The organism is Parashewanella sp. 2304DJ23-3 (assembly GCF_056591695.1).
This window is the reverse complement of sequence record NZ_JBWQOH010000002.1, coordinates 1-57,671: the sequence shown is the minus strand read 5'-3', so window position 1 is coordinate 57,671 and position 57,671 is coordinate 1. Positions and strand designations below refer to the sequence as shown.

The following is a 57,671-nucleotide window of genomic DNA, read 5'->3' as shown; positions in this document are numbered from 1 at the left end:
TGAATATGTCGATGGACAACTTAAAATTCAAGTTGAACTGCAATGTGAAGCCATTCAAATAGCTTATTTTGCGCCGTATAGCTATGAGCGCCATCTAGATTTAGTTAGCTCTGTTCAATTACATTCTGAAGTTTCACTTGAGCATCTTGGTCTTACTTTAGATGGCCGTGATATGACTCTAGTAAAAGTTGGTGATGGCGATGCGTCTAAAAAGAACATTTGGATCACTGCACGTCAGCACCCTGGCGAAACTATGGCTGAGTGGTGTGTTGAAGGTCTTCTTCTACGTTTATTAGATCAAGATTGCCCAGTAGCCAAATCACTTTTAGATAAAGCGAATTTTTACATTGTGCCAAATATGAACCCAGATGGTAGTGTTCGTGGCCATTTGAGAACTAATGCAGCGGGCGTAAACCTAAACCGTGAATGGCAGTCGCCATCATTAGAAAAAAGCCCTGAAGTTTATTACGTAACGAATAAAATGAAAGAAACTGGCGTGGATTTATTCTATGACGTACACGGTGATGAAGGATTACCGTATGTGTTCGTAGCAGGAGCTGAAGGCATTCCTAATTACAGCGAACGTCTAGCAGAGCTTCAAAACGATTTCGTTTCAGCATTATTGATGGCCAGTCCTGATTTCCAAACAGAATTTGGGTATGACAAGGATGAGCCTGGTAAAGCAAACTTAACAGTCGCTTCTAATTGGGTGGCGAATACATTTGAGTGTTTAGCTAATACTTTAGAAATGCCATTCAAAGATAACGATGACTTGCCGGATCCATTTGTTGGTTGGTCACCAGAGCGAAGCGTATATTTGGGTGAAGCTTCATTGACCGCCATGTTAGCAGTCGTTGATAAGCTGAGGTAAATTATGGCGTTAGTCGAGTGCCCAAGTTGTGGTAAACGCATGTCCAGTGTTGCTAAGAATTGTCCATCCTGTAATGCGTCGACATCTGGTGATACAGAAGCACAACGAAACATAAAAAAAATTAAACTTGCGAGCCAATTACAATTACATAGTTTTCTTGCGATGACACTGTTTATTGCTGGTGTGGTCATTTGGTTTTGGGGTGGTGAGCCTGCGGAAGGTAATCGTATGTACGTCGGTAGTGCGTGCTTTGTATTCGGTTTTGTTGGCTATCTTATTACTCGAGTTCGAATTATTTTGAATAAACGGAAAAGCGTTTGATGGATTTAAATAAGTTAATTGATGATATGCCTGAAGAGGTATATCAAAAAATGAAGTCAGCCGCAGAGCTTGGTAAATGGGCTGATGGCTCAGCGTTAACTGATGCGCAAAAAGAACATACTCTTCAGGTTGTCATGTTGTATCAGGCAAGACATTTACAACAAACCGATCACTTTACTATCGGGGCTGGTGGCGAAATTAATGAGTTATCGAAATCCGAACTAAAAAAGCAGTTTAAAGGTGAGACGATAGCAGAGTTCAAACAAAAAGATCTCTAAGACCTCTCTTTGTTTAATAAGAAAGCCAAGAAGTGATTCTTGGCTTTTTTGTACCTATCTGGTTCAACAGCTATTAAGTCAAGTTTGCATAGAATGACATTCCCTCACAATCAAATGGATTGAAAGTAAATGTCTAATAAGAGTTATGCGTTTAGAGATAGTCAGAAGTTCAATCAATATCTGATACGAAATCGTACCTTTGATAAATGCTGTGGTTTTATTAAAGAGTTAGTAAAACAGTCCACTTCTATACTCGATATTGGTTGTGGACCTGGATCTGTGACCGTTGGTTTTGCAGATGCTAACCCTAACGCCACTGTTATCGGCATTGACTTTAATGAGTCTCAAGTTGAAGTCGCAAAGTCATACACCCAACAGCAGAACAAAGAAAACTTAAGCTTTAAGCTGGGCAGTATTCATGAATTACCGTTCGAAGAGAACAGTTTTGATTTGATATTCTGTCAAACGGTCTTTGTTCATATTTCTGATCATGAAAAAGCATTATCAGAAATAGTGAGAGTATTAAAACCCAATGGTATCTTTGCTTCCCGTGAAGTCATGAATAGCTACATTGTTATGACGCCAGTGTCTGACATTTTGGAAAAAGCAAGGCTTGCTATTCACCGCGGCGTGATTTCATCGGGCGGATCACCAGATGTTGGATTGTTCATGGGAGAGAAATTACACAAGGCTGGATTCGATCATTTAAACCAATCAATGTTTTGGGAAAGGTCTCCTGTAGGAGAAGAAAGCAGAGAGCATTTTATTAATATGTGTAGTGCATTACTTTACGGTGAGTTAGGCAAACAAAGCATAAAAAATGGCTGGATGACAGCTAACGAGATCGATGAATTAGAAAAACTATGCCTCAATCTGCCAGATATCCCTTATGCAATGTGGGGGATGCCTTTTGTTGAGACCATCGCAAAGAAGAATTAATCAAATACAGGAGCTCGCTTAAGGCTAAAGTAATTTAATTCTTTTTGGATAAAGAAGCAGAACCCCAAAATACATACAGCCATGGCAATACACGTCGATATTGCTGCACCTTCAATATTTATAATTGGGATAAGAAGCCAATTTAAAACAGCATTAATGATCGTTGATGCGATAAGTAAATACATAATTACTTTGGCTTTACCATTGTATTGAAGCCACACTACGGCGGCAGAAAGTAATGCTGTTAATATGTAGCCAAATAGTAGGATGATTAGGCTGTTATAAGCGAGCTGAGTGTCATGTTGATAAATCATTAATAGATCATGGCCAAAATAAATCACAAGAAAAGCGAATGGAATGCAACATAACAAGCAGAGTTTAAATGCCACGGTTATGATTTTTGTTTGTTGCTCTTTTGATTCGGAGAGGCTTTTGGCAATTTTTGGAGAAAAGATTGCAATCAGCGCAAGTTGAATATTATAAAAAACATTATCGATACTTTGTGCCGCAGCATAATGGCCGACAGCTATTTCATCAGCCAGGTATTCAATCATAAAAATATCTAACTTTTGCATTAAGTATTGAAGGCTTGCCGCAATCATCATTGGTACCGATATCGCCAGCCATGTTTTGGGCTTTAAATATGAAGGTGCTTTTTTAATGGGCATTAACCGGAATTTATTAATATAAAAGATACTGAAAATTGTGAGAAGACATGCAACAAAAATACTTAACCTAATCGCTGAAAGTTCGTTAAGCACTCCAAAGTAAGTATTATAAATAAAACAAATCACTAAACTGAGAGTCGCATATCCGAATCCCCAGGGCAAAAATGCTAATTCTAGCTTTTCTGCTGACTGTAAAACACTTGAAAGAAGGTTCGATATTGCACAGATTGGAATAACAATTACAGCAAAAAGCATCGGATGATACTTACCACCGTCAAAAGTAGAAATGTGATATTCATGACCAATAAAAACCAAAATGCCTAAAGCTATAGTTACCGCAAGTGATAAATAAGAATAAAATCTAACGTAGTGCCATGAACCATTGGTTTGAGTATTTTTAACTTGCGAATGTAAAAATTTAGGGGCTGCTGATGCACCGCCCATAATGGCGATGATGCCTCCAAAATAGAAAAATGCTTCTGCTACTTTAAAGTTTCCGTAGCTTGAGGGACCGACAGTTCTTGATAAGTATATATTGAAACAAATACTGGTGAAGCCACCTAGGATAAAGATAAATATTGTCGCAAGAGAATTTTTATATCTCGATAATAAAGAGGATAAAGCTGTACTCATAATTCCTTCTGCAACCAGTAGCGTCCCTAATCTTAAAAGATAGCAGAAGGAATTTTATTTTCGAACTTAGTGGCGTTTGCCTGAGTGTTTTTTCTTACGCTCTTCTAATTTACGTTGTTGCTCAGCCTCTTTTTCCTCAAGCATTTTTGCTACTTCTACTTTTTCGACAGCTACCATTTCAGGTGTTTCGAGGGTAAGTTGACCAATTTTACCACTGCGGAATTCATGTAAAAGTAGCTCAGAAGCTTTATGTAAATCGATACGTCCGCCACCTCGAAGTGCACCTCTTCGTTTGCCAATCTCTTCGAGTAACTCAATAGGCTCTCGTGGCATAGAATCAATTTTGTAACGCTCACAAATGTATTCAGGATATGCTTCTAAAAAGTATTCAGCTGCGAAATAGGCGACATCAGCGTAATCCATAGCGGTGTCTTTAATTGCACCTGTGACGGCTAAACGATAGCTGCTTTTTTCGTTATCAACTTTTGGCCATAAAATCCCAGGAGTATCTGAAAGTACAATGCCGTTGCGTAAGTTAATACGCTGCTGAGTTTTAGTTACTGCTGGTTCATTACCTGTTTTAGCAATAACGCGACCTGCGAGCGTATTAATGATCGTTGACTTACCCACATTCGGAATGCCCATGATCATAGTACGGATGTCTTTATCATCCTTATCACGTTGAGGGACAAGCTTTCGGCATAAATCAGGAATCTTTTTCACCATTGCCGCTTGTAGTGTTGTAATCGCACTGGCTTTTACACCTTGCTCTTGCTCAAGGTATTCAATCCAACGAGCTGTTACTTCAGGGTCAGCCAGATCACTTTTATTGAGCAATTTAATACACGGCTTATCACCACGAAGACTAGCAACCATAGGGTTTTCACTACTGTAAGGAATGCGAGCGTCTAACACCTCAATAACGAGGTCTACCTGAGGCATGACTTTTTCTATTTCCTTGCGGGCTTTGTGCATATGCCCTGGATACCATTGTATTGCCATGTTTAAAAATCTTGTCAGTGATAAAGGGAGCGTATTTTAACTGGAAGAGGGGAAGAAGTTAAAGGGATTGATTCGTTTTCAACCCCTTTTAATACATTTAGAACTTATAAGTTAAAGAAAGGGCGCCAGCAGAGTGTCCTTCAAGATCAAATTTACCTAAATTATGGCTGTACTCTAACGTGCCGTTTGAATTGTATCCTGCATAAACTGAAGCGCTGAATTGAGGCGTAATATCCCAGCTTGCTCTTATAAAGGTGACGGTTTCTTCAATTTCAGCACTGATGTCCTCTCCACTGACCAAGAAACGGTCACGATTTAGTGAGGCACCAACGCCAAAGGAAATATCTTTGTTTAGAAGGTAGCTAAGCTCTAAACCCGCTGGGCCACTAAAATCACTCTTAAATGGGTTACCCAATTTCCAATTGTCATTGATTTGCCAGTTGATGGCTATATAGGGGATCGTTCTTACACGGTTCAAATCGTTTGTATAAGCCACTCCGACACCAACCATATTTCCAGATTCAAAGCGATATAAACCGGAAGTAACGATGCCATAACTATGAGCATCAGACATTGATAAACCATCAACATACGAAGATTGAACGATGGGTGTAGCTGATAAAATCCAATTTCTATCTAAAATATGACTCAGCGTTACAGAAGCCTTAACGGTTTTTACTTTATCCCAAGGCGCAATTGTTGGTGCAGCAAATGAAGTTAGCTGAACCATATCCCAGTCAAAATTTTCATTTTCATAACCAAATGAAAAACCCAGTTTCCAGCGTTGTGCTAATTGGAAGCTAGAGTCAGCAGATAACATCCAAGTATCTCGTTTTAGCTCAGTTCTGTCATTTTCAAACTTTGAAGTACCGTTGTATATACTGCTAGCAGTTACTGAAAACTCTGCTGGTTGCTTTGCAAATACACTGGTTGAGCAGAATGCAATGAGAGCAATAGGATAAATTGATTTTATGGTCATCGGGTTACCTAAAATAATGATTATCTCTAAAGGTTATCTCTAAAGATTAAATTCAACGAATTCATTTAATGATTCTAATAAAAAATATGACGAATAGTCGTGACTATTTCGGAAGAATTTGATTTTAGATCACAAATAATTGTTACAGGCCGATTCATTGATTAGAATGAATCGCCGAATTCAAGGGAGTTTTTTGTGACAGATTCAATTTTTCAATTAGAGTCAAAATTTAAGCCTGCAGGTGATCAGCCTACAGCGATAAAACAGCTAACAGAAGGGCTTGAATCAGGTATAGCGTGCCAAACTTTGCTCGGTGTTACAGGTTCAGGAAAGACCTTTACCGTAGCCAATGTAATTGCCGAGTTAGGCCGGCCAACGATTATTATGGCACCGAATAAAACATTGGCAGCTCAGTTATATGGCGAGATGAAAGAGTTCTTTCCTCATAATGCAGTTGAATATTTTGTATCGTATTATGATTATTATCAGCCAGAAGCTTATGTTCCTGCCTCGAATACTTTTATTGAAAAAGATGCCTCGGTAAATGCTCATATTGAGCAAATGCGTTTGTCGGCAACAAAAGCCTTACTAGAAAGAAAAGATGTAGTGCTTGTTGCGTCAGTTTCTGCGATTTATGGCTTAGGCGATCCTGACTTATATATGAAAATGTTACTCCATTTGCGTCAAGGCGATACAATGGGGCAGCGTGATATTTTAAAGCGTTTAAGTGAGTTGCAATACAAACGCAATGATATTGAACTTTCTAGAGGTACATTCAGAGTTCGGGGAGAAGTGATTGATATTTTTCCAGCCGACTCTGATAGGGATGCTGTTCGCGTTGAGCTGTTTGATGATGAGATTGATCGAGTCAGTGAATTTGACCCTCTTACAGGTAAACAAACGAGGCAGCTAGCTCGAACTACGATTTACCCTAAGACGCACTACGTCACTCCAAGAGATACCATTCTTAAAGCGACAGATTACATCAAAGAAGAATTAAAAGAATATAAAGAGCGATTGCTTGATAACAACAAGTTAATCGAGGCTCAGCGAATCACAGAGCGCACTCAATACGATTTAGAGATGATGACAGAGCTTGGCTATTGCTCAGGTATCGAAAACTACTCTCGTTATTTATCCGGCCGTGCAGAGGGGGATGGCCCTCCGACATTGTTAGATTATCTGCCTGATGACGGTTTATTGATCATTGATGAGTCACACGTCACGGTGCCGCAAATTGGTGCAATGTATAAGGGTGACCGTTCACGTAAAACGACCTTAGTTGAGTATGGCTTCCGCTTACCGTCGGCTTTAGATAACAGACCACTTAAGTTTGAAGAATTTGAAGCATTAATGCCGCAAACGATATATGTGTCAGCAACACCAAGTGATTATGAGTTTGAAAGAAGTGGGGATGAAATCGCTGAGCAAGTTGTGCGACCTACTGGTTTGCTTGACCCAGAAATTGAAGTGCGTCCAGTTGGGATTCAAGTTGATGATCTACTCTCTGAAATTGGTAAACGAGTTGCAGTTAACGAACGCATACTAGTAACGACATTAACCAAAAGAATGTCTGAAGATTTAAGCGAATACCTCGATGAACATGGGGTGAAAGTTCGATATTTGCATTCTGATATCGATACAGTAGAACGCGTAGAGATTATTCGAGACCTTCGCTTGGGTAAATTTGATGTTTTGGTAGGCATTAACTTACTCCGAGAAGGCTTAGATATGCCAGAAGTATCATTAGTGTGTATTTTGGATGCTGATAAAGAAGGCTTCTTACGTTCAGAACGTTCACTCATCCAGACCATTGGCCGTGCTGCTCGAAACATAAACGGTAAAGTGATTTTGTATGCGGATAAAATCACTAAATCGATGAAGAAAGCGATGGATGAAACGGAACGTCGACGAGCAAAACAACATGCGTTTAACGTGGAGCACGGAATCACCCCTAGAGGTGTGGTTAAACGCATTACGGATGTGATGGATGTCGGTGGTGATGTTGAAGAGCAAGGCTCTGTTTCTACTCGAAATGTAGCTGAACCGGCGGCGAGTTATCAGGTACGTGATATTGCGAAACTCAGCCGGGAAATGGATACCTTAGAAAAACAAATGCTGGAATACGCTAAAAATCTTGAGTTTGAAAAAGCGGCTGAGTTACGAGATCAAGTTAAGCGTTTAAGAGAGCAAATGGTAATGGCTGATTGATTCTCTATTTAAGAAGTTGAAATAAAAATGCCGCAACTCAGTGCGGCATTTTTATTGATATGAATTGATATTATTGATTAAAGCTCAACAACGTCAAACTCAACTTGTGGGTTCACGTCTTCTTCGTAATCAACACCTTCGATGCCGAATCCAAATAGTTTCAAGAACTCTTCTTTATATTCACGGTAATCCGTTAACTCAGCTAAATTCTCAGTAGTGATTTGCGGCCAAAGGTCACGACAATGTTGTTGAATCTCATCACGAAGTTCCCAGTCATCAAGACGTAAGCGGTTTTGCTCATCCGTCTCAGCTGCTGCATTGTCTAAACGGTATAAACGATCGCTAAACATGCGGTTAATTTGCTCGATACAACCTTCATGAGTGCCTTCAGCACGCATTTTTTTGAATACCATAGCAATATAAAGGGGCATAACCGGAATCGCAGAACTTGCTTGAGTAACAACGCTTTTAAGTACAGCAACGTTTGCACTTCCGCCTTTAACACCTAACTTTTCATTAAGGGCATGTGCAGCACGATCTAAGTCCATTTTTGCTTTTCCGAGTGCACCATGCCAGTAGATTGGCCATGTGAGTTCAGTACCGATGTAGCTATAGGCAACAGTTTTACAGTTGTCAGTTAATACACCTGCTTCTGAAAGTGCATCAACCCAAAGTTCCCAATCTTGTCCGCCCATTACAGTGACAGTATCTTCGATTTCTTGTTCAGTTGCTGGTTCAACAGTGGCTTCGATAATCAAGTCTTTATTGGTATCAACGGCTGTTGAGTAGTAATCCTCACCGATAGGCTTGAGTGAAGAACGAATAACTTCACCAGAGTCAGGCATTTTTCGAACTGGAGAAGCGAGTGAATATACCACCATATCAACTTGACCAAGGTCTTCTTTGATCAGCTCAATAGCTTTTTGTTTTGCTTCGTGGCTGAAAGCATCGCAGTTGATGCTTTTAGAGTATAAGTTCTCTGCTTTTGCAAATTTATCAAATGCTGCTGAATTATAGAATCCAGCAGTACCAGGCTTTTTCTCAGTTCCTGGCTTTTCGAAGAATACGCCAATTGTTGCTGCATCGTTACCGAATGCTGCTGTAATACGAGATGCTAAACCGTAACCGCTTGAAGAACCGATAACTAAAACTTTTTTAGGCCCGTTACTTAATTTGCCATTCGCTTTAGTGATGTTGATTTGTTCAAGAACGTTAGCTTCGCAGCCTTTAGGGTGAGTGGTTGTACAAATGAAACCACGAGTTTTTGGTTTAATAATCATAGTCGTTCTTCTATTTAGAAAGTTGAGCCGAGGGGCTTTAGTACCTTATCGAAAGTTTTTACATTTTCTGTCGCCCATTTTTAGTACTCTACAGCGTTACAACTCCAGTTACATAGCTACAACTATGTGCCCTTCGTTGTGCCTTGTATAGCACTAAATCTGTGCATCATAAATTTGAAAAAACTTATCATCAGGTACTTTATTGAAAATTACCCATAGAAATTGCCATTAGGATAATGATTTCACCGAAAAAAGGCACTGATTTTTGTTAAAAAGTGCCATTATATTCAGTGGTTGGAGCAGTCAGCAGAGTTCTTGATCTCGTAACAACTTCTTAGTGTATGGGTGCTGAGGGTTGGTAAATAATTCATGAGTTTCGGCTTGCTCTATAATCTCACCATCTTTCATGACGATGACGTTATCGCTGATATGTCTGATGATATTGAGGTTATGAGAGACAAAAATAAAAGATAATCCGAGGTCCTGTTGCAAACCGATAAGTAAATTGAGTATTTGTGCTCTGACAGACAAATCCAGTGCAGTGAGAGCTTCATCAGCGATGATGACTTTAGGGTTCAGCATTAACGCTCTTGCCACGGCAACACGTTGTTTTTGGCCTTCAGATATCATATTCGGATAAAAGTCTGCGTGCTCAGGCAGTAAACCAACCTGTTTTAACGTTGACATCACTTGGTCATAACGCTGCCTTTCTGAAAGTAACGTATTGAACTTTAAAGGCTCATCTAAGAGCTCTCCAATGGTTAATCTAGGGTTCAATGAGGTATTTGGGTCTTGAAAAATCATACGGATCAATCGGCAGCGCTGTTTCACGTTCCGTCTTTCTAATGATGTTCCATCAAATAAAATATCGCCACCGGTTCGACTTTCAGCCCCGACTAATATCTTTGCTAACGTGCTTTTTCCCGATCCAGCTTCGCCTACAATGGCCAATGTTTCACCTGGTTGCAGCTCAAAAGAAATCGGTTTTAACGCATCGTTTACTTGTCGTTTGAAACCGCGGTAGCCCGAATAATAGGTTTTTCGAAGATTTTTAACTTCTAGAATTGGCGTCATTATCAGTTTCTCTATTAAACGGGAAGTGGCAAGCAAAGTTTCTGTCTTTATCTTTGGCAATTAGAGGTTGGTTAACGCACTTACGTTCGGCTTTAGGGCAACGAGGGCCAAGACGGCAGCCTATGGGAAGGTGTTGTAAAGCTGGGATAGAGCCAGGCATTGTTTGCATCATTGATTTATGTCCGACCTTTTGTTCTGCATTCGGTAAGTGAGCAAGCAATGTTCTTGTGTATGGATGAAATGGCTTTTCCATGATTTTAGAAGTCGGGCCTGACTCTGCAATTTGACCACAATAGATGACAGTTAAAGTATTACACCATTTTGTTAGGTTTTCTAATTCATGACTGATCAGCAATATTGATACGTTTTGGAGCTGATTTAACTGGTTCAGCAGCCGAAATATCTGAGCCCGTGTACTGGCTTCCATATTGGTTGTTGGTTCGTCAGCGATAAGAAGTTGTGGCTTGTTAGCAATCGCCATTGCTATCATGGCTTTTTGGCATTCACCGTCAGAGAGTTCCCAAGCATAACTGTCCATTACTTCTTTGGTGTTTTTTATCCCGACTTTATGGAGCCATTTTTCAGCTTGTTTCTTTCTTTCAGAATGGCGTCGCCAAAAAGGAGTACCTTTGGGTACAGGCATAACTTCTAACAGTTGTGAGCCAACATCGTTTGCGGGATCAAAACTGCCAGTTGGATCCTGGAACACCATCGCAATATGCTTGCCCATGAGTGCACGACGCTCTCGATTGGACATTGCCATCAAGTTTTGACCATCAAACATCAATCTATCTGCGTTGACGGTCCAGTTAGGTTCGGATAAACCAATAATTGCTTTTGCAAGCAAACTACGCCCTGAACCCGACTCTCCAACTAACCCTTGAATTTCTCCGACATTAAGCGTCAAGCTGATTCGCTCGAGTGCTTTAACTTTTCCGTGAGGAGTATCAAGCTCAATCGTTAAATTTCTTATATCAAGTAGTGGCATAAAAGTTGTCCTTTAGCCTCTTGTTGGAGCAAGTGCGCTGCGCAAGCCATCACCAACTAAATTAATGGATAACACAGTAATTAAAATAGCAAAGCCAGGAATGGTTACTGTCCATGGTGCAATCAAAAAGTGCTCTGTTCCTTGTAACACCATTGCTCCCCATTCAGAGCTTGGAGCTTGAGCGCCGAGGTTGAGAAATCCAAGTGCAGCGATATCCAAAATAGCGACAGATAAAGCCAAGGTAGTCTGAATGATCACTACATCCCATACGTTTGGCATGACGACAAACCAATAAATCTGAAAATGATTTGCACCATCAAGTTTTGCTGCTGTAACGTATTCTTTTTGCAACTCCTCATGGACCGCTTGATGAACAGCACGAACAAATTGAGGAATGAGTGCTAATCCAACAGCCCAAAATACATTTTGTAAGCCAGTGCCAAGAACTGCAACTACAAGCATTGCCATAAGGAGAGATGGAATTGAAAGTAGTGCATCAAGCAAGTGGCCCAAAATACTTGATTTTAACCCCTTCATCATTCCTGATAGTGAACCAATAAAAAAGCCTACAGCAAGCGCAAAAAACACAATGATGAACGACAAGCCAAACGTAAGATGAGCGCCATGAAGCAAGCGGCTGAGAATATCTCTCCCAAGACCATCAGTTCCTAGAAAATGATCGACACTTCCATTGGGATCCCAAGATGGCGGAACCAGCAACGCATTCGCATCTTGAAGTTCGGCGGGATAAGGAGCCAGATGACTGCCAAAAATAACAATAAGTGCCAATAAAAACATAACCCATAGGCCAACAAGCGCAAAAGGGTTTCCAGAAAAAGCGAGCCAAGTTCGCTTTCCCGGAGAGGGGATGGCATTGTCCTGATATATTTTAATTCGTGCCATAAAATTCTTTCTTGGTGATTGGGTTGGTTGATGTATGAATCACATCAATTAAAATGTTTAAGAAAATGATCAAAATTGCGACTACAAAAATACCACCTTGAATCACGGTATAATCTCGTTGATAAATACCTGAGACCAGCCAATACCCCACACCAGGCCAGGCAAAGCTCACCTCAACCAATATTGCATAACTCGCAAATGGGCCCAGCATTACGCCTAATTGCTTTAATACTGGCACTAACGCATTGGGAAGTGCGTGACGCCAAATGATCACCCACCAATGTAAACCTCTTGCTTCGGCTGCACGAATGTAGGTTTTGTTCATTACTGAGATCATGGAGCTGCGAGTAATTCGTATGACGACTGTTAAGGGTAAAATAGAAAGGGTAATTGCCGGTAAAATTAAGTGATGCAAGGCATCATAAAATGCAGCAGTGCCATATTTATTACTTGCTAAAAGGCTGTCGATTACGACAAAACCTGTTACAGGCTCAACCTCATAAAGTAAATTAATTTGTCCAGATATAGGTAACCAATCTTTTTGAACACCAAACCAATGAGCAAGCATGAGTCCCAACCAGAACACGGGTAAAGAATAGCCCGTTAGAGTTGCTGCCATAATGACATTTTGAGATGTTTTATGTTGATTGAAAGATGCTAAAACACCTATAGGTACGCCAACCGCAATAGCTAAAATTCCAGCAATAAAAGCAAGTTCAAATGAAGCCGGTAAAACTGTAGCCAATTCATGAACTATGGGTTCCTGAGACGTAACTGAAAAACCAAAGTCACCACTGAGTCTTTGCTTTAAGTAAGCGTAGAATTGAACCGCTACATTTTGGTCTAGATGATATGAATGTGTAATCTGCTGTTGCTGCTCTGCAGTAGGACTAACGATGCCTGATAACGCTACACTCTGCTCTACTGGAAACAAACTGGTGGCGTAAAATAAAACTGCTAGCATGACTAAAGAAGTCGCAAGAAATAGGTTTATTCGCCTTAAAATGTACCAAGTCATTTATTATTATCCTGGGCAGCCACGTGGGAAGCATGTGCAAATGATATTCCGCCAAATGGCGATAAATGAACACCTTGAATATCTGCTCTTTTTAATATCATTCTATTACTATGAACCAAAGGAACAATAGGTTTTTGTTTATAAATAAATTTTTCTGCTTGTTGATAAATCACTTTTCTGTCTTGGTGAGAGGTCATTGACTTCGCTTTAGCAAGTAATTCGTCCAGTTTTTGGTTACACCAATGGGAGCGATTATTATTAGAACGTAATGAAGCGCAGCTTAGAAATGGAGAGAAGAAATTATCTGGGTCGCTATTGTCTGCATCCCAACCAATGAGCACTGAATCATAAGTGGCAGCGTTTAACTTGTCTAAGAAAACGCTCCAGTCGTAACTAATAATAGTTGCTCTAACCCCTATGAGTGCTAAGTCTGCCTGCAGCAGTTGTGCAGTTTTAATTGGATTAGGGTTATAAGCACGAGCAGTCGGCATAGCCCAAACTGACATTTCTAAGTTTTGTACACCAGCTTCTTTCAACAACTTTCGGGCTTTTATAGGATTATAAACGTCATTATATACATCCGTTTGAGCCCATGACGCTGGAGGAAGAATACTTTTCGCTTCAGATGCGGTGTTGTGATAAACCGCTTTTAAAATTGCTTTTTTGTTGATAGCTAGGGATAAGGCTCGTCTCACTTTTGGATTATTGAATGGCGGTTTCTTGGTATTAAATGCCCAATATGCGACATTCATTCCTTTTTGTTGCTGTAACTCAATATGATGATTTTGATTAACTACTTTAATCTCGTCAGGCTTTGGGAGAGCTGAAACACTGCAATCTCGAGTAATGAGTTTAGCTAAGCGTTGAGAGCTTTTTCTGGTAATGTCAAAAACAAGGTTCTGAACCTTGGCTTTGTCTCCCCAATATTCTTCATTACGTGTATAGCGAATATATTCATTTTTAGCGTAGTCCTTAAAAATAAATGGACCGGTACCGATTGGTTGTTTGTCGATTTCTTCTGGTTTTCCTTGCTTAAGTAACTTTGTGGCATATTCCTGTGAAAGAATGACGGCAAAATCAGAAGCTAAATTAGCTAAAAAACTCGCATCTTTATGATTCAATTTGAAAACGACAGTCGTTCCATTAGGTGCACTGATGTCTTCTACTAGACCAGAGAAATCAATGCCTTGAAAAAAAGGATAACCTGAGCTCGATACAGAGTGGAATGGACTCTGTTTATCGATAATTCGATTAAATGAAAAGAGAACGTCTTGAGAATTTAACGTTCTTGTGGGAGTAAATAGCGAAGAATGATGAAATTGAACTCCCTCTCTTAGATGAAAGGTATATGTTTTTTGATCTGCAGAGATATCCCAACTGACCGCAAGCCCAGGTGTGACATGACCTGTTTGAGTATCAAATTCAACAAGATGATCATATAACTGATGAGACGTGGCATCTACAGTAGTGCCAGAAGTGACTAATTGCGGGTTGAAACTCGAAGGGTTACCTTCAGAACAATATACTAAACCACTAGGAAGCTCGGGCTGCTTACAGGCAACTAATGTCGAGATTAAGGTTACAGAAACGACCAATCTATATATTGAGCGGAACAGACAATTGTTCATGCTAAGTAAAACTATTTTGAATTCATATAACTGACCATTTTAGCAGTCTTCAAAACTTAAGAGCAATGAGCAAGATCGCTTTGAGAGATCTCGCTACAATCGGGTAACTTAAAACTCTAAAGAATGATCCCAATAATAATGGTTTTTTGAGCTTAAGGTCGCTTGCTCAAAACCACTGAAATCTACTTTTAAGGCGTCATAAGATTGAGTCATTACACTGCGGGTTATGACTTTTTGTCTGTTTTCAGCTGAACAATCTTGGTTAAAACTGACTTGAAAAAAGTGATAGGTGATGACATCAGCCGGTAGCGTGGTTGAAAACTCACCCCTGTTACATGATGTTTGGTCGTTGTATGTGATGCTTTGACTGATATTAATCTCAGTTCCAGCTTCAGTAGCATTCCAATCAAGTTGAATATCGTCTTCCAGTGGTTGGTACTTCTCAGATAAATGAGTGTGATTAATTACGGACAAAGGAGCAGAAAGTTCACCTATTAGTGAATAGTTTTTCCCGTTCAGAGATAAGTCTATTTCGAGTGATTGTAAATCGCTATTGGGTAAACTAACAATATATCTCGGGTTCGGCAGACCAGAAAGGTTAGATGACTGGAAGTGGTCAGCTAAATCATAAGAGATACCATTAAGTTTTAAGGTGAAGATATTTTTTGTTTCAACGACTATTCGTTGATCGCTGCTGGAAGAGTTTTTCGCCATTTCATAAAGCTTTATCTCTACTTCATTGTTTTGTTCATTGGTTGCCAAGCTTGAATCTGCAGAAGTACTGTTTGTATTTACTTCTACTCTTAATAGAGCGTCCTCTTTAACTTGTTCGGCATCTTTGCCACCGCAACCTGACAAACTCAATAGAGTTAAGAGTGAAATAACTATTTTCTTCATTATTATCTATCCTTGATATTTTTCTTATTATTAAGTTTTATCGAGTAAATTATACTTCTTCAAAATTCCTCGTAGCTGATGATAAGTCAAGCCAAGGTTTTCAGCTGTTTTCTTTTGATTGAACTGACTTTGCTCAAGCGCTTGTTGAATAATTTCAACTTCGTAACGTTCTGTTTCGTCTTTAAAGTTGAGTGGAAAACTGATGTTTACCGTTGTTGGAGGTGTTTCGCTATCTTTTTCTGATTCCGCTGCAGTTACTTCAACGGTGCTTACTTGTGGTGTAGCTTGTTGAGATAAGGTTTTTACACGTTTGGTTGGTCGATAAGGCGATTCAAATGGATCTAAGCAGATATCTTCTATCGGTGTTGCTTCAGCCCCATTTCGATAGACACTCCGTTCAATGGCATTTTTCAGTTCACGAATATTGCCAGGCCAAGCATAATCGAAGAGCTGCTCTGTTGCAGAGCGAGAAAAGCCAGCAAAAAATGGCATATCCAATTGTCGAACCATGCCCAAAGCAAAGTATTCCGCTAATGGCATGATATCTTCTTTTCTGTAGCGAAGAGGTGGGAGGGTTATTACATCAAAAGCGAGGCGATCCAGTAGATCTGCACGAAATTCACCAGCCTCTGCTAAAGAAGGTAAATCTTCATTGGCTGCACAAATTAAGCGTACATCTGTTTGAACTGTCTTACTACCACCAACACGTTCAAATTCGCCATATTCAATGACACGCAATAATTTTTCTTGGATTAAACCTGAAGTATTCGCTAATTCATCTAAGAAGAGTGTTCCGTTGTCTGCACGCTCAAAACGACCTTCATGACGGCCTTTTGCTCCGGTAAAAGCACCAGACTCATGACCAAACAGTTCACTCTCTAATAAGTTTTCACTTAATGATGAGCAATTTAGCTTAATAAAGCTTTGATCCCAACGTTGAGACAGGTAATGTAGACGCTCGGCGATGAGCTCTTTACCTGTACCGCGTTCACCGATAATTAAAACGGGCTTAGAAAGCGGTGCGACTTGTGAGACATGCTCTAAAACCTCTAATAAGGCATTAGATTGACCAATAAGGTTATCTTGCTTGAATGAATTCGCCACGGTCTTGTTGGTATTTTCCACTAAATTTTGGTGAAAATTATAATAAGTCGCTATTGATAGAATTGAAAGAAAAAGTTATAAAAATGTTTAAGTGGTTGAAATTAAAGAGTTAGTAAAAGTTGGCACGAAGCCTGATGTAACTATTTTGAAATTAATCACTTTAAGGAATAGATTATGGGAATTTTTTCACGTTTTGCGGACATCATTAATTCGAACATCAGCTCTTTATTAGATAAAGCTGAAGACCCAGAAAAAATGGTTCGCCTAATCATCCAAGAGATGGAAGATACGCTAGTAGAAGTTCGTTCAACCAATGCAAAAGTATTGGCTGAGAAAAAAGAGCTGCTCCGTCGCATCGCTCGTTCAGAAGAGCAAGTGCAAGATTGGCAAGAAAAAGCTGAGTTGGCTTTATCTAAAGATCGTGAAGATTTAGCAAAAGCAGCATTAATGGAAAAGCAAAAGTACAGCGATGTTGTTAAAGCACAATCTGATGAGTTGCTTGTGATTGAAGAACAAATTGCACGCTTGAAAGAAGAAGTTGTGCAACTTCAAGAAAAACTCGCTGATGCAAAAGCTCGTCAAAAGACGATCGTTATGCGCACTCAAACAGCATCTTCGCGTTTGAATGTGAAAAAGCAGCTTGATTCAAGCAAAGTAGATGATGCAATGCTTAAGTTTGAGCAGTACGAACGTCGTGTTGAAGGTATTGAAGCACAGGTTGAGTCTTATGATATGGGTAAGAAAAACAGCCTAGCGGATGAGTTTGCAGCATTAGAAGCAGAAGAAAACGTAAATAACGAACTTGAAGCTTTAAAAGCGAAAGTTAAAGCTAAAAAAGATAAGACTAAAGCTTAATCTAGGATAGGAGAATAAATAATGGATGGAGATTTACTTATTGCTCCGCTTATCTTGTTTACAGTTATCGTGGCTCCTATTTGGTTGATATTGCATTACAAAAGTAAGAAGCAAGTAAGCCAGGGGTTATCAGAAGATGAATTCGCTCAACTTAATGAGCTAATTCGTACCGCTGATAAGATGGGGCAACGTATTGAAACTTTAGAAAAGATATTGGATACGGAGTCTCCGGAATGGAGGAACAGAGATGACAACAAGCAATAGAAAAACGCTTTATCGCAATCCAAAAGAAAAGAAGCTTGCAGGTGTTTGTGCAGGTATAGCAGAATTCTTCGGACTGGAAACTTGGTTAGTTCGTGTTGTTACTGCTTCAATCTTCCTTTTGGGTGGTGCGGGAATCATCTTTGTGGGGTATGTTGTTTTGTGGCTTATTCTTGATGAAAAGTCAGTAACACATGATGAAAATAGCCTTCACCGTGATATCGAAGTTAAAAAGAAGTTCTGGCAAGCTGGAGAGCCTGCGACTCAGGCGCTTCAAGACGTAAATCAGCAGTTTCGTGCCTTAGAGTTGAGATTGCGAAACATGGAGCGTCATGTAACTTCTGACAGTTATGACTTGAAACGCCAAATTGATAATTTATAACTTTCTCTACTCGAAGGCGCTGAATATCAAGATATCCAGTGCCTTTTCTATTTCTGGGTTATCCGTTTAATGAGCATTCTTTCTAAAACAATTTCTATAGTTGAAAAACAAACTAAGACGATCATTCGTAGAACCGCAGATAAACACATTCGTTTGGCCGTAACGGGTTTATCTGGTGCCGGGAAAACAGCGTTTATCACCGGACTTGTTAATCAATTGCTCCGTTCTGGTAACATGTTTAAAGAGCAAACATTACCTTTGTGGCATGTCGCTCGAGAGCAAAGATTGCTTGGTGTTGAACGACTATTACAGCCTGATTTAGAGATTGCCAGTTTTGATTACCAAGGTGGAATTAATTCACTCACAGCGTCACCAAATCATTGGCCTGCTTCTACACGTAATATTAGTGAGATACGGCTGGCTATTCACTTTCAGCCTAAATCGGGAGTTTTGAGTAAATTTACTGACCGTTCAACCTTAATCCTCGATGTTGTAGACTATCCTGGGGAATGGTTATTAGACTTACCATTGTTGAAAACGGATTATCAAACGTGGTCGTTTGAACAAGTACAGAATCAGCACAAGTTAGAGCAGTCAGCTTGTTACTCAGCATTTTTATCGTCCCTAAATCAGGTTGACTTAACCGCAAAAGCGGATAATGAAGAAATAACAAAAATTGCTGAGCTTTACCGAAATACATTACTTGACTTGGTAAACACTAAAGGCTTTTATTTGGCACAGCCCGGTAGAATGCTATTACCTGGTGATTTAGATGGTTCACCGTTAGTCAACTGGTTTCCATTGTTGCACCTTACCTCTGAGCAGTGGACTCAATTTGCCTTAGAAACCGATGATGATAGCTATTTTAAAGTTTTAGCTCATCGTTTTAACAGTTATAAAGAAAAAGTCGTAAAACCTTTCTATCGAAATCATTTTAGTAAGTTTGATCGACAAATCGTATTAGTTGATAGCTTAACTGCACTCAATAATGGCCAAGCTCAATTTAATGATATGGCGTCTGCTCTTTCAAATATTCTTTCAAGCTTTCAGTTTGGAGACTCTAATATTTTACGTCGCCTATTTGCACCGAGAATCGATAAGTTGCTCTTTGCAGCCAGTAAAGTTGACCATATTACTCGTGATCAACAGACTAATTTGCTTTATCTACTCAATGACATGCTACAAGAAAGTCGTCAGTTTGCCAGCATCAAAGGTTGTGATGTTGAAACGATGGCTATAAGCGCCATCAAAGCAACAAAGCATGGCTTAGTGACTCATCAAGGGAAACAGATTGAAGCTGTTTTCGGCCAAAAAAATAATGATAGAAGTGACACTACGCTTTATCCCGGCGATGTTCCTAAAGCACTTCCTAAAAATGATTTTTGGCAACAACAGGGATTTAACTTTGTTAATTTCGCACCTCCAAAATCACTTCAAGGTGAAGTAAAACCTAAGCTTGAACATATTCGATTAGATCACTTATTGCAGTTTTTGTTGGGAGATAAACTTGATTAGTAAAAATGAAAAAACTGAAAAAGTTCAGTTAAAACCAGCTCAAGAATTCAATGAGCTAGAGTCTTTGCTTGAGCCAGAAGCAGGGGACTTGATAAAACCTCCTCAAAAATTTGAAACCAATGATTTATCTGATTCTGAATTTGAGACACTTTTTAACGATGTTGAACAAGAGTCTAAATTAAAAAAAGTCAGACCTTGGAGTAAATTAGCTCGCTGGGCTGTCGTGGCAGTTTTTGTTTTAGTCATGGTAGAGTTAGGTTTAACGCTTTCAGAAGCTTGGCAACAAAGTCCATTTTTATTTGGTTTATATTCAGTAACCATAGGTTTGGTTGGTGCTTGGGCAGGTAGAGGTTTATTTAGAGAATATAAAAAACTTAACAAATTAAAAGACATTGAAGGTCAGCGAGAAACGGCCGACAGAGTTGAAAAGAGTGTACAAACCGGAGAGGTGAGTAAATTCATCGCAGGTATCAAACTCCCTGAAGCCTTTGATGACTCAGTTTCAACGTATAATAAACTTACACACTTACACTTAAATGATTCTGAATTATTAAAACTTTACGATGAAACGGTTATGAGCGCCGTGGATGAAAAAGCTAAAAAAATCGTTCATAAATATGCTGCTGAGTCAGCTCTTCTTTTGGCAGTGAGTCCATTTGCCATTCTTGACATGTTTCTAGTCCTGCTTCGCAATCAAAAGATGCTGAATGAATTAGCTCAGTGCTACGGAATTGAATTGGGTTATATGAGTCGAATTAAACTGATCAGAGGTATATTCACGAATATTTTATTTGCTGGTGCAAGTGAATTGTTGACTGATCTTGGCAGTCAACTGCTCTCTCTTGAAATTACGGGTAAGTTATCGGCAAAGTTAGGGCAAGGTTTGGCGGGTGGCTTATTAACGGCTCGATTAGGGTATCAAGCGATGGAACTCTGTAGGCCAATTCAATTTCATAAGGAAAATAAGCCTAGGCTTTCTAAAGCTCATAAGTCTCTACTTGTCGAACTTAAAAACTTTGCCAAGAGTGTTAAAAATTAAAACCTAAATGTTTACCTGTAACAGAGGTTTTACAAATTAAAAAAAGTTAATTAGGGCAAAATTTCGATAAAAGCGACCAAAGCACTGTATGTTAATTCTACTTAGCTATATGCATCCTAAACCAAACTAGAATAAAAATAGCCCTGGGGGAAATATGAAAGCAAATTGGAATATTGCGACAAAAACGATTCATGCAGGTAAACAAAAGGAGCCTTCAGGGGCTTTAGTCTCGCCTTTATATCAAAGTGCCACTTTTACTTTTGATACAGCAGAGCAAGGTGGAAGGCGCTTTAGTGGTGATGAGCAAGGGTATATATACACTCGCTTAGGGAACCCAACTACCTCAGAGCTAGAGCATAAAATGGCTGCACTTGAAGGGGCTGAAGATGCTGCAGCAACAGCCTCTGGTATGGGAGCGGTTTCAGCGGCCTTACTTGCCAATCTTCAACAAGGTGATCATCTCATCGCTTCGAGAGCCGTATATGGTTGCAGCTTTGCATTGATGACACATCAGTTTGCACGTTTCGGGATTGATGTTTCACTTGTTGATTTTACTGACTTAACAGCGATAGAAACTGCAGTTCAACCTAATACCAAAGCTTTATTTTGTGAAACGCCAGTGAACCCGCACCTTGAAGTATTTGATCTTCAAGCGATTGCTAGAATTTGTAAGCAGCATGATATTGTTTCTATTGTAGACAATACCTTTATGACCCCATTATTGCAGCTTCCACTTTCGTTGGGTATTGATATGGTAATTCATTCTGCGACCAAATATTTAAACGGTCATGGTGATGTAATTGCAGGCGTTGTGTGCGGTAATGCTGAGATAATGCAAAAGGTGAAGTTCGAAATATTAAAGGACATTGGTGCTGTCATTTCTCCACATGATGCTTGGCTTATACTACGTGGTTTAAAAACGTTAGATGTCAGAGTTCAGCGTCACTGTGACAATGCTGAGAAAGTGGCTGAGTTTCTTGAGCTGCACCCTAAAGTATCTAAAGTATTTTATCCCGGTCTTGAGAGCCATCAAGGACATAGATTCGTTGGTTCACAAATGTTAAGAAGTGGTGGTGTTATTGCATTTGAACTAGATGCATCCTTTGAAAAGAGTATGAAGTTTGTTAATAATCTAGAGTTATTCACTATTGCTGTAAGCTTAGGTGACGCAGAATCGTTAGTACAACACCCTGCTTCCATGACACATTCGCCTTATACAGAGGAAGCAAGAGCTGAAGCTGGAATTACTGATAGCTTAATCCGCATTTCTGTAGGGTTAGAAAATGTTCAAGATATTATCGATGACTTAAGGGTTACTTTAGATAAAGTGTAAAATGCTTGTCTTGGTTGCTTTTTGAGCACAGTTATGTAAATTAACTACTGATTATGCTGTAAATCATCCTCGTGATTCTAAGTTCTAGCATTCACGAGAGTACGTCATTCAATGAAAAAAAGGAGAAAGCTATGAAAGGACTTATCAAGGCTTCATTGATTGCGCTTGCGGTAGTATCAACAGCCTCATTTGCAGGTAATGCGTCAGTTGAAAAGCAACCAAAATCTAAAGTCAAAGTTGGAGTTAATAAAAGCCAAGTTATTAATCTTAATACGGCGGATTTAAACCAACTGCAGCTGTTAAAAGGTGTAGGGGCTGCAAAGGCATTAGCGATTTTTGAACATCGAAAGCAACATGGTAAATTTACTACCATGGATGATGTGCTTAAGGTCAAAGGAATAGGTAAGAAATTTTTAGAAAGTAACAAGGGTAAAATTTCTCTCTAGTGCTAATATTCAACACAGAGGATGCTTAAAGCATCCTTTTTTATTGGCAGATTTTCTGTTTAATACCTATGTTTAAAGTTCAAATCGAAAAACATGTTAACAGCAAAGAAGGAGTTAACGATGAAAAGGACTTTGACAATTGGAGCTTTAGTTTTATCATTTTCTGGCTCAGTGCTCGCAGCTTCTAATTCAAATTTACCATTCGAATATCAAGCAACTCATAAACGACAAGCAGAAATCGATGTTAAGCTGATTAACATCAACTCAGCACCACATTTTGACTTGATGAACCTTCATGGGATCGATGCACAGAAAGCTCATGCAATCATTCGCTTTCGTGAATCTAATAATGGGTTTAAATCATATACTGATCTGGCTACTGTTGAAGGGGTAGGTGGCAAACTTGTTGAAATTAACACGTACCAATTATCCTTATAATTGCCAATAAAGGGTGAACTAAGCGCTCACCCTTTATGTTACAATTCTCTCAATTTCTATCTTCTTCTTATTTTATGAAAATCATTGCAGATGAAAATATGCCATTTGCTGAACAATTGTTTCAGCAGTTTGGTGAAGTGCAACTCGTAAACGGCAGAACGGTAACCCCCGATTTGGTTAAAGATGCTGATCTTTTATTGGTTCGCTCTGTAACTAAAGTTGGCTCATCACTGATTGCTGATGCTAAAAAACTAAAGTTTGTGGGAACAGCAACAATCGGAATGGATCATATTGATCAAAGCTATTTAGCATTGAATCATATTCCCTTTACCAACGCTCCCGGGTGTAATGCTATTGCTGTTGGAGAGTTCGCCTTTATTGCAATGTTAGAGCTGGCTCATCGCTTCAAGCAAAAGCTTAAAGATAAAACTGTAGGTATTGTTGGAGTCGGCAATACAGGCTCTGCACTCGAAAAGTGCTTGAATGCCTATGACGTTAAAACGTTACTCTGTGATCCGATTAAAGCGGCTGAAGAAAATACAAAAACTTTCGTAAGTTTAGAAGATATTATTGAACAGTGTGATGTGATCAGTTTGCATGTTCCCTTAACAAAAGAGGGGGAGCATAAAACCGAATCACTTATTGATGAAAAGAAGCTCAATCAAATCAAAGAAAATGCTTGGTTGCTTAACTGTTGTCGTGGTGAAGTGATTGATAACGATGCACTGTTTAAAGTGAAACAACGCCGATCGGATTTGAAAATTGTTCTAGATGTATGGGCAGATGAACCTAATCCAATGGAAGCTTTAATTCCTTATGTTGAGTTTTCTACTCCACACATCGCAGGCTATAGCGTTGAGGGCAAGGCTCGTGGTACGTTTATGCTTTATCAAAAAGTGTGTGAGTTACTGCAGCAAAAACAAGAAGTTCAGCTCGAAGATTTATTACCTAAATTTGAGTTTTCTCACATTGAAATAAATGAGCCGTTATCTGAAAAACAATTACTGCGACTTGCTCGGCTCGTTTATGACCTTCGAGATGATGATGAGCGATTCAGAAAACTTAGTTTTGCTAATGCAGAGTTTGATGAGATGAGAAAATCTCATAAACATAGACGAGAATTTAGCGCACTTAACCTTAAAAATTGTATACAATCTGAGCTGGATTGGTTAAACCAACTCGGGTTTTCAAAATAATTACTATTTAAAAGAGATTACTTCACTATGTCACAACAATTTAACGTCGTTGTTTTAGGTGCAACAGGTAATGTTGGCCAAACAATGATGGAAATATTAGAAGAACGAGACTTCCCTGTAGCAAACTTATATCCACTGGCGAGTAAAAATAGCGCAGGTGAAGAAATCAGTTTCAACGGGAAATCGATAAAGGTTCTAGATGTAGAGGAGTTTGACTGGTCTCAAGCTCAAATCGGTTTCTTTTCTGCTGGTGGTGATGTTTCAGAGAAATGGGCTCCGATTGCAGCTGAAGCGGGATGCGTAGTTATCGACAATACTTCACACTTTAGATATGACATCGATGTGCCATTAGTGATCCCTGAGGTGAACCCTGAAGCAATCGCTGATTTTCGAAATCGAAACATTATTGCTAATCCTAACTGTTCAACAATCCAAATGTTGGTTGCACTAAAGCCGATTTATGATGCATTTGGTATTGATAGAATTAATGTGGCCACTTACCAGTCAGTTTCAGGCTCCGGAAAGAAAGCCATCGAAGAGTTGGCACAACAATGTGCACGTTTACTTCAAGGTTTACCGGTTGAACCTGATGTTTATGATAAGCAGATTGCGTTTAATGCATTGCCTCATATCGATACATTTATGGATAATGGTTTTACTAAAGAAGAAATGAAGATGGTTTGGGAGACTCAAAAAATATTGGGTGATTCAAATGTCTTAGTAAATCCAACAGCTGTTCGAGTTCCTGTCTTTCATGGACACAGCGAAGCCATTCACATTGAGACTCGACAGTCAGTAGAAGCTGATGACGTTAAAGCCGTACTTCATGGCGCAGCTGGCATTGAATTATTCGAATCAAATGATGAGTATCCTACTGCGGTAACTGAAGCGTCGGGTAATGATGCAGTGTTTGTTGGCCGAGTGAGAAATGACTTATCGCACCCTAATGGAATCAATTTGTGGGTAGTATCAGATAACATTCGCAAAGGGGCAGCTCTAAACAGTGTTCAAATTGCAGAATTACTTATAAGAGATTATTACTAAACCTAAGTGTTGAAAAGCTTGCGATATCGCAAGCTTTTTTGTTTTTAGGGCTTTTATGCCTCTAGCAGCTCGTACGTTTCTGGTTTATAGTAAACTGAAATAAATACAATTGCTCATTAGCGTTGCAACCGATTCTATTTAAAGAGTATTAATTCAGGAAACAGCAATGCTAAAAAGGAAAGGATGGATGAACTTTCGGACTTCATATCTAAATCGCATATCTTCGTTTATCGTATGTGCTCTTTTACTCTCTCTTACTCCCCAGTCAATTGCTGAACCCCTAAAAATCACTGGGCCAGATGGTCAATCTAGACAGCAAAATAGACAGTACGGTCCAACAACTAAAGCGGATACTTTTTGGAGTATTGCGCAAAAAATGCGTCCGAACAATAAAGTTAGTATCTATCAGGTGATGGCTGCTATTTATGATGCTAACCCACACGCTTTTACAAGCTCAAACTATAACAGTTTAGAAGTGGGTATGATTTTGCTGGTACCACCGGCTGAAAAAATGTTGGCAATTCCAGTTAGCATTGCAAGAGAACGAGCTGAGCAAGACGATAAAAGTTGGAAACAGCGAGCTCAACCTTCTAAACAGGTATCTCAAAAGGCAAAACCAAATCGCAAACCAAAGCCGATTGAACAGCAAATCGCGGAAACTAAAGCAGAGCCAGAAAGTCCCCAAAAAATAATGCAACTGACATTATTGCTTGAAAGGGAAGAGAGTAAGGTTATTTCTCTGACTGATGAATTAAGCCGTACTCAAGATGAACTTACAATGGCTAAAGATGACTTAGATGCGCTGAAAGATCGCCTTGCAGAGTTATCGGGTAAAGTCGATTTACTTGAGGGAACCTTAGCTGAAACTCGTCAGCTTAATGCTTCTCTTAAAGCAGAAAATAAAGTATTACAAGATACACTCGCACTAGAAAAAGAAGAAAAACCAACTGACTTGTGGCGTTCGTTGCTCGACAGTCCATTAACTTTGGCTGTTATTGCGATTGTTCCAGCGTTGCTTTTTGTTTTGCTCATGTTTGCATTATGGCGACGAAAGCAATCATCAAATGAAGAAGCGTTTACTGAAGACTCCCCAACTGAGCCTAAAGTAGAAGCAAGTGAGGAAATTCAACCTCATGATATCGATCTTGAACCAGTTATTGAACCTGTAGTTGAAGAAGATAACGTTGATGAGTTTTTTGAAGAAGTGGCTGTTCAACTGGATGATGTAGAGCCCGAAGAAGACATAGTTGAGGCATTACAAGAGCCGGAAGAACCTCAGACTGAGTTAGAGACATCCATAACAGAGTCAGATATGGATGATTTATGGGCCGAAGCATTAGATGAACAAATTGATGGAAAAGAGATAAGTTCAGACGTAGAAGATCTTCTTAACAAACTTGATGAACCTGAAGAGAACATCAAAGAGAACGATGTTGAGGCTTCAACTGATGTACAAGAAGAACCTGTTGAGCAAATTGATGAAGATACGTTAGATAGTGTGCCTGTTGAGTCTGGCTCAGATGGTTTAGATGAACTGATTGATTCGACTGAAATTGATTTAGAAGATCCATTTTTAGACGATGAAGCTACAAACGAATTTGAATCTTCAGAAAGTGAGTCTGATGAAGTGAGTTTAGATGAACTCATCAACTCAATGGAAGCTGAACAAGAGAATACTGAAAACGAACTTGAAGCAACGCCAGAAGCTGAAGAAATACCTCTTGAAGAACCAGAAATAGACGATTCACTAGAACCAGAAGAAAACATTCAAGAAACTGATGAACCTCAGGAAGAGATTGACCTTAGTGATGAACCAGAAAACATTGAGCTCGAATCTACAGACTTTGAAGGTGATTTAGGCGATTTAGACTTTGCTTCACCTGCAGTGGATGATGTACAAAGCTCACCAGAAAGTGATTCAGAGTCTGAAGCTGAAATTGAAACTGAAGTAAACGAAAATGTTCAAGAGTCTGAGTTACCTTCTCCAGGAGCTGAAATTAGTTCAGACGAGAGTACTCCAGAACCTAAGCTGGATACAAAGTTACCTGACCCTGATGACAATGTAGATGACCTCGATGCACTTATGGCTGAATTTGATGTTGATGTTCCGAGTCAACACCAAGAGTCTAGTTTACCTGAACCTGCGTCAATGGAAGCTGAAACGCCTCTTGAAGCGCCTGAAACGGTTAATTTTAATGAACCTGATCCAATTGTTAGTACAGACAATATTTCTGGTTTTGATCAAGAGCAGACAGACACAGGTGAAATTAGTGTTCAAACAGAGCTTGAATCAGAGCTTTCACTTTCAGGTAAAAATGTAGAGATTGAAGACACTGCTTTAGCGTTTGAAGATAATGCTATAGATACTGAAACTGAATTATCTGATATAGATTTGGGAATGGATTTTGAGTCAGTTAGCGAAAATACAGATACAGATACAGATACAGATACAGATACTGATACTGATACTGATTCAGTAGAGGCTCTGTCCCCTTCTTCTCCTTCGCCATCTGCAAAAAGTGAAGGGCTTCCTGACTTAGATTTCGATATGGATTTAAGTGATGATGAGCTTTTTGAATCATTTGCTCAAGTAAGCGATGAAATAAAGCATACAGAAGCTTTGTTATCGAGTGACATGGATTTGAGTAAACTTGAAACTGATGGTGAAACTAAGAGTGCCTCATTTGAAGGCGACAATATGACTGTTGATGAGGCTCTGGCTGCTCTAGACGATGAAATTGGTTCTGATATTAATGCAGAGAAAATTTCTGGAGATGATTTAAGTAATTTCCAAAAAGAAAATGGCTATATCGACATCGATAAGTTACTCAATGAATCATCTGAAGAGTCAACTGAAGTTGATCCTTACAAAGAAGTGGACGTTAATTTAGGTGAATCATCTGAATTAGAAAATTTGTTTGAAAGTAACCCAATGGTAGATGTTGATGATGCAGAAAATTCAGTGAATGCAAAGTTAGACTTGGCTCGCGCCTACATTGAAATTGATGACAAAGACAGTGCTAAAGCTTTGCTTGAAGAGATCCAAATAGATGGTAATGGTAGGCAAAAATCGGAAGCAATTGAGCTACTAACAACGATTTCTTAATCGTAAATAGAACTAAAGTGTCAGTTTTACTGGCGCTTTAAGTTCAATCTATCTGTAGTAATCATTATATAAACAATAATTAATTTGATAGGTACTCATTATTACGTTGTATTATAAAAAAATATTTTACATCGGAAATTGATATGAGCACTTCGGACTTAAGTATTTCCCCTCAAGCCCATTTTTTGAGTGGGAGCTGTAGTAGTGATTTATCAAGCTCTAGTTCGTCTTCAATTGAGTTTGATCCCTCAGAGTATTCAGAAAGTAATAGCTTCGAATTAACAGGTGTTGAAAATGATCCTGCACTTGTTAGCTTTTTAGCTGAGCAAAACGTTAAAGGCCAAGCAGCAGAATTCTTTAAGGGAATGGTTTCAAGAAAAGAAGACTCTTTTTTAGTTGAACTATATGCAAAATTTGCTCATGATTTAACCAAACTTATCGGTGTTGAAGTTGCGAGTAAACATGAATCTAATGAAAGTGAGGTTCAATGGATTATAAAATCAAGCACAACAGGAGCAGAGTTCAGTTTCGTGTCTCAAACGCATACACATAATTAATCAGAATGTATGTTAAAATAATCTATTTGTTAGGTTACTTTCAATAAGCACTCTATGATACTTTCCAAACCATCAATTATTAGAGTGCTAAACCAGCTAAAATTTGATAAGAAAAATAGCCTTTATTTAGATTTTAAAAACTAGATCATTTTTTGATATTGAGTAAATAGGTTTACCTAAATGCCATTGCAAAATAGCATTTGATTCAGTGATATAGATTACTTGGAGCGTCGTAATGCTTTTGGCGATGACAGTATCTTGAATGCTTTCCCATTGAGTAATATCTGCTTGTTTTAACACTTTCAACCGATCACCAACTTTTAAGTTGTAGTGTTTGCCTAAATTCACCACAACTTTAAAAGCTGAAAGTTGAGTAATGCTGCCAAACAGAGGTTGATTGTTGACGAATTTTGCTACGGATAAAACAGATTTTTTTAACGAGCTTTTAGCACTTTTTCCATATGTTGAATTCCAAAATTCATCCGATAAAAAAGATATTTCCTTATAATCATAAAACTCCCAAATGGCTTCTGATTGGAATGATTTTTCCCAGACAATTTCATTGGTATTTGAACGAGTCAGTTTAAAATGAGTATGAAAGTTCTTTTTGGGTTCGGAACCAAAAATCCGAAGAGGGTATTTGCTTGTAAAACTTGGGCATTGATATGCACCTTGTGTATTTATGTTTGTCAAAGTTGTTTCTAGTGTGAATTGTCCATCGCAGCTTTGATTGGCTGAAATGGTTTTTGCAACAATTGCGTTAACGGAATTTTCAGTACTCGAAGTAAACAACGACATGATTTCATCTAACACTGCAGAAGTTGAGTTTACCGATTGAGGGTCATGCGTTTTTTCAGTTGGAGACTTTATACAGACCGTATGAACAGGATATTTTGAAGTTAACTTGTCATTATCATTATCATTAGTGATCATTACAGCGAGTTTTAACACAAGAATATTATTAGTGCTACTTTCAGATATCAGCTTTACTTTGGCATCATCGATGAGTTCTAGCTTTAGTGTCTTATACGATAATTTGTTTTGATACTTCTCTTTTATTAAATCATTTATAGAAACGTTATGTTTATAGCTTGCTTGTTTTATCGCATTCAACTTTGCTTCTTTTCTGGCCATCTCAATATCGCTATTGAGTATTAAGGCTTCTCCTTGGACTGTTAACCATTCATCAGCGTAAGTGATACTTGAAAAGAATGAAGTGCATAAAATAATACTAAGAAGTGAGTACAGACGTTGCATGTTGTTTAAATGGCCTATTTATTATCCAGGATGAATTGTCAAAGGGTTTACTAGAGGCCGTTCCCAATTAGTCATTTCGATTTGTTACTGCCTAAAATTGGCAAACTCGAGGCACGAAGATAGAAGTTTAGTGAGCTAAATGAAAGATGAGTAACAAAGAGTTTGCCAATTTTAGGCGTAACCCGTAGGGCTGTGTATATTTTTCGTTTCTTCTATGTTGCCGAATGCTTATGTAGAACAACTACACCTCACATTCGTCGTCTTGAATAAACAAAAAATCTACAACAGCAAATCGAAATCGTTAATTGGGAACGGCCTCTATTAATTGGCATTGAAAACTCGACTTTATTGAGCGATTGCAATATCGCCGATTTGTATGCTTTCCATCCTTGTGTGGTCTAGCCATTCCACTAATGCAGTATCCTCAGTAAGTTGTTTTACAATGACTTTCGCCTTACTGGTTTCTGCAATCAGTCGGATAGCCTGTAATCTATCGGGTAAGTCACGTTTAAGAATGATTTTTAGAGTGTCATTGATATTCAGGCCATTTTTACGTCCAATATTCAATAGCAGTTGATTCTGTTTTTTTGCAATGATCTGTCCCATTAACGAACGATGGCTTACAAATCGCCCGAGATCTCTGGCTGCTTGTTGAAGAATGCGAGAGACTTTTTCGCCATACTCCGATGACCAAAATAAGTTTGTAGTTGTTGTAACGATTTGGTTTCTAGCAAACTCCCATTCAGCTTGAGTTGAATAGGATTTTTGCCAAACTTTTTCACCACTGATTGAGTGATATAAAGAGAGCTTTAGCTGAAACAATCTATTGGTTGAAGAGAATAAGCCAAATGAGGATTCTTGCTCACTTGAAGCGTCTATGAGTTCAGGAATAAGTACATACTGAGATTCAGTTTTAACACCCAACCACTGCGGTAACCTTTTATTGTCGGTAGACAGTTTTGACGGGACAAAGTCGAGCTTTTCATACGGGTATGAAGCTGAATAAGCGGTTTTAGATTGTTTATCAATGAGAGATGATAATTTTTTAGATATAGAGCTACCAAACTGATTTATTTGGCCGTATGCCAGTTGCTGAGGCACTAATACTAATGTTTGTGGCACTAATACCTGGTTTTTGTAAAGGCTTCTAGGCTCTCTATTTTGTGTAAGTCCATCGACAAACACTCTAAGTTCGATAATGAGCTCATCATCGTTGACATCTTCATTTGCTAATTCAAAATCAGTATTTTCTTTGGTTCTTTGATCTGTTGCAGTAGAAGCTTTTACTAGCTTGCCGTCAACAATTTCATATTGGTTGGTAATGTGCACGCCATACTGAAAATCGGCATTAAGGAGCGCATCATCGATGGCATTTTGTCTTGCTTGTTCAATATCATCATTTTCGATATATGATTTACCAATAACCTCGACCCAACTCGCTTGGGTCATAAACGGGAACAGTACTAAAACTGCGTTTAATAAGAGTGGAATAAACTTATTCATATATCGAAAATTCCATTAGTCAGTAATATGTCGTGAACACTAATATTTAAAACTATGCATTATTTAGGCCAGTAGTGAGTATTTATTGGCTGTATGATGAAAAACAAATGAGTAAAGAAATAGAGCGATTTGCCGATACTAACAATATCAGTATTTTTGTACGCTAGGCCAAAGTCATGAAAAATTTGCTTATTTTAGCTTTGCTCGCTTTAAGTTCAGCATGTGCTCATTACGACCATACACACGAACAGCACCAGTTTGTCCCATCCGAACACAGTATGCTTAATGAATCTAAGTCATCTGTTTTACGGTTAGCGGACGAATTAGCACATGAATTAACGACACAGAGTCTGCTTTTCGCTGAGGATGTTCCTGTTGTTGTAATGACCCCTGTAATGGCAAATGACTTCAGCAGGACTGTAAATTTTTCTGCCGCTTTACAGCAAAGTCTTATGACTTCTTTAAAGATGCGAGGTTATCAAGTGACTGATGTTAATGCGACAGATTCGCTGAAGGTAACGGAAAACGGTGAATTTATGTTGGCTAGAGACTGGCAGTTATTACCACACAACTTGTCTGTTGAACACGCTGTTGTTTCTACAGTCGAGCTGAATAAAAATGGCATCGTGCTAAACAGCAGAGTGATTAACTTGAATGACAATAGTGTCCTTTCTGCTGCTGAAGCGTCTTTACCCGTTTCGGAGTTTTCTCAATATGTTATGCCATCTGAAAAAGTGGTTGTGAGGGATGGAGTGGTATTTCGATATTCTAAAACTGGGCAAGAGAATGTTCGCCAGAGAGGAGTAAAATAATGAAACGACTATTTTTACTGTTAATGATCGTATTCGTTTCTGGTTGCTCGACAAACAGAGATAGGCATATTCAATGGGAAGCGGAAGCACCAACAGACTTTCCAACACTGACAGCCGTGGGGTACGCTTCACTTGCTAAACAACCTGGGAAAACTAAATCAGACAAGGTTCTTGCCGCACTACAAGCGTCAAAAGTTGATGCTTATAGGGAGTTAGCTGAGCAAATTTACGGTCAAAAAATTGATGGTGTTACCAATACTCATGAATGGAAGTTAAAGCATGACGAAGTAAGGGCGTCAGTCTCAGGTGTTGTTAGAGGTGCAAAAGTTGTTAAAAGCTACTTGTCAGGTGACTTTTACGTAACAGAGCTAGAGCTTGACTATAAACATGTTTGGGCGTTGTATCAGCAGCGTCAAAAGAGCTACAAAGTAAAACGAGTGGTGTATTTCTAACATCACTCGCCGATCTCGAAAGGTTAATCTTACTGATTCGTGCTTATCGCCTTAAGTTTGTTGGGGCGACTATCTCGGTGGGCAATCAAATACTGGGGATAGTTTCTTAATCAGAGGGTATGATTTTCAACGATTAATGAGACTTTTTAAGTTTAAGCTTCGACATTATTCCCTAAGGTCGAAATCGTAGATGTTTGACCTTTATCATCATAAGTCATCGAAAAGGCATTTCTACTGGCCTGAAGCGCATGTGACAAACGGCTAATGCTAGCAAGGTTGTGTTCAATAAGTGTTGAATTTTTCTGATTGTTTCTTTTGCAGTCATCCAATAGTGCTTTGGCTTTTTGAGCTTGGCCAAGAAGCTCTTCAGATTGTTTAATCAATTGAGCATTTTCTGGAAGGCTTAATTTTGTATCATTAGATTGAAGCAGTGTTAAGCACTCTGATTTTTTTTCAGCAAGAATGAGCAAGGCGTCAGTGTCTTGTTCAGAAAGAGCTGCACTTTCATTTTTAATTATTTCAATCAAATGATTGAGTAAATTAAGTTGATGTTCAAGAAGTTGGGCTGGTTGTTCCATTTTTATACAACGACTACTCAGAAACTGAATTTTGCTTATCTTTATACAGGTCATTCAACTCAGATTCAAAGCTAGAAATATTTTTTGCTAACTTCTGAGGATCAATTGAATAGCGTCCTTCTGAAATAGCCTGTTTAATTTCAGATACTTTTTTCTGATCGACATCAGACATCAAAGATAACTTAGTTTGCATCTTTTGAAGTTGTTGAGCCTGAGCCGTTATAACAACAGAGTCACCTTTCTGAGCTTTACTCGCTTCAGGTTTTGAAGTGGTTTGCTCAGAAACAGAGGACTGATTCGCAGCCTTTCTTGTTTGCATGCGTGCCGATAAATTGCTGTTTAGCTTATTTGTATCGATAGCCATTTTTGTGCCCTAGCAATAAAAAGATCAAATAGTCTATATGGTATATCGACAGATAAAAATATAGCTTTAGCAAAAAAGCCAATTTAATTTTACAAAGATACCATTGAGTATATTCTACATCCTGACTTGAACTTCGCCAATCCCAATTACTTGAGCTTTAATGGTTTTATTTGAGTGATTGTTCATAACTTCAATGGTGTCGTGCAAATTTCCATCAGTTTTTGCTGTCCCAGTAGTTCGAATAGAAAAACTTTTCGTACTAGCAACGATTTTCACTGAGTCTCCTTTGCAAACAAAACATATATTTTGCGAAAAGATTGGATGATTTTTAGCAATTCTTTTTTTGGTTTTTGTTCCTATGATTGCTTCTAACGTGTCAAAGTGTGTCCCGCGGACAGAATTCTCATCAAGATATTTCAATGTCACTTTCGAAGCGTCAATTAACTCATTTGCCGCTAGAGTTTTAGTGGGCACAGCAACTTGATATTGAGTCTTAACTACTACAGACAGGTAGACTTGCCAAGGGTAGGAGTGATTCGTTTTACAACTCAATTTTACGGTATTATTTCTCTTGAGTTTTGGTGTTACTAAAGTTGCCAAAATAGGAGAGATGCATTGTGGTATTTTAAATCGCTCGTTAATATTTTGAGGTGTGATTGTGATTTTGGCGTTTTTTGCGGGAATAATTTTGTCTTTTACGGCACGCTGAGCAGCATTAGAAATGTCTTGTAACGTCGGAACGTAAGGATTTACTTTACTGTAAGTAAAAGGCGAAGCAACCATCATGGCAATAAATAAAAAAAAACTGACTTTCATTTTTTTAATACTCTGTCGATATATAAAAATATGCCTATACTTTGTGCGTGCAAGTAAATGTTTATTTACTCTACGTCATAATTAGTATGGTTATAGTTTAACAATATACTGTAAAGTTATTGGAGTTTATTCCGTTAAATATTTACAATTGTGTAGCATATCCATTTTTTACGTTAAAAAATGAGATGTGCGAACTTATAAAGATGCAACGGAACTGATTCATCTTAATGGCAAAAGGTATAATTGCGAAGACACTTAGATTTTGTTCTTGTTTTAGAGGCTTATGCCATCAAAACATGGACTGTTGTTAAGGATAGGCAGAGCTATGTCAAGTATTCTCGAGTCGGTAAACAAGCGAACTCAACTTGTTGGTCAAAACCGTTTAGAGCTATTGTTATTCAAGTTTGATGATTCTCAAAAGTTCGGAATCAATGTATTTAAAGTCAAGGAAGTGCTTCAGTGTCCACCCTTAACATCTCTTCCTAAACTCAATTCATTTGTTCGCGGAATTGCTCATATTCGTGGTACGACGATTTCAGTTATTGATTTAAGTGCTGCCACTGGTGGGAAACCAATCGAGAACATCGATAAGAGCTTTATCATCATTTCAGAATACAACCGAAGTGTTCAGGGGTTTCTCGTATCCTCAGTTGAGCGTATTGTTAATATGAACTGGGAAGGTATTATGCCTCCTCCCACCGGTGCAGGTAAAAATTCATATTTAACGGCTGTTGCTGAGTTAGAAGGTGAGCTTGTAGAGATCTTAGATGTAGAAAAAATTCTAGACGAAATCTCCCCTGTGAAAACCGAGATAAGTAAAGAGATTGATGAGCAACTGACAATAGATAGAGAGCAACAATATAACGTGTTAGTGATTGATGACTCATCAGTCGCTCGTAAACAGATTGTAAGAGCACTTTCTTCTCTTAATTTGAATATTGAAACCGCAAAAGATGGTCGCGAAGCGTTAGATATGCTCAAGCATAAAGCGGAAGGTAGTGAAGACTTATCAAGTGATATTCCTCTGATTATTTCAGATATCGAAATGCCCGAAATGGATGGTTATACATTAACGGCCGAAATCCGAGGAAATCCAAAGCTGAAAAATATTAAAGTTGTTTTGCATACTTCGTTGAGTGGCGTATTCAATCAAGCGATGGTGCAAAAGGTTGGAGCTGATGATTTTATTGCAAAATTCAATCCAGATGAATTAGCTTCAGCAGTGAATAAACAACTAAGCTTGTAACATAAATTATATTAGTGTTATTACACTATTAAATTCGTTGTTGAATTGATTCAGAAGCTAAGGTATAAAGCAGCGCCTTAGGCAAACTTGAATGCCAATTGTATTAAAACTTAGGATGGTACGGTGCCAAATAGCACACTTGCAGATGATGAATACCAAAAGTTTCGCCGCTTTTTAGAAAAGCAAAGCGGAATTGTATTAGGTGACAATAAACAGTATCTAGTACGCAGTCGACTTGCGCCTTTGATGGGAAAATATGATTTGCCAAGTATTTCTCATGTGGTTAAGCGTTCGATGGAGCCTACTGAACGTCAACTAAGACTTGATGCAATTGATGCAATGACAACGAATGAAACCTTATGGTTTCGTGATCGTTATCCATTTGAGTTGCTTGTTAAGCAAGTACTTCCTGAAATGGATGCCAAAAAAACGCCAATCAAAGTTTGGTCTGCGGCTTGTTCTTCAGGACAAGAACCTTATTCTATCGGAATGAGTATCCTTGAATACCAACAGCAAAAAGCGAACAGTTTTGGTCGTGGCATTACTGTTACTGCGACTGATTTATCCTCAACGATGTTAGAGCGCTGTGCTCAAGCTGAATATGATAGCCTGGCATTGGCTAGAGGGTTGTCTGAAGAACGAAAGCGTCAATTCTTTGATGACTTACCGTCTGGCAATATGAGAGTTAAACCTAAAGTACGCTCATTAGTGAACTTCAGAAGCCATAACTTGCTAGAAAGTTACAGCATACTTGGCAAGTTTGATGTGATATTTTGCCGAAATGTTTTGATTTACTTTTCAGCAGAGGCAAAGGCTAATATCTTACGGCAATTCGCTGCCGCCCTTAATCCAAATGGTATCTTGTTTCTTGGGGCTTCTGAGTCTATCACTGGTTTGACGGACGAATTTGACATGATTCGTTGCAATCCAGGTATTTTTTATCGTAAAAAATAATCTATCCGGTTGTATAGCGGGTTTATCTCGCTTTTCTTTTATTCATATCCGCACTATTTTCATTCAAATTTCACTCCCATAATTTTATTGGCATACGTATTGCATTTACAAAGCAAAGTCCATTGTAAAGGCAATTTTATGGCGATTGGTTTCGATAAAGCATTAGGTGTTCATCAGCATACGTTAGGCGTAAGAGCTAAGCGTGCAGAGGTATTGTCCAGCAATATCGCAAATGCAGACACACCTCATTACAAAGCAAAAGACGTCGATTTTGAACAAGCGATGCGAAGCGCTGTGTCAAAACAAAGAGGCGTCAGTTTAGGTGGCACTCACCAAAAGCACTTTTCAATTCAAAGTGTAGTGCAAGCCGAAACAGGCTATCGAATTCCTAACCAACCAGACACTGGTGATGGCAATACAGTGGACATGCAAACAGAACAAGCTTCTTTCATGGAAAACGCTTTGGAATATCAAATGTCACTTGGTTTTTTGGAAAGCAAGTTTAATGGCATGAAGAAAGCGATAAGGGGTGAATAATTATGAGTTTATTTAATATTTTTGATGTTGCAGGTTCAGGTATGTCTGCACAATCAGTTCGCCTAAATACGACTGCGAGTAACATTGCCAACGCAGACGCGGTATCCAGCAGCATTGATGAAACATACCGCGCACGTCACCCTATTTTTGCAGCAGAGATGGATAAAGCTTCTGCTTCTCAAATGCAGGGAAACCAGTCATCAATGAAAGTTGCAGTAAAAGGCATTGTTGAAAGCGACAAGCCACTGATTAAAGAATTTTCACCAGATCATCCAATGGCTGACGGTGACGGTTTTATTTACAAACCAAACGTTAATGTGATGGAAGAAATGGCTGACATGATTTCTGCGTCTCGAACATATCAAATGAACACCCAAGTTGCTGATACTGCCAAGAGCATGCTTCAGCAAACGTTGAGAATGGGCAAGTAGGAGTAGGTTATGAATGACATTAACTCTACAGGTAACCCTTTTTTAGACAGTTTACGGCTGCCAGAGCAATCGGAAACGCCAGAGCCGAATAACAATCAGTCTCTGACACAAGATGATTTCTTTTCTTTGTTATCTCAGCAGTTGGCATATCAAGACCCTTTTAAACCTGTTGATAACGATCAGATGATTGCGCAAATGGCGTCATTTTCAACTGTTGATGGGATTGGTAACTTAAACAAAGAAATTTTGAACTTGAATCAAACTATGAGCTCAAGCCAAGCGCTTCAAGCTTCAAGTTTGGTTGGACGCAAAGTTTTGATCCCAACAAGTTCGGGTAATGTTTCAGCCACAAATCCAGAGCTTAGAGGTGTGGCTAGTACAACATCGCCAGTTGAAACGATTAACGTTCGAGTGGAAGACAGTAAAGGTCAGTTGATCACGACCTTCGAAGCCGACGGTAGCGACGGTGGCAATATCGAGCTTAAGTGGGACGGGAAAGATAAAAACGGCAACCCTGTTGCAGAAGGTGAGTACACCTTAAAAGCCAGCGGGATTGTTGATGGTGAAACACAAGATTTGCCAGTTTCAACTTATGCACACGTAAGTAGCGTTTCACTGGGTACTGCTCAGACTGGAGCCATCCTTAATTTGGCAGGCGGAAGTGCCGTTAAATTGAGTGATGTGTTAGCCGTTTCAGAAACTTAGAAAGAACACAAGAAAAGCCGATTAAACCGACTTTTCATATTTGGAATAAGAATTTGGCGAGGATTCGCCAGTTAAATCTTGATGCAGAACAGGGGGACTTATGTCGTTCAACATCGCCTTAAGTGGCATTGAAGCCGCACAAAAGGACTTAAACACTACCGCCAATAATATTGCAAATGCCAATACCATTGGTTTCAAAGAATCACGTGCTGAGTTCGCTGATGTTTATGCAAATTCAATTTTTTCGAACGGTAAAACAAATGTTGGTGGTGGGGTGACAACGACTCAAGTTGCTCAGCAATTCCATCAAGGTAGTTTGCAGTTTACCAACAACGCACTTGACATGGCGATCAGTGGCGGTGGCTACTTTGTGACCTCTTCAGATCAAAATTCACAGGATTTAACATTCACTCGTGCTGGTGCGTTTAAAGTGGATTCTGATGGTTTTATGGTTGACTCAGCGGGTAACTTTTTAAGAACCTTTCCAGTAGATAAAAACGGTAATTCGACATCAGTGAGTTTGACAACCACTGAACCTGTTAGAATTCCTGACACCGCAGGACGACCTGAGCAATCGACTAAAATTGATTTGCAAATGAACCTGAATGTTGCGGAAGACTCTAAAGATCCAGCGGCGTTTGACCCTGAAGATCCTGAAACGTTTAATAACTCAACATCAATTACATTTTATGACTCACTAGGTGAGCCGCATGTAATGACAACGTACTTTGTGAAGCCTGAAAATGCTTCCCATAATGATGGAAACAATTGGGTTGCCTTCTATGCCGTTGATGGTGAGCCAGTAGATGTTGCTGGTGCTACTGCTACTTATGATGTTGATGTGGATGAGAATGGAATCCCTGATGGTACTCCTCGAAATGCTACAGCAACGAAGCCAGATAGCGTGCCTGCTACTGACTGGCAAGGCGCTGTACTGACATTTGATAATGTCGGTGGTTATACGGGTAGTACACCAGCAACAATTAATACGGTACCATTAGGTGTTACTGGCGCTAACGTACTTGGATTAGGTGCTGATGGTACACAGGCCTTGAACATTGAATTTGACAACCCAACGCAATTTGCGGCACCGTTTGAAGTCACCAAGTTAAGCCAAGACGGCTCGACTGTCGGTCGTTTGACGAATGTTGAAATTGGGGCTGATGGACTGATTAATGCAAGTTACAGTAATGGTTCAACCATTCCATTATCACGTGTTGCATTGGCAAGGTTCCAGAATGAGCAAGGGTTAACTCAGGTTGGTAATACGTCTTGGCGCTCAAGTTTAGATTCAGGGCCTGCACTAGCGGGTGAAGCTAACAGTGGTACGCTAGGCAGCATTCGTTCTTCAGCTCTTGAACAATCAAACGTTGATTTAACGACTGAGCTTGTTGATTTAATTTCAGCACAGCGTAACTTCCAAGCTAACTCGAGAACGTTGGAAGTTAACAGTACACTGCAACAAACGATTTTACAGATTCAATAAATCATAAAGTTTATTTGTTACATTAAAGCCATTGCCTCCGCGGCAATGGCTTTCCTCTTTTTAAAATATCACTTCATTTTTTTTCTTTTTAGACTAGTAAATAGCCGATAAACACTCGGCTCTAATCAATTGGCACGTTCGATGCTTTATTCATCATAAGTATTAAGTTTTGACGGATTGAGTAATGGATAAGCTGCTTTATATCGCCGCCAGCGGTGCTAAACAAAATATGGCTGAATTGGCTGTTCGTGCCAATAACTTAGCCAATGCAAATACCGATGGTTTTAAAGCCGATATGGCGCAAGCTCGCTCAATGCAAGCTTTTGGTGATGGTTTGCCAACACGTGTGTTTGCAATGACAGAGCAACCTAGCGCCAATTTTCAATCCGGTGCAATCAAAACAACAGGTCGAGATCTTGACGTTGCCGTTAAAGGTGATGGTTGGTTAGCGGTGCAAAGCGCAGAAGGTGAAGAAGCTTACACCCGCTCGGGTAGCTTGAGTTTTGACACCACGGGTTTATTACAAAATGACCGTGGTAACCCAATTATGGGGCAAGACGGTCCGATAGTGTTACCGCTACCCATCGAGAAAGTAGAAATAAGCCAAGATGGAACCATTACCGTCAGGCCTCAAGGTGCACCAGCTGAAGCGTTAGAGCAAGTTGGTCGCATCAAACTCGTAAATCCTGAAACAGCAGAGCTGATGCGAGGTCAAGATGGGTTATTCAGACATTCGTCGGGGCAGCCTCAACCGATTGATTTAGATGTAGCACTGGAAAGTGGCGCAATCGAAAGCAGTAATGTGAGTGCCGTTGAAGAAATGGTTGCATTAATCGATATTCAGCGTCAGTTCGAGATGCAAGTGAAAATGATGAAAACGGCAGAAGATAACGATCGTGCTTCTGCTCAAATGATGAGAATGAGCTAGGGGAGTATGTCATGCATCCGGCATTATGGATAAGCAAAACCGGGCTTGACGCCCAACAAACAGATATTGCGGTTATTTCAAATAACGTCGCCAATGCCAGTACGGTTGGTTATAAAAAAAGCCGAGCTGTTTTTGAAGATTTACTCTATCAAACAGTGAATCAGGCAGGTGGTATCAGTGCAAATAACACCAAGTTACCTAATGGTTTGAACATTGGTGCAGGTACCAAAGTGGTTGCCACGCAAAAGCAGTTTACCCAAGGAAACATGCTGACCACAGATAATTCGTTAGATTTGATGGTAGAAGGGCCTGGTTTCTTTGAAGTCCAAATGCCAGATGGCAGTACGTCCTATACCCGTAATGGACAGTTCAGTTTAGATGACCAAGGTCAAATTGTAACGTCAGGTGCGGGTTATGTTATTCAGCCTGCGATTACGATTCCAGAAGATGCAACCAGCATAACCGTGTCTGCGGAAGGTGAAGTATCTGTAAAAACTAACGGCGCAGCAGAAAACCAAGTGTTGGGTCAGTTCAGTATGTCTGATTTTATTAATCCATCAGGTCTAGAGCCAATGGGGCAAAACTTGTATTTAGAGACAGGGGCAAGTGGAGCACCCATTCAAGGTACTGCAGCATTAGACGGTATGGGAGCCATTCGTCAAGGTGCGCTTGAAACGTCAAACGTGAACGTTACTGAAGAATTAGTGAACTTGATTGAAAGTCAGCGTATTTACGAAATGAACTCGAAAGTGATTTCAGCCGTTGACCAAATGCTGTCTTACGTTAACCAAAATCTGTAATGGGTGACTGATGATGCGTAGTTTATTTCTTGTTAGCGTGGTTGTTTTACTTTCAGCTTGTAATTCTACTAGTCACAAGCCAATTCCTGATGATCCATTTTATGCACCAGTGTACCCAGATACTCCTCCTACGAGCGTCGAGCCAACAGGTTCTATCTACATGGATGCGGAAGCGGCGAGTTTATATTCTGATATTCGTGCACATAAAGTGGGCGACATCATCACGATTAACCTTTCTGAGGCTACGCAAGCACGAAAAAGTGCGACGAACGAAATCACAAAGTCGAATGCGAATTCGATAGATCCAATTTTCGGTGGTGGTGCCAATATCACTCTTAAAGGGAAGCCACTTGATTTTCGATATAAAGATTCATTTGATACCAGCCGTGAATCGGATGCCAATCAAAGTAACAGTCTTTCAGGCAGTATTTCGGCCAATGTAATGAAAGTACTTTCTAATGGCCATTTAGTGGTGCGTGGTGAGAAATGGATATCCATCAACAATGGTGATGAATTTATTAGAATTACTGGGCTAGTTCGGAGTGAAGACATTCGTCCAGATAACACGATTGACTCTAATAGAGTTGCAAATGCACGAATTCAATATAGTGGAACAGGCACCTTCGCAGAAGCGCAAAAAGTGGGTTGGCTGAATAAGTTTTTCTTAAGTGATTGGTGGCCTTTCTAGGTTATGGAGATCAAGGTGATGAGAATAAAAGTAATACTAAGTTTGCTCTTGATGCTGTTAACCACTGAGGTTTTTGCTCAGAGAATTAAAGACATCTCAAACATTCAGGGTGTTCGTCACAATCAACTGATCGGTTACGGATTAGTGGTGGGTTTACCGGGAACGGGTGAAAAGACGCGTTATACCGAGCAGACGTTTAAAACCATGCTGAAAAATTTCGGCATTAATTTGCCGGACAGTTTTAGACCAAAGATCAAAAATATTGCCGTTGTGGCTGTTCATGCAGATATGCCACCGTTTATTAAGACGGGGCAGAATCTTGATGTCACTGTATCAAGCATTGGTGAAGCCAAAAGTTTACGTGGTGGAACATTACTCCAAACTTTCCTCAAAGGGGTAAACGGAAAAGTGTACGCCATCGCACAAGGCAGTCTTGTCGTCAGTGGTTTTAGTGCTGAAGGGCTCGACGGCTCTAAAGTCATACAAAATACCCCAACTGTGGGTCGTGTTCCTAATGGTGCCATTGTTGAACGAGAGGTGAAGTCGCCCTTTGCAAATGGTGATTATTTAACATTCAACTTACACCGACCAGATTTTTCGTCGGCAAAACGCATGGCAGATACCATTAATGAATTGTTAGGGCCAGATGTTGCAATGCCATTGGATGCGACTTCAGTAAGAGTCAGCGCCCCTCGTGATGCTTCTCAACGTGTTTCATTCTTAGCCGTTATTGAAAACTTAAATGTCGATTTAGCAGCAGAAGCAGCCAAAGTGATTGTTAACTCACGCACCGGCACAATCGTGGTTGGTCAACAAGTGCGATTAAGACCAGCAGCGATTACTCATGGTGGCTTGACAGTCACGATTGCTGAGCAAACACAAGTTTCACAACCTAATGCATTTGGTCAAGGTGAAACAGCCGTGACGACTAATTCAAATATTGATGTCTCTGAAGATTACAAACGCATGTTCTTATTCAACCCAGGAACCACATTGGATGAATTAGTTCGAGCAGTGAATTTAGTTGGTGCAGCACCATCTGACGTACTTGCGATACTTGAAGCATTAAAGTTGGCAGGCGCATTGCAAGGTGAACTGATAGTTATCTAATTATTGGCATTGGAGTTTCGACGGTCTGTTTATGGAAAAGCTAGCAAACGCATCAAACTTTCTCGAACTGGGTGGTTTAGATCAATTGAGATCTCAAGCTCAAAAAGACGAGCAAGGCGCATTAAAAGAAGTGGCAAAGCAATTTGAAGGGATTTTCGTTCAAATGCTGATGAAGAGTATGCGTGATGCCAATGAGGTTTTTAAATCAGACAGTCCGTTTAACACGCAATACACAGCTTTTTACGAGCAAATGCGTGACCAACAGCTTTCTATCGACCTGTCTGACAAAGGTACGCTCGGTATCGCAGATTTGATGGTTGAACAGCTATCACCTGAAACCAGTAAGATAAAACCTGCATCGACATTGCGTAATGATGGGCAATTACCGATTAATGGTGATGACTTACTAACTCAGAAAACACTGCCAAGCCATATAAAAATTAATGATGCTCAAAAAGTAGCCGATAAAGATTTGAATATCATTAATGATGTAGTAAGCGGCAAGATTACGCCGACAGAGGCAAAACAAGGTTTTGCCGATAAGACAGACTTTATAAACCAGCTTTACCCATATGCAAAAGAAGCAGCGGATAAGTTAGGAACACAGCCAGAAGTGCTGATTGCGCAATCAGCGTTAGAAACAGGTTGGGGACAAAAAATGGTTCGCCAATCGAACGGTGAAACCAGCAATAATCTTTTCAATATAAAAGCAACAAATGGCTGGGAAGGAAACAAAGCCAAAGTCAGCACCTTGGAGTTTGAACAAGGTATTGCAGTAAAGCAACAAGCTGACTTTAGGGTTTACGATGGCATCAAACAAAGCTTTGATGACTTCGTCAACTTCCTTTCTAGCGGTGAGCGCTATCAAGAAGCATTAAAAGCAGCAAAACAACCTGAGCAATTTATTAATGGCTTGCAAAAAGCAGGTTATGCAACTGACCCTAATTACACACAAAAAGTGATGTCGGTATTGAAGTCCGTCGTGGCAGGGAAGTAGTGGCATGTATGTTTTTAAAGAATTCAATTTAAGCAGTAAAAGGTACAGCTAATGTCTAATGATTTATTGAATATCGGTCGTAATGGATTATTGACGTCACAATCTCAATTAGCTGTGACCAGTAATAATATTGCCAATGCAAATACCGCAGGTTATCACCGTCAGGTTGCTACACAATCGACACTGGGTGCACGTCAAGTCGGTGGCGAATATTACGGTTCAGGCAGTTATGTTTCTGATGTAAAACGCATTTATAACGAATTTGCTTCTCGTGAGCTTCGAATTGGCCAGTCAACCTTAAGTGAAGCAGAAACCTCTTTTAGTAAGCTCTCTCAATTAGACCAGTTATTTTCAGAAATCGGCAAGTCAGTGCCAAATAGTCTTAATGATATGTTTGCACAAATGAATGGCTTGGTTGATTTGCCCGATGATATCGGTTCTCGCACTACGGTATTAAGCTCAGCTACTCAAATGGCACAGAGCATCAATCAAATGCAAAACCATTTGGATGATCAGGTAAAAAATACCAATGGTGAAATTTCTGGTTCAGTAGAGCAGTTAAATGAACTGAGTAGTGAACTCGCAAAAATTAACCTTGAGCTCAGAGAAAACGGCGGTGAGAACAGTCAACTGCTTGATCGTCAAGAAAGCATCATTCAAGAAATGAGTAAATTTGGCAACATCAGTGTGATTCCGCTCGATGGTGGTGCTAAAAGTATTATGCTTGGTGGCAACACTATGTTGGTAACGGGTGAGTCAGCAACACCACTTGAGGTAAAGACTGGTGATCCATTCCCGAATAGTACCCAAATAGTTGCTAAAGTCGGCGATAAAGAAGTACCGCTTAATGGTAGTAATGTTGGTGGCAGTTTAGGTGCTTTATTTGAGTACCGCGATGATAGCTTATTCAACGCTCAACAAGAGCTTAGTCAGTTTGCTCTAGGTGTTGCAGATGCCTTCAATAAAACACAAGCTGAAGGCGTCGATCTCAACGGTAACTTGGGTAAACCTATTTTTACTGACATTAATGACCCATCAATGAGTTTTGGTCGTGTAGGCGCGAATCCGAATAACACTGGTACGGCTAATTTATCGGTAAATATTGATGAAGTTTCTTCCCTGTCAGGCAATGAATACAAACTTACTTACGATGGAACTGACTATAAGTTAGTTGATAGTGAAACAGGGAATGAGCAAACATTAACGCTAACGGGCAATACTCTTTCTGGCGCTGATGGCTTTAGTGTTGAAATTGATAACCCGACTAATCTAGCCTCAGGTGATAGTTTTACCATTCGCCCTAATGGTAGTGCGGCTTCAGGCATTGCTGTTACCATGACAGATCCAAAAGAAATTGCAGCAGGTAGCCCGGATAGTTTTGTCACTGCAGCTGATGGTAATTCTAGTAATACCAACGTGAAAATTATTGATCTTGACCGAAATGCGGCTGGTTTTGAATCTCCTATTACGGTTGACCTTGATACCACTGTATCTCCTGCAACTTATTCAATTTCGGATGCGAATGGCGCCCCTATTGCAGGTGCTTCTGGCACCTTTGCTGGAAGCCCAGCAACGATTTCTGCACTGGGTGTCGATATTGAAATCGATTCAACCGCCTCTGAATCATCTTCATTCACTTTAGATTTCACGCCTAAACCGGGTGATAACTCCAATGCCGTTAAACTTGCAGGACTCAGTGAACAGAAGCTGATGAATGATGGTAAATCAACCCTAATCGATGTTTATCAAGATGCAAAGCAAGATATTGGTTCGCAAACTAAAGGGTCTGAAATTCGTTTAGTCAGTGCCGATGCTGTTTATCAGCAAGCACACAGTCGAGTGCAAAGTGACTCTGGCGTAAACCTTGATGAGGAAGCATCAAATTTGCTTCGATTCCAACAGTCTTATCAAGCTTCTGCGAGAGTGATGACTACGGCTCAGCAAGTGTTCGATACTCTATTTAACGCCATTTAACTTTAACGCAAAATTTAAGGATTGATGTGATGCGCATTTCAACTTCACAAATGTTCAATAGTAATACCAGCAGTATTTTGCGTCATCAAGCTGATACGCAAAAGTCTTTGGAGCAAATCTCCTCTGGAAAGCGTGTCAATACTGCGGCGGATGATCCTATTGCGTCGAAAACCATTGATAACTTCAATCAGCAGAATAATTTGATAGATCAATTTTTAAAGAACATTGACTATGCAGAAGGTCGGCTCGCCAATGCTGAATCAACGCTCGGTGATGCGGAATCGTTATCTCGAAATATTAAAGACAATATGCTGAAGATGAATAATGGTACTCGCAGCCAAGATGATCTTGATGCCATTGCTAAAGATCTGCGCAGCGATCTCGATGCGTTAATGTCTATTGCAAACTCGAAAGATGAATCTGGAAATTATACTTTTTCTGGCTTTAATACAGATTCAGAGCCTTTTAGTTTTACTAATACTGATCCAAGACAAATTCAATATGCTGGTGATGACAATGTAAAACAGAGCATGGTTGCTGAAGGTGTACTTCTACAAACCAATATTCCAGGCAGCCAAGCTTTCATGAATGGCGCTAATGCCTTAGGTGATTACAGTGTCAATTATCAGGCAGATCAAACTGGTGAATTTCATGTAACGTCGGCAAAAATTGACGGCAACCCGGCAAGTCCGGCGGCAAGTTTCTCACTAGAGTTTCAAGATGATGGTGCAGGAGGAATAGAAGTTTCACTAGGTGGCGGTACAGCTATTCCTTTTACCAACCCTCTTAACATTGGAGATACCGTTCTCGAATTTGAGGGAACGCCTGCTGTCGGCGATGAAATAAGCTTTTCACAACAATCTTCAGTAAGCATTTTTGACACAGTTGAGCGAGCTATTGCGCTTGCTGAGAGTGGTGAAATGCAAAATCCAAACGGCCAGGCAGAAATGGCACAGTTATTGGATAACATAAATCAAGGTATCGACCAGATCAGTACAGCTCGGAGTGTTGCCGGTGTTAATCTCAAAAGTCTTGAGACTTATAACACCCAACATGAAGATGCAAAGTTAGTGAATACCTCTGCGCAAGCAAAGTTAGAAGATCTGGACATGGCGGAAGCAATAACTGAACTCCAAAAAAGTCAGGTAGCGCTTCAAGCAACGTCAAGCCTATTTAGCAGAGTAAGTTCAGCGAGTTTGTTTGATTATCTGTAATCAATAATGCTGATGTGAAATGCAGTAAAAGTGCTTTTTACTTAAATCACTTTGCTTTGCTTGAAGATGATTCACTAACAACAAATTATGGGTCTCTGCTTTCTTGCAGTAAGCCCTAAAAAGTATAAGTCGTGCCTCAATGAGGTACCCAGCAATAACACAATAATGTTGCGGGCATTTGGCTACAAAATGCGACCAAATAAATTTAAAACAAAATAATAATCTTCGCCGGGCAGTTGGCTTTGGCTTGATTTTAAGGGGAATAGCTATGATCAGTGTCAATACTAACGTCACTTCTATGAAAGCCCAAGGAAACTTAGGCAAAGCCAACATGGGTACACAAGAGTCAATGCAGCGTCTTGCATCAGGTTTGCGTATTAATTCTGCTAAAGATGATGCTGCGGGATTGCAAATTTCTAACCGCTTAACCAGTCAGGTAAATGGATTGGATATGGCTGTGAGAAATGCTAATGATGGTATATCTATTGCACAAACTGCTGAAGGTGCAATGCAAGAATCTACAAATATTTTACAACGTATGCGTGACTTATCGTTACAATCCGCTAACGGTTCTAACTCAGTAGAAGATCGTCAAGCACTTCAAAAAGAGATTGGTGCGTTACAAACAGAATTAACACGTATTGCAGAAACTACTTCTTTTGGTGGTCAAAAGCTGATTGACGGTTCATATGGAACTCAGGCATTCCAAGTTGGCTCTGAAGCAAATCAAACTATCTCTGTAACACTAGAGGATGTTAGTGCCGACAAGTTGGCCGAGGGGCGCTCAGTTTCAGGTGGTGGAATCTCAGCTGCCGGTGTTGGGGAACTTACTGATGGAACTGATAACGATGCAACGTTATCGTTTGCTGTTGACTTAAATGGTGATGGTACGTCTTCAAACTTTGCTGTAAATATTGGCGATGCGAGTGATGCAGGTGGCGTAGCGAATGCGATCAATAAAGTAATGTCAGAAAATGACGTTAATATTTCTGCAAGCGTCGGTGATAATGGTGAAGTTGTTTTTACTGGTAATATTGATAATACTTCGGCCACAGGTACTCCAGATTTAGCCATCGAAATTACTGGTACTGGTGAGAACACTGGTGGTACCGGTGCGGCCTTTACTGCTGGTAACTTCACTGACATTACTATTGGTGCTGATAACTCAGCTAACGTGGGTACAATTGATATTGGGAATGCGGCAGGCGCTCAATCTGCTGTTGAGACAATTGATAAAGCTATCGCTCAAATTGATAATCGCCGTGCGCATTTAGGTGCTGTTCAAAATCGTATGAGTCACACCATCAATAACTTAGGTAACATTTCGAATAACGTGTCTGATGCACGTAGCCGTATTCAAGATGTCGATTTTGCCAAAGAAACGGCAAATTTAACTAAGACACAAATTTTATCGCAAACTTCTTCTGCTATGTTGGCTCAAGCTAACCAGTTACCACAAGTTGCGCTATCACTTTTAGGTTAATAGTCAACTTAATACTCGTCGTGCCAATTCTCTAGCATGGCGAGTTTTATCTTTTCTCATTTTTTATTTCACTTCCCTTTTCCCTTTCTTGCAGTTCCTACCAAGGATTTTAAATATTGAGGTAGTCTATTTTTTAGATTAGTCAAACAAATAAATTAAAAAACACTAAAGTTAGTAATTGATAGGCCGCTAAAAAGTTGAAACCGACAATAAAAATCTGACTAAGGCGCGCTACATGCTTTGATTGGTCAGAGCTATAAATAGGATGATACAATGATTAGTGTAAATACTAACGTCACTTCTATGAAGGCCCAAGGAAACTTAGGTAAAGCGAACATGGGCGTGCAAGATTCCATGCAGCGTCTTGCTTCAGGTCTTCGTATTAACTCAGCAAAAGATGATGCTGCTGGCCTTCAAATTTCTAACCGCTTAACCAGCCAGGTCAATGGCCTTGATATGGCTACACGAAATGCTAACGATGGTATTTCTATTGCGCAAACCGCTGAAGGTGCGATGCAAGAGTCTACTAATATCTTGCAGCGTATGCGTGATCTTTCTCTGCAATCTTCTAACGGTTCGAATTCTGCTGAAGATCGTCAAGCACTACAAAAAGAAATTGGTGCACTGCAAACAGAGTTAACTCGTATTTCTGAAACCACTTCTTTTGGTGGCCAAAAGTTAATTGATGGCTCTTATGGCACTCAAGCTATGCAAGTGGGTGCAGAGGCGAACGAAACCATTTCTATTACTTTAAGTGATGTCGGTGCTGATGCACTAGCAGACTCTAAGGCAGTAACTGGCGGAACTATTAGTGCAGAAAGTGTAACAGCACTTACATCAGGTGACGGTGATGGAGCATTATCATTTACTCATGACTTCAATGCTGATGGTGATACAACGGATGATGGTGAAGTTGTTAGTTTAAGTAATATTTCAGCGACGGATGCTGGTGGATTAGCTGAAGCGATTAACAAAGAATTTTCTAGTGCTGGGCGAAATATCGTTGCAAATGTAAATGATGACGGCAGTTTATCATTTACAGGTGCTGTTGGTAATAATGGTGCGGCTGCGGCTAATATGACTGTTGCAGGTACGGCAGCAACTAATCCTGCTGATGGTGCAACACCCGGTACTCCAGCTGCATTTACTCCTCCTACCGATCTAAATATTGGTGCTGATGATTCTGCTAATATCAGTACAGTTGATATTTCAACTGCTGGTGGTGCACAAGCTGCGATTGATACAATTGATAATGCGATAGCTCAAATTGACAGTCAACGTGCTGATTTAGGTGCAACTCAAAATCGTCTAGGTCATACAATCAATAACTTAGGCAATATTTCAAATAACGTATCTGATGCACGTAGCCGAATTCAAGATGTCGATTTTGCTAAAGAAACAGCGAACATGACAAAGCAACAGATTTTGTCGCAAACATCTTCAGCAATGCTTGCCCAAGCTAACGGTCTACCACAAGTAGCGTTATCTCTACTTTAATCGTTGAATTAACGCCTAGTTAAGCCAGTCTTTTGACTGGCTTTTTTATGCAACTTGTTGAAATATAACTTCCACTATTATCGCTAGTCTATTTTCAAAATTAGTCAAATAAAAAGTAAAAAAACACTAAAGTTAGTGATTGAAGTGCCGTTAAAGAGTTGTAACCAATAACAACAATCTGACTGAGGCGCTACATGCTTTGATTGGTCAGAGCTATAAATAGGATGATACTATGATTAGTGTAAATACTAACGTCACTTCTATGAAGGCCCAAGGAAATTTAGGTAAAGCGAACATGGGCGTTCAAGATTCTATGCAGCGTCTTGCTTCAGGTCTTCGTATTAACTCAGCAAAAGATGATGCTGCTGGTCTTCAAATTTCTAACCGTTTAACCAGTCAGGTTAATGGTCTTGATATGGCTACACGAAATGCTAACGATGGTATTTCTATTGCGCAAACCGCTGAAGGTGCGATGCAAGAGTCTACAAATATCTTGCAGCGTATGCGTGATCTTTCTCTGCAATCTTCTAACGGTTCGAATTCTGCTGAAGATCGTCAAGCACTACAAAAAGAAATTGGTGCGTTACAAACAGAATTAACACGTATCTCTGAAACTACTTCTTTTGGTGGCCAAAAGTTAATCGATGGTTCTTACGGCACTCAAGCTATGCAAGTTGGTGCAGAGGCTAACGAAACTATTTCTGTAACATTGAGTGATGTTGGTGCCGATGCACTTGCTAATAACCGTGGAATTACAGCTGGTGGTATCAACACTGCAGGTATTCAAGAACTAACGGGCGGCAATGATAATGACGGTGCACTCTCTTTTGCTGTAGCAAACGGTGATGGTACAGATACAACTGTGGCAGTAAGTATTGATGATGCAACTGATGCTGGGGGCGTTGCTGATGCTATTAATAAGGCGATGGCAGCTCAAGATGTAAACATTGCTGCCAATGTTGATACTGCAGCTGATGGCACTCAATCAATTTCATTTACAGGTTCTGTTGCTAACTCATCTCAAGGTACACCAGATACTACGATCGAGATTACTGGTACAGGTGAGGGGACTGGTGGTACTGCTGGTACCTTTACTGCTGGTAACAAAACAGATTTAACTATTGGTGGTAACAACTCTTCAAACGTTGGAACGATTGATATTTCTTCTGCAGGTGGTGCTCAATCAGCCGTTGCAACAATTGATGCTGCAATTGCACAAATCGATAGCCAACGTGCAGACTTAGGTGCAACTCAAAACCGTCTTGGTCACACAATCAATAACTTGGGTAATATTTCGAATAACGTGTCTGATGCACGTAGCCGAATTCAAGATGTTGACTTTGCAAAAGAAACTGCAAACATGACTAAGCAGCAAATCTTATCGCAAACATCTTCTGCAATGCTTGCTCAAGCAAATGGTCTACCACAAGTAGCATTGTCTCTACTTTAATCTCTAAGTAGAAAGCACTTGTTAAAGCCAGTCATTGACTGGCTTTTTTTATGCCTAAATCACACCTCTTATTCAAGCTTATTCACATTATGTAATCGCTTATTCAGCTGTGGTATAGTAGCAAGCTATTTTTTGAATGTGGTTTTGAAGGAATCAAGATGTCTCGAAAATATTTTGGTACAGACGGTGTGCGTGGAAAAGTAGGTACTTTTCCTATTACGCCATCTTTTGCAATGAAATTAGGTTGGGCGGCAGGTAAAGTGCTGGCATCAACAGGTACCAAAGAAGTGTTAATCGGTAAAGATACACGGATCAGTGGTTATATGCTTGAGTCTGCAATGGAAGCTGGGTTTTCCGCCGCAGGTGTCAATGTGGCTTTAGTTGGCCCAATGCCAACGCCAGCAGTTGCCTATTTAGCCTCGACTTTTAGAGCTGATGCTGGTGTGGTGATCAGTGCTTCTCATAACCCATTTTATGATAATGGCATTAAGTTCTTTTCAAACGACGGCACTAAATTAACTGATGCTCAAGAGCTTGAAATTGAGCATTTGCTTGATAAAGCAATCAATGAAAATGCTATGGATTGTGCTGAGTCAGACAAGCTAGGCAAAGCTCGCCGTATCGATGATGCTGCAGGGCGTTATATCGAATTCTGTAAAGGTTCATTCCCGAAGCATCTATCACTACACGGCTTAAAAATCGTGGTAGATAGTGCAAATGGTGCCGCTTACCATATTGCACCTAATGTATATGCTGAATTAGGCGCTGAAGTGATTAGCATTAATGACAAGCCGGATGGTATGAACATTAATGATAATTGCGGTGCAACTAAACTCGATAGCCTTCAAGCAGCAGTGCTTGAACATCATGCAGACTTAGGTATAGCTTTAGATGGTGATGCTGACCGTGTGATGTTTGTTGACAGTAAAGGTGAAGTTGTTGACGGGGATGAGATTTTATTCATTCTTGCGCAAGAAGCTAAAGCAACTGACGAGCTTGAAGGCGGTGTTGTAGGTACCTTAATGTCTAACTTAGGTTTAGAGTTAGCGTTAAAAGAGCTGGATATTCCATTTAAGCGCGCCAAAGTAGGTGACCGATATGTAGTTGAACAGCTTAAAGCCACGGGTTGGAATTTAGGCGGTGAAGGTTCTGGACATATTTTAAGTCTCAACCATGCTTCAACAGGCGATGGTATTGTTGCATCATTGCAAGTTCTGAAAGCGTTGTTAGAGTCAGGCGTATCGCTTGAAGAACTTAAATCAGATATGACAAAACTGCCACAGCTTTTGATCAATGTTAAGTTAAGCTCTGATAATGCCGACGAAATCATTGCTTCTGAAAGTGTTCAAGCTGCGGTAAAAGATGCAGAAGGCGTGTTAGCGGAAAATGGTCGTGTATTGTTGCGTAAATCAGGTACCGAACCACTGATTCGTGTAATGGTAGAATCTACAGATTTAGATATGACCAAGGCTCAAGCTGAATATATTGCGGATGCAGTTCGTAAAGCTGGCTAACATACCTTGTTTTTCAAATAAAAGCCTAGGCATTTGCTTAGGCTTTATCGTTTAAGAGGCAATGTTTTTGAGTAATGCTCTAAAGCCCAATGTGATGGTTACTGGTGCCAATGGTCAGCTCGGGACTTCACTGACCCAGTTTCTTCAAAATAACTTCGAAGTTATTGCTTTTAATAAGTCACAACAGGATATCACTTGTCTTGCTTCTGTCAGAGACGCTATTACAAATAATAAACCTGATTATGTAATAAATTGTGCAGCTTATACGTGGGTTGATGGTGCAGAAGATAATCGAGATGCTTGTTACAGTGTAAATGAAACTGGTACTTCAAATTTAGCTAAAGCATGCGAAGAGCAAAAGACAGTTCTTATTCATTTATCTACTGATTATGTGTTCGATGGGCAGCAAGATTATTCCTATTTAGAGTCAGATGAAACATATCCGCTGAACGTTTATGGCAAATCTAAGCTAGCAGGTGAACAGGCTATCGCTCAGTATTGTAATGAGCATATTATCATCCGCACGGCTTCATTGTTTTCTTTAGAGGGCAATAACTTTTGTCGTAGCATTTTAAAAATGGCACAAGAGAATAAGCGGCTTACTGTCGTTGATGATCAATTTTCAGGGCCAACATTTGTCGATGATTTAGCAAACGCAATTAAGCAAATCATAATTCATATTGAAAATGATAAACGCCAATTTAATCAATGGGGGAACTACCACTATTGTGGTGAACCGAAAGTCAGTTGGTACGAGTTTGGTCTAGAAGTGTTGAAGTCACAAAGCTACGACATTAACACGTTAGATTACTCTGCAATTAAATTAAGCGAGCTAAACTCAAAAGCAGCACGTCCTAGAATGTCGATGCTAAATAATCAAAAAATTCGATCAGTATTCGGTGTAAAACCAAGTGATTGGAAAGCCGCAATTTATCAAAATAAGTTTAAACTATGAAAGTAATAGAGACGGATATTGCTGATGTTAAAATCATCGAACCGGATGTATTTGGCGATCAAAGAGGTTGGTTTCTTGAAAGCTGGCATGAATCTAAGTTTGCTGAGAATGTGCTAAATGTTCAGTTTAAACAAGATAACGTTTCGAGCTCATCAAAAGGTGTATTAAGAGGTTTGCACTTTCAAACCGAGCAACCTCAAGGAAAGCTAATGCAAGTGCTTGTCGGTGAGGTTTATGATGTTGCCGTTGATATCCGTAAAAGCTCGCCTACCTATGGTCGATGGGTTGGAGTATTGCTTTCAGAAAGCAACAGAAGGCAAATGTGGATTCCAGAAGGCTTTGCTCATGGTTTTTATGTTCTTTCAGAACAAGCTATTTGCACTTACAAATGTACCGATCTATACCACCCGAAATCAGAAGTATGTATTCGCTGGGATGACCCAGAATTAAGCATTGATTGGCCATTACTTGGTGAGCCGATCATTTCGTCAAAAGATACGCAAGGAATCGATTTTCAAGCGTTAAGTACCTAACAGTAAGTTCTTTGAAAATTATCGAATTCAGATTTAGTGTGACACAAGGGGCAATGACGGGTCATAGCCGAAGCTATGTCGGGGAATTGCAACGTAGTAGAGTGCTGAATGTGGGCTCAGATAAGCTCTGAAGAAATTTATGGTCAGATACTTATGTATTTAGGCTATCTTAATTATTGTTAAACATAATTTTCTCGTGCTACGATTATTTTTGAATTTAATGAAATACTAATGTGAAGAATTACAATCACTTTTAATGTGAGTTAATCTGGGTATAATTCTCAATACCTCCCTATAGCTCAACCGGATAGAGCATCCGCCTCCTAAGCGGACGATCGGGGTTCGAGTCCCTGTGGGGAGACCAAATGGTCTCTATACACTTTATTTTTCAATGGATAGTGAATATTCTTTAATCATTCTTTAATGCTTCTCTTGAGCTTTAGTGAGAAAATATTTTCGCATATTTCTCATGGGCTACTTTGATATGGCATCGGCAGTTGAACGTCCACATTTCCCTACTCTTGCTATCTTTGAGTCTGAGAGTATAGAAGGGCATTTTGAGTTTAACCCTGAACAACAGGCAACTTTAGACGGCGTTGCTTCCAATTTACGAGTTGACAGCAAATCGGTTCAATGTGTCTTAAATGTAACGTTTAAAGAAGGAGAAACCAGAAGTTATACCACTAAGGCTATTTGTTTTGATGGAGCTCAAGAGTGCTTTAGTTATTGTCCTCATAGAGGAAAAGTAAAAAAAATTAAAAATCAATTAGAAGCCAGTAGAGCTAATGCTGTAAAAGATTTTTTTATAAAAGAATTGAATAGCTCAGAGCGAAAGGCTCCCTTTACAGCCCAAAGATCGGTAAAAAAAGCGGCAACGGCAAGTGCCACAATATCCCACCCTTGCACATCCATAAAAGATGAAACACACAAAGAAACAAAACCTCCCGCTTTAGAGCAAAGCTCTACACAAAAATCGGCAAAACAAACCGACATAAAAAAAGAGCCAGCCAAACTTGAACAGATTTCAGTTGTAAAGCATAACGTTCTAGAAACTGCCTACTCTGTAACCGTTAAAGTATGCCAAAGACAAGAAAAAGGTTATGGAAAGTTAACTATTCCTCCCAAAGAAGCATTTGTTGATTATGTTAAAAGGGAGGAAGACTTAGCTGAATTTTTATGTGGGTTAAGTGAAAAGTTAAAGCCTGGTAAATGTTTTACTGAAGAAGAAGAAATGAGATTTTATTTATTTATGCTTGGTATTCAAGGTGAATATCAAACAAAACAGAATGAGCAGAAATCAGCTTTAGTAACAGAAACAACCCATCAACAAAGTGTCAAACAAGAAAAAAAAGAAGCAAAGACTGAGAGTAAATATGAATTTCTTAGCCCAATGCTGGTGGCGTTAGTAGAGAAAGCGAAGAAGAGATTAGATAAAGATGGTTTAGAAAAAATAAAACAATTTGCCCCAGAACCATGCAATTATTTCAGCGATAGTCAGCTTCGAAAAATAGTCTTACAGGACTATCAATTATTAAGTTGTTTAGCAGAAAAGTGTTTTTCGGACTTTATTCATCACCTAAAACTTAAGTTATTTCCTATGAAAGCGTTTCTTGAGAAACGAAAAGCAGCAGTGCATGAAGAAGTTGCTGCTTCACTAGGAAATCGTAATCCGAGTAATTCAGAGAAACTTGAGTATATGAGAAGAGAATTGAGTTCTGGTACACCTGAAGCTGGTTTTAATTATTTTATGGCGTATGAATATGCAAAATTAATGTGTGAGAAATTTCAATTTATTTCCTTCGGTGAGTTTACTTCTCTATTATCTTGTGTTCCCGATCTTCGAATAGACTTTGTTTCAGAAAAGCATTCTGAAAGAGCGTTTAACTTTATTCTTAATGAAATCAAGAGACTCGAGTCATCATCCTATAAATAAAACTTACATGCATATATTGATTCTTGTCAGGCTGTTGATGAAAGAATCGATACTAATGAAAGAGCACGAGTATCGTAAGTGCGAGTTATTGAGAATAGTGATATTAAATAGAATGTGATTCTATAGTTCAACCTGTTATCTCTAAAATGAGCATGCACAAATAGTCCCGTGATTAGAAGAGCTCGCTCAGGATACATCAAGACAGAACGGCCAGCACAAACTGAATAGGTTTGATTCTACTCGAGTTAGGTATTAGCTTCCAAAGAGGGCATAAAAATATAAAAAATCTATTCCAATAGTTAGCTAATAAGAATGAAATACCTCCATCACTGATTACTGATGAGCTAAGGCAGTAACTTGAATGCTATAACAAATTCAATAAGTGGATTTCGGAATATGAAGTTAAGTTACAGAAACTAAATGAAGGTATTGAGTTAGTGGCATTATTACAAAGCGTGCTAGGGATTGGTCCTCACCAGCTTCGTACT

Annotated in this window: 55 protein-coding genes and 1 tRNA gene (1 of these 56 running past the window's edge); 40 read left to right on the top strand and 16 right to left on the bottom strand. The window is 39.5% G+C overall.

Translation table 11 applies throughout. From position 1 onward, the window contains the following. From AC1EU2_RS06175 to AC1EU2_RS06160, 4 genes are all read left to right on the top strand, one after another. Positions 1-871 carry the 3' portion of a M14 family metallopeptidase gene (locus tag AC1EU2_RS06175; protein WP_480297150.1) on the top strand. The gene continues 257 nt to the left of window position 1, outside the view, so the window shows 871 of its 1,128 coding nt (coding positions 258-1,128); the start codon falls outside the window, past its left edge; its stop codon occupies positions 869-871. Between the two features lie 3 nt (positions 872-874). Further along, the gene (locus tag AC1EU2_RS06170) at positions 875-1,192 is read left to right on the top strand and encodes a zinc ribbon domain-containing protein (protein WP_480297148.1); all 318 of its coding nucleotides are present in this window, start codon (positions 875-877) and stop codon (positions 1,190-1,192) included. Further along, positions 1,192-1,470, top strand: a complete 279-nt coding sequence (locus AC1EU2_RS06165) for a YeaC family protein (protein WP_480297147.1) — start codon at positions 1,192-1,194, stop codon at positions 1,468-1,470. Before AC1EU2_RS06170 ends, AC1EU2_RS06165 begins: the two co-directional genes overlap by 1 nt. 129 nt (positions 1,471-1,599) lie before the next feature. After that, positions 1,600-2,409 (top strand): class I SAM-dependent methyltransferase, encoded by an 810-nt coding sequence (locus AC1EU2_RS06160; RefSeq protein WP_480297146.1) that lies wholly within the window; start codon positions 1,600-1,602, stop codon positions 2,407-2,409. Here AC1EU2_RS06160 and AC1EU2_RS06155 read toward each other — a convergent pair. From AC1EU2_RS06155 to AC1EU2_RS06145, 3 genes are all read right to left on the bottom strand, one after another. Further along, a complete protein-coding gene (locus tag AC1EU2_RS06155) occupies positions 2,406-3,710 on the bottom strand; it encodes an MATE family efflux transporter (RefSeq protein ID WP_480297145.1) in 1,305 nt (434 codons plus the stop codon). The two genes, AC1EU2_RS06160 and AC1EU2_RS06155, sit on opposite strands and share 4 nt — an antisense overlap. Before the next feature lie 66 nt (positions 3,711-3,776). Beyond that, positions 3,777-4,712, bottom strand: a complete 936-nt coding sequence (gene ylqF / locus AC1EU2_RS06150; RefSeq protein ID WP_480297144.1) for a ribosome biogenesis GTPase YlqF — start codon at positions 4,710-4,712, stop codon at positions 3,777-3,779. Positions 4,713-4,809: 97 nt separating this feature from the next. Next, on the bottom strand, positions 4,810-5,691 hold the full coding sequence (locus AC1EU2_RS06145) for a DUF6268 family outer membrane beta-barrel protein (protein WP_480297143.1): 882 nt from the start codon (positions 5,689-5,691) through the stop codon (positions 4,810-4,812). Between the two features lie 195 nt (positions 5,692-5,886). On the opposite strand from AC1EU2_RS06145, the gene uvrB reads away from it, so the two are divergent. Further along, positions 5,887-7,902 (top strand): excinuclease ABC subunit UvrB, encoded by a 2,016-nt coding sequence (gene uvrB, locus AC1EU2_RS06140; protein ID WP_480297142.1) that lies wholly within the window; start codon positions 5,887-5,889, stop codon positions 7,900-7,902. Between the two features lie 77 nt (positions 7,903-7,979). Here uvrB and fabV read toward each other — a convergent pair whose 3' ends face one another. From fabV to pspF, 8 genes are all read right to left on the bottom strand, one after another. Beyond that, entirely contained in the window at positions 7,980-9,182 is a 1,203-nt protein-coding gene (gene fabV / locus AC1EU2_RS06135; protein WP_480297141.1) for an enoyl-ACP reductase FabV, read from the bottom strand. A gap of 303 nt (positions 9,183-9,485) precedes the next feature. Beyond that, positions 9,486-10,259, bottom strand: a complete 774-nt coding sequence (locus AC1EU2_RS06130) for a peptide ABC transporter ATP-binding protein (RefSeq protein ID WP_480297631.1) — start codon at positions 10,257-10,259, stop codon at positions 9,486-9,488. Then, complete coding sequence (locus AC1EU2_RS06125; RefSeq protein WP_480297140.1) at positions 10,234-11,244, bottom strand: oligopeptide/dipeptide ABC transporter ATP-binding protein; 1,011 nt, start codon at positions 11,242-11,244, stop codon at positions 10,234-10,236. Before AC1EU2_RS06125 ends, AC1EU2_RS06130 begins: the two co-directional genes overlap by 26 nt. Positions 11,245-11,256: 12 nt before the next feature. After that, positions 11,257-12,147: an ABC transporter permease subunit gene (locus AC1EU2_RS06120; protein WP_480297139.1), complete on the bottom strand. Its 891-nt coding sequence runs from the start codon at positions 12,145-12,147 to the stop codon at positions 11,257-11,259. After that, entirely contained in the window at positions 12,134-13,165 is a 1,032-nt protein-coding gene (locus tag AC1EU2_RS06115; protein ID WP_480297138.1) for an ABC transporter permease subunit, read from the bottom strand. The genes AC1EU2_RS06120 and AC1EU2_RS06115 overlap by 14 nt, the downstream gene beginning before the upstream one ends. Then, positions 13,162-14,793 carry an ABC transporter substrate-binding protein gene (locus tag AC1EU2_RS06110; protein ID WP_480297137.1) on the bottom strand — a complete coding sequence of 544 codons (1,632 nt, stop codon included), beginning with the start codon at positions 14,791-14,793 and terminating at the stop codon, positions 13,162-13,164. The genes AC1EU2_RS06115 and AC1EU2_RS06110 overlap by 4 nt, the downstream gene beginning before the upstream one ends. A 108-nt stretch (positions 14,794-14,901) precedes the next feature. Next, positions 14,902-15,690, bottom strand: coding sequence for a hypothetical protein (locus AC1EU2_RS06105; protein WP_480297135.1), 789 nt, complete (start codon positions 15,688-15,690; stop codon positions 14,902-14,904). A 30-nt stretch (positions 15,691-15,720) separates the two neighbouring features. Further along, the gene (gene pspF / locus AC1EU2_RS06100) at positions 15,721-16,794 is read right to left on the bottom strand and encodes a phage shock protein operon transcriptional activator (RefSeq protein WP_480297630.1); all 1,074 of its coding nucleotides are present in this window, start codon (positions 16,792-16,794) and stop codon (positions 15,721-15,723) included. Between the two features lie 174 nt (positions 16,795-16,968). On the opposite strand from pspF, the gene pspA reads away from it, so the two are divergent. From pspA to AC1EU2_RS06040, 12 genes are all read left to right on the top strand, one after another. Continuing rightward, a complete protein-coding gene (gene pspA / locus AC1EU2_RS06095; protein WP_129946521.1) occupies positions 16,969-17,649 on the top strand; it encodes a phage shock protein PspA in 681 nt (226 codons plus the stop codon). A gap of 21 nt (positions 17,650-17,670) precedes the next feature. Next, positions 17,671-17,913, top strand: coding sequence for an envelope stress response membrane protein PspB (pspB, locus tag AC1EU2_RS06090; protein WP_129946520.1), 243 nt, complete (start codon positions 17,671-17,673; stop codon positions 17,911-17,913). Further along, on the top strand, positions 17,897-18,292 hold the full coding sequence (gene pspC, locus AC1EU2_RS06085; RefSeq protein WP_129946519.1) for an envelope stress response membrane protein PspC: 396 nt from the start codon (positions 17,897-17,899) through the stop codon (positions 18,290-18,292). The genes pspB and pspC overlap by 17 nt, the downstream gene beginning before the upstream one ends. Before the next feature lie 69 nt (positions 18,293-18,361). Then, positions 18,362-19,807, top strand: coding sequence for a YcjX family GTP-binding protein (locus AC1EU2_RS06080; protein ID WP_480297133.1), 1,446 nt, complete (start codon positions 18,362-18,364; stop codon positions 19,805-19,807). Then, positions 19,800-20,846: a TIGR01620 family protein gene (locus tag AC1EU2_RS06075; protein WP_480297131.1), complete on the top strand. Its 1,047-nt coding sequence runs from the start codon at positions 19,800-19,802 to the stop codon at positions 20,844-20,846. The genes AC1EU2_RS06080 and AC1EU2_RS06075 overlap by 8 nt, the downstream gene beginning before the upstream one ends. Before the next feature lie 154 nt (positions 20,847-21,000). Beyond that, positions 21,001-22,179, top strand: a complete 1,179-nt coding sequence (gene megL, locus AC1EU2_RS06070) for a methionine gamma-lyase (protein WP_480297130.1) — start codon at positions 21,001-21,003, stop codon at positions 22,177-22,179. Positions 22,180-22,310: 131 nt separating this feature from the next. Continuing rightward, entirely contained in the window at positions 22,311-22,625 is a 315-nt protein-coding gene (locus AC1EU2_RS06065) for a ComEA family DNA-binding protein (RefSeq protein ID WP_480297128.1), read from the top strand. 120 nt (positions 22,626-22,745) lie between these two features. Beyond that, positions 22,746-23,063 (top strand): ComEA family DNA-binding protein, encoded by a 318-nt coding sequence (locus tag AC1EU2_RS06060; RefSeq protein WP_480297127.1) that lies wholly within the window; start codon positions 22,746-22,748, stop codon positions 23,061-23,063. Positions 23,064-23,137: 74 nt separating this feature from the next. Then, a complete protein-coding gene (locus AC1EU2_RS06055) occupies positions 23,138-24,259 on the top strand; it encodes a 4-phosphoerythronate dehydrogenase (protein WP_480297629.1) in 1,122 nt (373 codons plus the stop codon). Between the two features lie 27 nt (positions 24,260-24,286). Then, entirely contained in the window at positions 24,287-25,303 is a 1,017-nt protein-coding gene (locus tag AC1EU2_RS06050; protein WP_480297126.1) for an aspartate-semialdehyde dehydrogenase, read from the top strand. A 187-nt stretch (positions 25,304-25,490) separates the two neighbouring features. Further along, complete coding sequence (locus AC1EU2_RS06045; RefSeq protein WP_480297125.1) at positions 25,491-28,409, top strand: FimV/HubP family polar landmark protein; 2,919 nt, start codon at positions 25,491-25,493, stop codon at positions 28,407-28,409. A gap of 143 nt (positions 28,410-28,552) precedes the next feature. Beyond that, positions 28,553-28,966: a hypothetical protein gene (locus tag AC1EU2_RS06040; protein ID WP_480297123.1), complete on the top strand. Its 414-nt coding sequence runs from the start codon at positions 28,553-28,555 to the stop codon at positions 28,964-28,966. A gap of 126 nt (positions 28,967-29,092) precedes the next feature. Here AC1EU2_RS06040 and AC1EU2_RS06035 read toward each other — a convergent pair whose 3' ends face one another. Then, on the bottom strand, positions 29,093-30,223 hold the full coding sequence (locus tag AC1EU2_RS06035; RefSeq protein ID WP_480297122.1) for a flagellar assembly protein T N-terminal domain-containing protein: 1,131 nt from the start codon (positions 30,221-30,223) through the stop codon (positions 29,093-29,095). A gap of 345 nt (positions 30,224-30,568) precedes the next feature. Beyond that, positions 30,569-31,726 (bottom strand): flagellar assembly protein T N-terminal domain-containing protein, encoded by a 1,158-nt coding sequence (locus AC1EU2_RS06030; RefSeq protein WP_480297121.1) that lies wholly within the window; start codon positions 31,724-31,726, stop codon positions 30,569-30,571. Between the two features lie 176 nt (positions 31,727-31,902). Between AC1EU2_RS06030 and AC1EU2_RS06025 the strand changes: the two genes are divergently transcribed. Both AC1EU2_RS06025 and AC1EU2_RS06020 read left to right on the top strand, forming a co-directional pair. Continuing rightward, positions 31,903-32,538: a FlgO family outer membrane protein gene (locus tag AC1EU2_RS06025; protein ID WP_480297120.1), complete on the top strand. Its 636-nt coding sequence runs from the start codon at positions 31,903-31,905 to the stop codon at positions 32,536-32,538. After that, on the top strand, positions 32,538-32,990 hold the full coding sequence (locus AC1EU2_RS06020; protein WP_480297119.1) for an LPP20 family lipoprotein: 453 nt from the start codon (positions 32,538-32,540) through the stop codon (positions 32,988-32,990). The genes AC1EU2_RS06025 and AC1EU2_RS06020 overlap by 1 nt, the downstream gene beginning before the upstream one ends. A 152-nt stretch (positions 32,991-33,142) precedes the next feature. On the opposite strand, the gene AC1EU2_RS06015 is transcribed toward AC1EU2_RS06020, so the two are convergent. The 3 genes from AC1EU2_RS06015 to flgA all read right to left on the bottom strand — a co-directional run bounded on the left by AC1EU2_RS06015 (position 33,143) and on the right by flgA (position 34,748). Further along, positions 33,143-33,568, bottom strand: a complete 426-nt coding sequence (locus tag AC1EU2_RS06015; RefSeq protein WP_480297117.1) for a flagella synthesis protein FlgN — start codon at positions 33,566-33,568, stop codon at positions 33,143-33,145. A gap of 13 nt (positions 33,569-33,581) precedes the next feature. Then, positions 33,582-33,932: a flagellar biosynthesis anti-sigma factor FlgM gene (gene flgM, locus AC1EU2_RS06010; RefSeq protein ID WP_480297116.1), complete on the bottom strand. Its 351-nt coding sequence runs from the start codon at positions 33,930-33,932 to the stop codon at positions 33,582-33,584. Positions 33,933-34,046: 114 nt separating this feature from the next. Then, positions 34,047-34,748, bottom strand: a complete 702-nt coding sequence (flgA, locus tag AC1EU2_RS06005) for a flagellar basal body P-ring formation chaperone FlgA (RefSeq protein ID WP_480297115.1) — start codon at positions 34,746-34,748, stop codon at positions 34,047-34,049. Positions 34,749-35,073: 325 nt separating this feature from the next. On the opposite strand from flgA, the gene AC1EU2_RS06000 reads away from it, so the two are divergent. From AC1EU2_RS06000 to AC1EU2_RS05900, 21 genes are all read left to right on the top strand, one after another. Next, on the top strand, positions 35,074-35,994 hold the full coding sequence (locus tag AC1EU2_RS06000; RefSeq protein WP_480297114.1) for a chemotaxis protein CheV: 921 nt from the start codon (positions 35,074-35,076) through the stop codon (positions 35,992-35,994). Positions 35,995-36,117: 123 nt separating this feature from the next. Further along, on the top strand, positions 36,118-36,948 hold the full coding sequence (locus tag AC1EU2_RS05995; RefSeq protein WP_480297112.1) for a CheR family methyltransferase: 831 nt from the start codon (positions 36,118-36,120) through the stop codon (positions 36,946-36,948). A 138-nt stretch (positions 36,949-37,086) separates the two neighbouring features. Then, on the top strand, positions 37,087-37,485 hold the full coding sequence (gene flgB, locus AC1EU2_RS05990; RefSeq protein ID WP_480297111.1) for a flagellar basal body rod protein FlgB: 399 nt from the start codon (positions 37,087-37,089) through the stop codon (positions 37,483-37,485). 2 nt (positions 37,486-37,487) lie between these two features. After that, positions 37,488-37,916, top strand: a complete 429-nt coding sequence (flgC, locus tag AC1EU2_RS05985) for a flagellar basal body rod protein FlgC (RefSeq protein WP_480297110.1) — start codon at positions 37,488-37,490, stop codon at positions 37,914-37,916. A 9-nt stretch (positions 37,917-37,925) separates the two neighbouring features. Further along, positions 37,926-38,621, top strand: coding sequence for a flagellar hook assembly protein FlgD (gene flgD / locus AC1EU2_RS05980; protein WP_129946498.1), 696 nt, complete (start codon positions 37,926-37,928; stop codon positions 38,619-38,621). Between the two features lie 100 nt (positions 38,622-38,721). Beyond that, the gene (gene flgE, locus AC1EU2_RS05975; RefSeq protein ID WP_480297109.1) at positions 38,722-40,107 is read left to right on the top strand and encodes a flagellar hook protein FlgE; all 1,386 of its coding nucleotides are present in this window, start codon (positions 38,722-38,724) and stop codon (positions 40,105-40,107) included. Between the two features lie 184 nt (positions 40,108-40,291). Further along, the gene (flgF, locus tag AC1EU2_RS05970) at positions 40,292-41,035 is read left to right on the top strand and encodes a flagellar basal-body rod protein FlgF (RefSeq protein WP_480297108.1); all 744 of its coding nucleotides are present in this window, start codon (positions 40,292-40,294) and stop codon (positions 41,033-41,035) included. Positions 41,036-41,046: 11 nt separating this feature from the next. Then, positions 41,047-41,835, top strand: coding sequence for a flagellar basal-body rod protein FlgG (flgG, locus tag AC1EU2_RS05965; protein WP_129946495.1), 789 nt, complete (start codon positions 41,047-41,049; stop codon positions 41,833-41,835). Between the two features lie 10 nt (positions 41,836-41,845). Continuing rightward, positions 41,846-42,523: a flagellar basal body L-ring protein FlgH gene (gene flgH, locus AC1EU2_RS05960; RefSeq protein ID WP_480297106.1), complete on the top strand. Its 678-nt coding sequence runs from the start codon at positions 41,846-41,848 to the stop codon at positions 42,521-42,523. An 18-nt stretch (positions 42,524-42,541) separates the two neighbouring features. Then, complete coding sequence (locus AC1EU2_RS05955; RefSeq protein WP_480297104.1) at positions 42,542-43,633, top strand: flagellar basal body P-ring protein FlgI; 1,092 nt, start codon at positions 42,542-42,544, stop codon at positions 43,631-43,633. A gap of 31 nt (positions 43,634-43,664) precedes the next feature. Continuing rightward, a complete protein-coding gene (gene flgJ, locus AC1EU2_RS05950; RefSeq protein WP_480297102.1) occupies positions 43,665-44,630 on the top strand; it encodes a flagellar assembly peptidoglycan hydrolase FlgJ in 966 nt (321 codons plus the stop codon). A gap of 51 nt (positions 44,631-44,681) precedes the next feature. After that, complete coding sequence (gene flgK, locus AC1EU2_RS05945) at positions 44,682-46,604, top strand: flagellar hook-associated protein FlgK (protein ID WP_480297100.1); 1,923 nt, start codon at positions 44,682-44,684, stop codon at positions 46,602-46,604. Positions 46,605-46,633: 29 nt separating this feature from the next. Next, on the top strand, positions 46,634-47,818 hold the full coding sequence (gene flgL, locus AC1EU2_RS05940) for a flagellar hook-associated protein FlgL (RefSeq protein ID WP_480297098.1): 1,185 nt from the start codon (positions 46,634-46,636) through the stop codon (positions 47,816-47,818). 268 nt (positions 47,819-48,086) lie between these two features. After that, positions 48,087-49,301: a flagellin gene (locus tag AC1EU2_RS05935; protein ID WP_480297096.1), complete on the top strand. Its 1,215-nt coding sequence runs from the start codon at positions 48,087-48,089 to the stop codon at positions 49,299-49,301. 273 nt (positions 49,302-49,574) lie between these two features. Then, positions 49,575-50,798, top strand: coding sequence for a flagellin (locus tag AC1EU2_RS05930; protein WP_480297094.1), 1,224 nt, complete (start codon positions 49,575-49,577; stop codon positions 50,796-50,798). A gap of 232 nt (positions 50,799-51,030) precedes the next feature. Continuing rightward, entirely contained in the window at positions 51,031-52,248 is a 1,218-nt protein-coding gene (locus tag AC1EU2_RS05925) for a flagellin (RefSeq protein WP_480297092.1), read from the top strand. A 158-nt stretch (positions 52,249-52,406) separates the two neighbouring features. After that, positions 52,407-53,762, top strand: coding sequence for a phosphoglucosamine mutase (glmM, locus tag AC1EU2_RS05920; protein ID WP_480297091.1), 1,356 nt, complete (start codon positions 52,407-52,409; stop codon positions 53,760-53,762). Between the two features lie 67 nt (positions 53,763-53,829). Further along, positions 53,830-54,717: a dTDP-4-dehydrorhamnose reductase gene (gene rfbD, locus AC1EU2_RS05915; RefSeq protein ID WP_480297089.1), complete on the top strand. Its 888-nt coding sequence runs from the start codon at positions 53,830-53,832 to the stop codon at positions 54,715-54,717. Continuing rightward, complete coding sequence (gene rfbC / locus AC1EU2_RS05910; protein WP_480297088.1) at positions 54,714-55,250, top strand: dTDP-4-dehydrorhamnose 3,5-epimerase; 537 nt, start codon at positions 54,714-54,716, stop codon at positions 55,248-55,250. Before rfbD ends, rfbC begins: the two co-directional genes overlap by 4 nt. 288 nt (positions 55,251-55,538) lie before the next feature. Then, a tRNA-Arg gene (locus AC1EU2_RS05905) sits at positions 55,539-55,614 on the top strand. 120 nt (positions 55,615-55,734) lie between these two features. After that, positions 55,735-57,183 (top strand): hypothetical protein, encoded by a 1,449-nt coding sequence (locus tag AC1EU2_RS05900; RefSeq protein WP_480297086.1) that lies wholly within the window; start codon positions 55,735-55,737, stop codon positions 57,181-57,183. Positions 57,184-57,671 lie beyond the last annotated feature (488 nt).

Bases quoted from the DNA above. Each gene is read 5' to 3' on its own strand.
- AC1EU2_RS06170 (WP_480297148.1), top strand. From the start codon at position 875: ATGGCGTTAGTCGAGTGCCCAAGTTGTGGTAAACGCATGTCCAGTGTT.
- AC1EU2_RS06165 (WP_480297147.1), top strand. From the start codon at position 1,192: ATGGATTTAAATAAGTTAATTGATGATATGCCTGAAGAGGTATATCAA.
- AC1EU2_RS06160 (WP_480297146.1), top strand. From the start codon at position 1,600: ATGTCTAATAAGAGTTATGCGTTTAGAGATAGTCAGAAGTTCAATCAA.
- AC1EU2_RS06155 (WP_480297145.1), bottom strand. From the start codon at position 3,710: ATGAGTACAGCTTTATCCTCTTTATTATCGAGATATAAAAATTCTCTT.
- ylqF (WP_480297144.1), bottom strand. From the start codon at position 4,712: ATGGCAATACAATGGTATCCAGGGCATATGCACAAAGCCCGCAAGGAA.
- AC1EU2_RS06145 (WP_480297143.1), bottom strand. From the start codon at position 5,691: ATGACCATAAAATCAATTTATCCTATTGCTCTCATTGCATTCTGCTCA.
- fabV (WP_480297141.1), bottom strand. From the start codon at position 9,182: ATGATTATTAAACCAAAAACTCGTGGTTTCATTTGTACAACCACTCAC.
- AC1EU2_RS06125 (WP_480297140.1), bottom strand. From the start codon at position 11,244: ATGCCACTACTTGATATAAGAAATTTAACGATTGAGCTTGATACTCCT.
- AC1EU2_RS06120 (WP_480297139.1), bottom strand. From the start codon at position 12,147: ATGGCACGAATTAAAATATATCAGGACAATGCCATCCCCTCTCCGGGA.
- AC1EU2_RS06115 (WP_480297138.1), bottom strand. From the start codon at position 13,165: ATGACTTGGTACATTTTAAGGCGAATAAACCTATTTCTTGCGACTTCT.
- AC1EU2_RS06110 (WP_480297137.1), bottom strand. From the start codon at position 14,793: ATGAACAATTGTCTGTTCCGCTCAATATATAGATTGGTCGTTTCTGTA.
- AC1EU2_RS06105 (WP_480297135.1), bottom strand. From the start codon at position 15,690: ATGAAGAAAATAGTTATTTCACTCTTAACTCTATTGAGTTTGTCAGGT.
- pspA (WP_129946521.1), top strand. From the start codon at position 16,969: ATGGGAATTTTTTCACGTTTTGCGGACATCATTAATTCGAACATCAGC.
- pspB (WP_129946520.1), top strand. From the start codon at position 17,671: ATGGATGGAGATTTACTTATTGCTCCGCTTATCTTGTTTACAGTTATC.
- pspC (WP_129946519.1), top strand. From the start codon at position 17,897: ATGACAACAAGCAATAGAAAAACGCTTTATCGCAATCCAAAAGAAAAG.
- AC1EU2_RS06080 (WP_480297133.1), top strand. From the start codon at position 18,362: ATGAGCATTCTTTCTAAAACAATTTCTATAGTTGAAAAACAAACTAAG.
- megL (WP_480297130.1), top strand. From the start codon at position 21,001: ATGAAAGCAAATTGGAATATTGCGACAAAAACGATTCATGCAGGTAAA.
- AC1EU2_RS06065 (WP_480297128.1), top strand. From the start codon at position 22,311: ATGAAAGGACTTATCAAGGCTTCATTGATTGCGCTTGCGGTAGTATCA.
- AC1EU2_RS06060 (WP_480297127.1), top strand. From the start codon at position 22,746: ATGAAAAGGACTTTGACAATTGGAGCTTTAGTTTTATCATTTTCTGGC.
- AC1EU2_RS06055 (WP_480297629.1), top strand. From the start codon at position 23,138: ATGAAAATCATTGCAGATGAAAATATGCCATTTGCTGAACAATTGTTT.
- AC1EU2_RS06050 (WP_480297126.1), top strand. From the start codon at position 24,287: ATGTCACAACAATTTAACGTCGTTGTTTTAGGTGCAACAGGTAATGTT.
- AC1EU2_RS06045 (WP_480297125.1), top strand. From the start codon at position 25,491: ATGAACTTTCGGACTTCATATCTAAATCGCATATCTTCGTTTATCGTA.
- AC1EU2_RS06040 (WP_480297123.1), top strand. From the start codon at position 28,553: ATGAGCACTTCGGACTTAAGTATTTCCCCTCAAGCCCATTTTTTGAGT.
- AC1EU2_RS06035 (WP_480297122.1), bottom strand. From the start codon at position 30,223: ATGCAACGTCTGTACTCACTTCTTAGTATTATTTTATGCACTTCATTC.
- AC1EU2_RS06030 (WP_480297121.1), bottom strand. From the start codon at position 31,726: ATGAATAAGTTTATTCCACTCTTATTAAACGCAGTTTTAGTACTGTTC.
- AC1EU2_RS06025 (WP_480297120.1), top strand. From the start codon at position 31,903: ATGAAAAATTTGCTTATTTTAGCTTTGCTCGCTTTAAGTTCAGCATGT.
- AC1EU2_RS06020 (WP_480297119.1), top strand. From the start codon at position 32,538: ATGAAACGACTATTTTTACTGTTAATGATCGTATTCGTTTCTGGTTGC.
- AC1EU2_RS06015 (WP_480297117.1), bottom strand. From the start codon at position 33,568: ATGGAACAACCAGCCCAACTTCTTGAACATCAACTTAATTTACTCAAT.
- flgM (WP_480297116.1), bottom strand. From the start codon at position 33,932: ATGGCTATCGATACAAATAAGCTAAACAGCAATTTATCGGCACGCATG.
- flgA (WP_480297115.1), bottom strand. From the start codon at position 34,748: ATGAAAGTCAGTTTTTTTTTATTTATTGCCATGATGGTTGCTTCGCCT.
- AC1EU2_RS06000 (WP_480297114.1), top strand. From the start codon at position 35,074: ATGTCAAGTATTCTCGAGTCGGTAAACAAGCGAACTCAACTTGTTGGT.
- flgB (WP_480297111.1), top strand. From the start codon at position 37,087: ATGGCGATTGGTTTCGATAAAGCATTAGGTGTTCATCAGCATACGTTA.
- flgC (WP_480297110.1), top strand. From the start codon at position 37,488: ATGAGTTTATTTAATATTTTTGATGTTGCAGGTTCAGGTATGTCTGCA.
- flgD (WP_129946498.1), top strand. From the start codon at position 37,926: ATGAATGACATTAACTCTACAGGTAACCCTTTTTTAGACAGTTTACGG.
- flgE (WP_480297109.1), top strand. From the start codon at position 38,722: ATGTCGTTCAACATCGCCTTAAGTGGCATTGAAGCCGCACAAAAGGAC.
- flgF (WP_480297108.1), top strand. From the start codon at position 40,292: ATGGATAAGCTGCTTTATATCGCCGCCAGCGGTGCTAAACAAAATATG.
- flgG (WP_129946495.1), top strand. From the start codon at position 41,047: ATGCATCCGGCATTATGGATAAGCAAAACCGGGCTTGACGCCCAACAA.
- flgH (WP_480297106.1), top strand. From the start codon at position 41,846: ATGATGCGTAGTTTATTTCTTGTTAGCGTGGTTGTTTTACTTTCAGCT.
- AC1EU2_RS05955 (WP_480297104.1), top strand. From the start codon at position 42,542: ATGAGAATAAAAGTAATACTAAGTTTGCTCTTGATGCTGTTAACCACT.
- flgJ (WP_480297102.1), top strand. From the start codon at position 43,665: ATGGAAAAGCTAGCAAACGCATCAAACTTTCTCGAACTGGGTGGTTTA.
- flgK (WP_480297100.1), top strand. From the start codon at position 44,682: ATGTCTAATGATTTATTGAATATCGGTCGTAATGGATTATTGACGTCA.
- flgL (WP_480297098.1), top strand. From the start codon at position 46,634: ATGCGCATTTCAACTTCACAAATGTTCAATAGTAATACCAGCAGTATT.
- AC1EU2_RS05935 (WP_480297096.1), top strand. From the start codon at position 48,087: ATGATCAGTGTCAATACTAACGTCACTTCTATGAAAGCCCAAGGAAAC.
- AC1EU2_RS05930 (WP_480297094.1), top strand. From the start codon at position 49,575: ATGATTAGTGTAAATACTAACGTCACTTCTATGAAGGCCCAAGGAAAC.
- AC1EU2_RS05925 (WP_480297092.1), top strand. From the start codon at position 51,031: ATGATTAGTGTAAATACTAACGTCACTTCTATGAAGGCCCAAGGAAAT.
- glmM (WP_480297091.1), top strand. From the start codon at position 52,407: ATGTCTCGAAAATATTTTGGTACAGACGGTGTGCGTGGAAAAGTAGGT.
- rfbC (WP_480297088.1), top strand. From the start codon at position 54,714: ATGAAAGTAATAGAGACGGATATTGCTGATGTTAAAATCATCGAACCG.
- AC1EU2_RS05900 (WP_480297086.1), top strand. From the start codon at position 55,735: ATGGCATCGGCAGTTGAACGTCCACATTTCCCTACTCTTGCTATCTTT.